The organism is Parasphingorhabdus sp. (assembly GCF_039982415.1).
GTDB lineage: Bacteria > Pseudomonadota > Alphaproteobacteria > Sphingomonadales > Sphingomonadaceae > Parasphingorhabdus.
Genome location: NZ_JBDWYL010000008.1, coordinates 227667 through 285059 on the forward strand (window position 1 = coordinate 227667; position 57393 = coordinate 285059).

Genomic DNA, 57393 nt, shown 5'->3' on the forward strand with positions numbered 1-57393 from the left:
CGTCAGACAGCCTGCCGGAATCAGAATCAGTGGCTTCCAGAATGATAAAGTGCACGGCGCCGTGATATGACGACTAATTCCAATCTTTACTTTGCGATTAAGTGTCAGCCGTGATGCCAGCCGATCGAGCATCGCCGTAACGTCGTCATTCACGGCTTCTCGTTCTGCATTTGCCAGCCGGTGCACCGCAAGGCTATCGATCGCTAGTCGTACCATCGAGACGGCAAAGCCAACCGACCATAATATCAATATCCCAATTAATACCGGCCCGGAATAATCCGCTTCTATCGCTGGTCTCGCCCTGCTTGCCATTTTTTCAAAGTGCAGCGCCGTCAGCCCAGACATTGCGGGGACAAGATATAGTCCACCAATTGCCATCGCATAGCGAAGTTTGGCGTTGCTGTTCGGAATGATTTTCAAACTTCCCCAAAGCAGCAAAGCTATGAGCGAAACTTGCCAGATACTGTGCAACAAGACTTGGCTGGCTATGGTCATCCAGGAAGCCACCTATCTCTTCTTTGCCTTGCTGGCTTCAACACGGTCGAGCAGATCACGAATTTCAACAATCTCTTTTGGAGAAAGATCCTGTTGGTCAATCGCGTGCTGGATCAGTGCATTAGCGGAGTTGTCGAAAGCACTTTCGATTAGTCTTTTAACCAACGTCTTACGTGTGTTCTTTGACTTGGACACAGCTTGATAGCGATGCGCTCGTCCATCGGTCGCGACGCGCTTCACAAGACCTTTTTCTTCCATCCGCTGCATGCGTTTCAGTACAGTCGTATAACCCACGTCCCCGGCTTTACAGATATGCTGATGCAATTCCGGAACCGATGCCGTCCGGTTTTCCCACAGATATTGCAACGCAACCATTTCAGACGGTGTTGGATTCTTGACAGCCATCCCGTCTTATAAATACGTCACTTGACGTAATGCAAGCTTAAATCTACATCTACGTCAAATGACGTATTTAAGGAGAAGATTATGCGTGCGGTAGCGATGATGATTTTATGTGGCTGTGCAATGTTCGGATCGGTCGGCATCCATGCGCAGGCGCCGACTAATCAAGTAGATCAGATTATTGATCGCGTCAGCGCCGCCTATAAAGTCGATCGGTTGAACCAGGCTAGTACCATTCGCTTTGAAGAAGAACGCCGATTTGAATTTCCGGATCACGAATATCGATCAAATTTCCATGAACTCTCCACCCAAAGACAACATCATATTCTTGATTTGAACAACCAATCAGCAAGCAGTGAATATTTGACACAGATCGCCAATTCTCATTGGCACGGGCGGTCCGTAGCAAAAGATGGAAAATCGTGGTTCATTCTTTACGCTCCGCAATATGTTCAAGAAGCAGAGGATCAGGATTTCTACGGCTATTATGGACGGGTCATCCGTTCCTCAGCGGCGCTGCTGGCTCGTGAACTGTTCAACGCCAAGGATACAGCAAAATATATCGGCGAAGAAATGTGGATGGGAAAACAGCATGATAAAGTGACATTCGAAATGCCCAATTCTCCGCCGCTTAATATTCTGGTTCGAAAAGATAGCGGGATGATTTCCTATATGGATCGCATCGTCGGTGAAACGTCCACCGTGTCTTATATTTATGAAAAATATGAGGTTCAAGACGGTATCCCAGTGGCTTATGAGCATAGTATCTACGGCAATGGAATCAGGCTCTTTCTCAGTCTGGATCGCAAACTGGTTATCGATGATCAAAGCGACAAAAACGCGTTCGAAATTGAGGCGGGAATAGTGCCAGAGCCACAGCGAGTCGATCAATCCGCTATGACCGTCGAAAAGACGGCCGATAATATTTTTCATGTCGGACAAAATGAACATTATTCGACCTTCATTTCAACAAATGATGGTGTGGTTGCTTTCGGAATGGGACCGGGTTTTGCAGATCGATTGCAAGCCTATCGCCAACAAACTGCGATAGACTTGCCGCTAACTCATGCCATCATATCCGATCATCATCGCGGAGAAATGGCCGGAGCCCTTGATGCCGCTAGCACCGGGGCAACCCTTTTGGTTACCCCCGATGCCCTTGACCGGGTTCAGCAATTGGTAGCGCAAGGCAGTCCTGCTGCACAGATTGAAACAATCGAAAATCAAACTGCCATTGGTGATTTGGTCGTCGCGAATGTTTCCACAGCCCATGCAGGGAGCAATTTGGTGGCTTTTCATGAGCCGAGCGGGACATTTGTGCAAACTGCGCATTTCTCCATTCTCTATAACAATGCAGCCTCCTTTGCAGAATTTCCGGCGGTGACGCTGAACGATGCCGTGACCAAATTCGACTGGACGCCAAAAATTATTTTGTCCGCGGAAAGCAGAAAGGCAGGCCCGTGGCAGGCGTTTCAAAAGGCCGTTTCGGAATTTGATCCAACGGCTTGCTTTCGGAATCGTAGAATTTGTCAAAACTGGCGGCAAGGATCGTGAACATATCCTCCGCTTGGTCCAGTCCCCATCCAACAAAGGAAGCTTGGTTATGCAAAAACTCATCCTGACGGCAATTGCGCTGGTTTTAAGCGGCTGCGCCACTTTGGGTACAGAGCCTGCTCCTCAAACTTATTCGCGCTGGCATTTGGTTTTGGCTCATGATGCTGAGGGTAATGCACTAGAAGGCTCAAAAAGTGATTTGATAGCAGCAGTGCAAAATGGCAAGCCGATAAGAATTTATACGGCAGGACGGCGCATTCAGCATTCTTATGATGCGCTTTTTCTGAGCGTTTTTGACGGAGAGATATTTGCACAATCCCACCCGATCGATGCGCAACAACCGGTCTCCGACCCGGCGCGCATCATCTTTCGTCAACCCGGTCAAAAATGGCGATCCATTATTGGTACCAATGGTGCCTTTATAGCCTTGATGGACGGCAATCCGCCCAATCAACGCCAAGGCGCAGCGCGCTGGTTTGTCCAAGATTGATCGGTGGCAAGCATGACTTCCAAACCCTTAGTCGGCATTAGCGCACAAAAAACCCCGCCAGATTGCTCTGGCAGGGCTTTTTTTCCATGTTTATCTCTTACGCATAGCTAACTTTTACGTTTGCTTTCCGCTGACGCCGCATGGCTCCGCCAATAGCGCCAAAACCAAAGATCATGAATGCCCAGGTTGCCGGCTCAGGCACGGCACTGCTAAAGTTGCTAAAACGAACATAAATCGTTTCTGGAACACCCATCAACTGGCCATTAACACCATCTGTCACTCTGCCGGCCGCGAAATCGTTCAAATCCACGTGCGTGAAATCGCTCCAATATTCTGAAGCGAACCGATAGACGGAATGATCTTGGAAAAAACTGTTTGCAGCCGGTGTTGCAAAACCTGGTCTGGTAAAGTCTTCCCAATCCGGCCGCGCGGCCCATTCTGCAACGGAGGCAACGCGCCATCCTTCAGTCGCACGAAAACTTGCCGGTTGAATATTACCGGGACCAAATTCGTTGGGTGCAATTGGTCCGGCATAAACCCAGTCAAGTCCGCTGCCATTAAAATCGAGAATAACCTCGGAATCCGGAATGACGATTGATTCGTCGAAAATAACGGCTTGAGCCGGTGCAGCCAATGACAGGCTAGCCAGACAAACCGCTCCAATAGTAAATTTGCGCATTCTTAGTCCCTCCAACACCACAAACAGCAGCGTTTTTTTCAAAAAATTGCGCGACCCCGAATGACGAGTTGCCTTACCATCCCAATTTTCCCGGGCGGAACAGCACTTGCATCAAGTGCCGGTTTATATACTTATCTTTACACTTTGTTAATGCTTTATTTGTCTTTTTTGACCATCTGGTGCTTTGTCTCAAAATGGGACGGATACAGCAGAGTTTCTAAAGAGTTTCGGTTTGGCCAAACGCTTTTGCACCTTCAGTCTTTGCTGAATAGTGGGAGCCCTATTCTTTCGGAAAACCAGTAGGGCGGATAGCCGGGTTGTGGCAAATCTCTTGACAGCATGGGCACATCAAAATATGTCACCAAATAGTGACATATCAATTTTCACAGGACGACCTGATCTGGAAAGCACTCGGCGACGGGCGGCGGCGGCTTATTGTTGAAGCACTCGCAACCGGTCCCAAGCAGACCGGAGAGCTGGTGAACCTGTTCCCTGATATCGGACGGACGGGTGTTCTCAAACATATTGATATCCTCCGGGAAGGAGAGATTATCCATGTCCGCCGGGAAGGCCGGATTCGCTGGAATCACCTGAATCCAAAGCCGATTAAATCAGTCTGTAACAGCTGGGTGGCCAAGCATATTGGCAATATGAAATCGTCGGCCGCAACATTGAAAGCAATCGCCGAACAGGAGATAGAAACATGATTGAAATAACCGATGCCAAGATCATCAAATATCAATTTGAAGTGCCGATTAATCGCAGCCCTGCTGATATCTGGGATGTGATGATCAATAAGATTGATGCTTGGTGGATGGATGATTTTCGGGCGCTCGGTAATGGGTCAATAGTGACGCTTAATGCCGAACGGGGAGGACAGCTGATCGAAAGCAACGCCGACGGTGCTGACCTGGAATGGTATCGCATCCAAATGGTTTCGCCGGGACAAGCGCTTTACCTGGTCGGCTATATGGCACCGGATTGGGGTGGACCAACAACTTCAATGCTGAAATTGGCGGTTGAAGAACGCAGCGATGGCGGTGCGCTTGTGGTTTCAGATGCGCTGCTCGGCAACGTCACCGAAGCGTCGGCCAACAGCGCGGAGAGCGGCTGGAAAATTTTGTTTGGGGATGGTCTTAAAAATTTCGCGGAAAGATAGCGACAAGCCTCTCGCGCTGCACTTTTGCTCACTGCTGGCATCGGACTTGCGCCTGATCAGCGCCCAAAGCGGCGATTAACTGGAATTTGGTGACATTGATCGAAAGCGATCTATTGCTGCCATCGCTTCGTCTAAATTTCTGTTTGTCCCGGTCAAAGACAATGCGATATCTCCACCGGTTAGTCTTTGATTGGCTTTGGCTAACCAGGCCAACAGGCCTTCACTTGGGAACATATCAGGGTTCCGGAGGTCCAATATGATAAACCGTTGCCTTTGATAGCTCCACTCAGTCACATTGCTAATTTCCGTCCATGGGATTAACTGGCCGGACCACTTTTTCCACCGGATACCTGTCGCGCCGATCCGCAATTGCTCGCTGTCATCGAACAGTTTCTTTGTCCAAGCGACAGCACAAAGACTGAAAAATATTATGCAGATCCAACCTATTGCGTATATCAAAACAGGTGAATAGCGGGTCGAACCTGGAATAGCGCCGAACGCGCCAACCATCCACGCCCCCAATATCACAAAAGCGATTGCGGCCATGCTCAGCAAAATCGTTTGCGAGCGCGAGGTATTTGCTACAAAATCATCCATTGGCCATCTCAATCTTCTTCTAAGCGGTGATTTCTCGAAAATCAGGAATTATCACGCCAATAGCCGTTTATTGACGATCTTTATGAATATGAATTGCGGGCAGAGATTCTGCCATCCCCTTTTCATGGGATTGTTGCACGATAGATTTGAGGGTGAAATTGACCATTGCAGGTTCAAAGGTCGAAGGCAGCTCAGCAGGTGCTGATCATCGCAGAAAACAACGGAACAAGTTCTAAATCTATTGTGCGGCCCACAATTTGATTTCTCCGAGTTTCAACTATCCGTTCCGCCCTTCGTTCATATTGGATGGTATTTATATGAACACATGCTAACAATCGGTTCAGATATAAGTAAATTCGTGTAAGCTAGGGCCGCCATTGAACAGGGGATTGTTCCAATTGCGGGACCAGGGGGGAATGACGATGCGTGAGAGAAACAGTTTCTATATTGGCAGCGCAATATTAGCTTTGGCGGCGATAGCTCCCGCTTATGCCCAATTTGCAGGCGGAAATGTTGATGTCGAAAACCGGCATAATTTCAAGATCAAGGTCTGCTATTATAATCCGAAGGACAAAATACCTGTCATCGGCAAAAATTGCCTGTCGGTTAATGCCAAGAGCACGGCAAGCTTCAGCAAGCTGCGCAGAGGCCAGACGTTCAAATTCAGGGTTTTCCGGGTGAACAGGGTTTTTGATAAGCCGCTGTGCAATATCGGTGCGACAACAGTTTCCGAAAGGCTGGACAAGTTTATCGCGGAGGGGAATTGCATGGCGGAATTGCTGCACCGCCCCAAACCGAAGCCGATTGCTCCGCCTCCGCCTCCGCCTCCTCCGCCCGCCCCAGTCGCGGAATATGCGGTTGGCGATGTCATCATGGTGGGCATTGTGGATAATCCCAGTAATAGGGCAAAACGCTATTTCCCGGCGAAAGTGACGCAGTTCTATGACATTGCGGGCAGCTACATCGAATATCGTTATCGGCTGCTCAACGGACGCAGTGGACGCGTACGCGACGCGGATGTTAAGATGGATATGGTCGGCGTGGGAACGCAGATCATTGCCAAACAAATCAATGGCAGCGGCGCCGGATTTGCCCGGGTCACCGAGCGTCACGGCAAATTGATCAGGGCTGAGTTTAACGACGGCACCGAAGGCTATCTCGATTTAAAAGACATCAAGGTGGATGAGGAAGATTACCCCGAAACCACGCAGCCGCAGGAAAAGCAACCGGCGTGGGTCGTGCGCATGTGCAATGAAAATTTGGGCACGCTGAAAGGCGCGATCGGTTTCGAATCGGCAAAGGCGGGTGAGGTCAGCTATGGCTGGTTCGATGCCCAAGCAAGTAAATGTGTCGACATGCCCATTGGCTATGCCTTTGAACCGCCGGAAAATTGGCACAAAGACGTGAAGTTCATTTACGCTTATGCCGAACGGATAGAGGCGGGCGGCGGGGTAAGGCGGCCCGTGATCGAAAAGCCGGGCAATGCCAAATCCTTTTGCGTTGGCCTGAAACAACAATGGTCGGTTGTGAAACAAGGCAGCTTCGACGTGGTTGGGGAACATTGCAACAAAAACGGGCAGCGGCTTGTGCCCATGCAGGGTCTGTCACTGCCCGAAGGCGGCGGCATCATCGATTTTAAACTGTAAGGGGAAAGCATATGATGGGATTTAAAACACGCTGGATCGGTAAATCTATGACCCGCATTGGCATTGCCAGCTTGGGTGCGCTTTCCTGCGCCCTTATGCTGCCAGCCCCTGCAGTCGCGCAGCAGGCGGATAAGGATTCGACGTTAGAGACTTGCAACAAAATTGATGAGACCGTCTATTTCACAATCGCCCATTTAGTGAAAACGGTTAAGCCAGAAGCAGGTCTAAATGGCATACAGTATAAGGCCGAAGGTTGGTGGAAACTCGAACCCGGTAAATGCCGCACAATCAATATGTCACAGCTTTGGGCAAAAAACGGCGTAGCACCTGAGTATTTTTATAAGCCGGCATATGCATCATATATATATGGTGAGACAGAGGGTTTTCTCGGCGTGGTCAAAAAGGCCTGGGAGGCTGAAGAAAGGACCAATAGCATCACCAGCAATGTGTTTTGTATTCGTATGCCCAAGAATCGTCCCTTTTTCACTTTGCGAGGATATAGCGACCGCGGAACGCGATTGAGCGATTCCTGCAGCGCGAGCACTTATGACAAGGTTGCTATGAATCTGCTGCAATTCAAGCTTCCTGACAAAACAGCGCGGTTCGACTTTACGGGTGAATAGCGAAGGCTGTCGCAAAAAAGAAGCTTCTGCCTTAGGCCCAGTTGCCGCCGTTAAAATCGATCTAAGCTGACGAACTCTTTTTTGGAGAGAAGGAGGAGGCAAATCGCGGCTTCTGGAACCCATAAATCGCCTATTTGGCACCTACTCGCGTCGCTTCCGCATTCAAGATCGCTTCGATACCACTGTCGATTCCACGGGCGTAATCGGAGAAAAGTAGCGGCGCTGATAAATCAACTTCGATAGGGCCAATCGCTATTCCAAAAAGAATATTGATCCAAAAGCAACGTGACCAATCACTGCACCCATTTTCCCAATCGTGATAGCCAGTTGAGGCAAAAAGTCGTATTTCAGAATTTGGCAAAACCATCGGGGCACCTCCCCCTTCTGCCCAAAACTGAAGCCCATCACCCATCGGTTGACCGACAAAAACTGCTCGGTCACCGGCTCCGTGCAGCGCGAAATAAGCGGTCACGATCCCGGCTGAGAATGTATCCCCGTCCGCAAGTATGTAGACACGTCCGTCGGGCGTCACCAATTCACCGATCTTTCGTGCGATCGACATTGCCTTTGTGTAGTCACCACCTTCGTTTGCTCTAAGATCTAGCACAAGATAGTCTGCCGGATTGTTTCGAAGGTGTTCTGCTTGCTCTTCAAGCCAAGTAGTCACGGGTGTGGCTTCATTGCCGATCACATTGCGCATGCGCCAATATACGCCGCCATAAGCAAGCTCATCACTCCACAGCACTTTTTCTGGATGGCGGCCATACCAGGTCGCTTCGGTCATGGTCCGATCGAGAAAACGCCAATCATGACCGCTATCAGTTTCGTTTTTGTCAACTTTCCCCAATACATAGCGCGAGGGAAAGGTGAACCGGGTTGGTTCCTCTTCCACCGTTATTGAACGCTTGACGGCTTTGCCATCTAATCCGACCAGTTCCATCACGATAATGCCGGGCTGATCGATAAGCCCTGCTGCATGTAGAGAAGCGGGCGCCGCGAAGAACAGGGCTGAGTTTTGGCGCAAGAAAGCGTGATTGCCACCAAAATAGCGGTCCATCTTCGGATACAGTACCTCAGGGGATTGCCCCTGATAAATAGCGACCCTGGAGCCGATTAAATCAGCGTGTTCTGCGCGCGCGCGGACGATGTGAAGGCCATCACCAAACCAGGCGAAACGAACAGGCAAGCTGTTCAAGCGGTTCATTGTGCCACTGACGCTGACCCCGGAATGTCCGTTTTCCGGTATCGCTCCTGCTGCCGATACACCCATGATAAATTCGGCGTCGGATAGCGTATCGACTTGCTCCTCTAAATCATCAATTAATGCGTTGAATGCGTTCAATTGTGCTGGGGAGAAACTCAGATCAGCTTCCGGGAAGCGCCGCAAATAATCGAGATCTTGCTGACGCGATTCTGATTGGTTGGTTGGCTCAGGATAACTGGCTTCGGGGATATCTGGAGTGAATCGCCAAATAAAGGCACCAAAACCTGCTCCAGCCGTCGTCAAAAGAGCGACTATGATGCAAAGACCAATACGTACCGATGCCTTCATTAGCCCGCTCCATTGAAACCAAAAAAACTCAATCCTATTGATATACTAACGAAACGGACGACACGAACAAGTTTGATCTCTATCTGCAATATTCCTTTGCAAATATCGACTAAGCAAGAGCGAGGATGCAGAAAACTGGTCCGCTAGTGGATCGAATATTGTTACAATTATCATGTCCGCTCTTGCATCCATAGCGGTCATAACTGCTTCATCCCGACAGCGGACGTTAGATTGCTCTTAAATACATTAGTGGTGAGACTCTTTTGCGTGGTTTATCTGCAATCCTTTCAATAAGGGAGGTCGATCATGTACGACACCATCATTAAAGGCGGCACGATTGTAGATGGATTGGGCGGTGAACCTTATGTCGGAGATATTGCGTTTCGTGATGGCATGATTGCCGAAGTTGGCGGCTCGATTGATGCGCCTACTAAAGAATTGCTCGACGCCGATGGCGCGATAGTCACACCCGGATGGGTAGATGTGCACACGCATTATGATGGCCAGGTAAGCTGGGATACCGAGCTCGCACCTTCCTCCCACAACGGTGCAACTACTGTTATAATGGGCAATTGCGGGGTCGGCTTTGCACCAGTCAAGCCGGGGGAAGAAAAAACGCTGATCGAGCTGATGGAGGGGGTCGAGGATATTCCCGGTACCGCGCTCTATGAAGGCATAGAATGGGGTCAATGGGAAAGCTTTCCAGAATATATGGATTATATCGCTGGCCGCGAATATGCGATTGATGTCGCGGCTCAAATTCCCCACGGTGCGGTGCGTTACTATGTGATGGGCGAGCGCGGAAAACAGAATAAGGACGCGACCGCTGAAGATATTGAGGCGATGGCGGCCATAGTCGGGGAAGCGGTTGACGCCGGTGCTGTCGGCTTCAGCACCTCCCGGACCATTGGCCACCGGTCACTCTGGGGCACCGCGGTTCCGGGAACCTTTGCACCGGAAGAAGAATTGATGGCAATTGCTGGCGCGATGGGTGATCTAGACAAGGGTGTTTTCGAAGTCATCCCCTCCGGAACCGTCGGAAAACTCGAACATCTCGGAGGCGAACAAGCCAGGCCTGATGAAGAACATGAGTTGATGACGAAGATTTCGAAGAACAGCGGCCGGCCAGTGACCTTCACGCTCATCCAAACGCCGGAATATGAGCCTGATCTTTGGCGCAAGATGCTCCGCCTGTCCAAACAAGCCAATGAAGAAGGCGCGCAAATGCATCCGCAAGTGCCCTCGCGGATCATTGGCTATCTGACCGGACTGAGCAGCTATCATCCGTTCATGCGCAAGCCGACATATCTCGATAAACTGGCTCCATTGCCGCTGAAAGAACGTGTCGCGGCAATGCGCGACCCCAAAGTCAAAGAGGCGCTGCTAACCGAAAAGGAAATCAAGCACGAGGCTCCCGGTTCTATGGAGAATATCTCCGCGTTGCTGGGCCGTAGCGCCGCCATACTCTACCCACTGGGTAATCCGGTCGACTATGAAGCTGGGCCGGAAAACAGTTTAGGCAAACGCGCAAAAGCAGAAGGCCGCGAGCCGCTGGAATATCTGTATGACTACATGCTGGAAGATGACGGTAAAAGCTTCTGTTCAATGAGTGCGCCCAACCTGCCCAAGGGTATGGAAGTTTTGCGTGAATTGCTGGAGCATAGCGAAACCGTTACCGGACTCAGCGATGCCGGCGCGCATGTCACCCTGATCTGCGATGCGACGATGCCAACCACTCAGCTATCCTATTGGGCGCGTGACCGAAAAAAGGGAGAGCGCTTACCGCTCGAATTTCTGGTCCATAAACAGACTGCTCGTAATGCAGCACTTTATGGATTTGACGATCGCGGCTCGCTGGAAGTTGGGAAGCGTGCAGATATTAATGTGATTGATTTCGATAATCTTAGCGTCGCTTCGCCGGTAGCATATAAAGATCTGCCAGCAGGTGGTACCCGCGTGATGCAGCCAGTTTCCGGTTATATAGCAACCTATTGTAACGGAACGAAGATACGAGAAAATGATGCGGACACTGGTGCACGGCCAGGCCGACTAGCGCGGAGCTAGGTCACTAGTATCGAACCTCGATAAATGTCCGCTTCTGCGCCTTAAGCGGACATTGTCGCTAACGTCTGCTTAAACCCGAAAGCGGACACTCCTCAGTTTGATCGCACCTTCCTCTTCTTATTGCATTTTTTGATCCTAAATCGGTACATGTCTTTCTTGAAAGCTTGTGTAATCATAGCGAAACGGGCTTTCCGTAAATTTGGAATGCTGGGTGGATTCCGATGGACATGAGCAACATCAAAATCTTGATCTTCCAAGAGAGAATAAAGAGTTCTGCTATCGTGCTCTCGGGCTTGCAGTGTCCGATTTTTCATTATTCTGAATAGTTCGCCCCGTTTAAGATATATCGTAAAATCACTTCCTGTTTTCGGAAAGTCGATAATGTTCATTCCGGGCTTTAGCGATTCCCATCCCCTACTTTGCAGTTTTACATGCTTTTCACCATAAGTGAGAATTCCATATGCGACCGGGATAGGTTTCTTGCATGTGTTTTCAATACTCACCTTGTAAGTAACAGGCCTGTTGTGTTTGCGAACAATGATCTTTTTATCGCTTTTTCGAAGAGCATCTAATGATCCGTCTGGGTAAGGTGAAGAATTGGGACTCCGTCTTACTGGCGATGGCGACGAAGCATGCCTTTGTGTTTCCAGTTGTGGGGCATTTGATCGATCTTTAGCGTATGCACCGCTTGAACAATATTGATATTGCTGGGTGCAATAACCCGGTGACTTGCAGCTTCCTTGGCGGGTTGGACAAGCCTTCTGCAGATCAAAACGACTCGGATTTCGGCCACATGCCTTTAGGACCGCCTCCCGTTTAGCGCGGTCTGCGTTCATTGTTCTTTGCTGTTGGTTGGCACCAGGATGGCTTCTGGTTGCAGGCAAAGTTTGGAGCCGGCGGCTTTCGCAGCGCTTGTATCGATTCCGGACGTTCGTGCTGCATTGTTGGGTTACTCTATCTTCATAATCATAGTTGGATTTGCACCGGTTAGTGTTGATGAGGCCGGAAACAAGCTCAAACCAAAGACGATGGCAGCAAGAAACCCACCGAGTTTTAGTCCAAAGTGCAATATAAATCCCCTCTCGCCATGGTTCTAGCACAATTGGTCCGTCGTGGCATGTATGAACAGTGAATGCGAAATGGTCGGATAGTTTTCCGTCCGCTTTTGCGACCAAAGCAGACCCTAGCGTTGTGGCTGCAATATCCCGAAAGCGGACATTAACTTTGGCGGTTTTTTATGGGGACAGCTGGTCGGTCGAAGGATGGACTGTATTGGACCTGAGAAGGTATGGTTGGATCAGTCTGCCAATTGAAAGGCTTTTCCGACAGCGTCCGATTTCCATAGTGGTCGAGGAGCAACGATTTCGAACCGATCGGCAGAAAATATTTCGTCGTCCCGCCAACTCCAAGACTAGTTGCATTCTGATGCAGTTCCTCAAGTTCCTCGTAGAGGCAGTTTTCGTCATAGAGGCCCAGCATCAATCTGCAGTAGAGGGATACATAGGATTCTTCAGCACCCAATATATCAGGCAACCTAGCCAAGCATTCTCTGTATCGGTCTTTGGCTTCTTCATGGCGGCTTTCCTGAACCATCAGGCTGGCATCAAAAGCCAAGAGATAGTGTGGTGGATCGTCTTCTAAAGTGAGTGCGGCATTCAAACGTGTTCTTGCCTTTGAGATCCGACCGCGACTTTTGTGAGTACGTGCAAGGACTGAATTTAATACGAACTTTAGTTCTTTAATAAGCGTCGGATCTTGCATTCGGTATTTATGGTGGGTTTCTTGACAGTTGGCAACATAGCAAGAACGTCCGCTTTTGCGCCCAAAACGGACATGGCGGCAATATCTCGGAAGTGGACGTTAGGATGCAGATCGTTGTGGTGCTAATCTCAACCGATCGAATAGCCAAGGAGCACCCAGAATTCCAGCCACGCCAACGGCCGCATATTTTGTAAACCTAAGCATCGCTTCCAAGAATGTCCCCTCCGAACCAACAAAGCTGAACAGAGTATCAAAAACTAGAAGAGATCCTACGAGAACCGTCATCATAACGACGAACCTGGCCAATTTGACAGCTATTGATGAACCGAGTGGCGAATAGTTAAAATTTGTCGCTTCAATAGGGGCTGCGAGTAACACGCCTGTCAAAAACCCTAAAATACCCACAAACTCGGTCGGTAGCTCTGCTATTGGTCGTTGAGTTAAGATCAGCGTGGCAAACCAAATCACAGCGCCAAGGATGAGAGTTAATCCGAGCTGGGCCCCCATGGGGACAGCAATCCAACGGCTCCAAAGCTTGTCGATATAAAAATTTGCCAAAATGGCCATCCCGCCACCAATTAACCAGCCCAGAAGAATGTCCTCGACATAATGGACACCCAAAATGGGGCGCGAAAGTCCGACCAATATTGCGGCCACAATTAGGCTCAACCTAATCATCACATTTTCGGTTTGAAGCACTAGGAAAAGGTAAAAGGCCGCCGCCGCCATGGCGTGGCCTGAGGGTGTTGAATATTCAGCGACAAGTTCCACTGCTCGCTCTGGGGAAACGGCCCACTGAGCCAGATACGTCCCATCAGATACGAAGGGACGCGGGTTTTGAATCAATATCTTCATTAAGTGGTTGGCTATCATGGCAACCAGCACAACAATCGAAGATTGGACGGCTTGGCGTTTGCTGATCGCGGCAAACAGGATGGCTATCAAGATGAGATACCCTTCAACACCACCCATAAATGTAATAAACTGAAAAAAAGTCGTGACAGGTTCACTTCTGTGGTCAGCGATAGAGCTCAGAAGTCCTTGATTGAATTGTAACTTATCCATAGCATGCTCTACGTCTTCACAAACTGCTCTGCAAGGCTAGCCCTGACCAGTTTGCAAATGATCCACGTTGGCCTGAATTCTCAATCAGCCTTTGATCGCGAAAACCAACTTTTGGTTACCTTCGGTTAATCTTCGCTGTGCATTCAGCTCGCGGATAATCCTATCTTCCAGGTCTCGTCCTTTGCGCGACGCCATAAGTTCAGCGAGAAAGGGGGATTGTTTGAGCCACCTTATATCTCTCCAGCCCAGATTGACTGCCTGTGCAAGTAACCCGATCGCTTCATTTTCTTTGCCTAGCGCAGCGGCTACTTCTGCGAGCTGTATCCGATATTCAGGGTCGGGATCACCGTTCAATTCGGCCAGCTTAGCAGGAGAGAAAAGCTTGTTTGCAGGCGCTTGATTCCCGTTCATCGCGTTGAGCGCGGCCAGATCGTAATGCCCTCGTCGACCAGCGGCTCGCAGGTCGCGCTTTGCTTCCTCAACGCGCCCAAGTGCGAGATTCGCCCGCCCACGCAATTGCAAAATGGTCGGCGCTGACTGGTCCTTTCCTTTGGCCTGTGAAAGCGTTTCGAGCGCGGCGTTATTGCGGTCATGGCGGAGATGCGATCTTGCCACTTCGCTGAGGATCACAACTTGACCAGGATTGAGAACCATTGCCTTATCATGCCATCGCTTGGCTGCAGGATGGCTGATCAATTCCAAGCTTTGTGCAATCTGAATTTCGGCATAGCGTGATTGTCCACCTGCCTGCAGCACCTTAAACTCTAGATCTAGCGCCTGATAAAGCTGTCCCTGCACAAGGTGGACGTAGGCCGCACTGGAAGCTGCCGGGGCATTGTTCGGATCAAGCTGATAGGCGTATTGCAGCGCCGATAGGCTTTCATTCATCCGCCCTTGTGACCCTAGCGTATAGCCTAAAGCCGACCAGGCATTGCTGCTGTCAGGCCGTTCCGCGATCAGTGCACGCGCAAGCCCTTCAGCTTCCTTTTTTTCACTAGACCCACCATCAAATTTGGTGGCTTTCGTGGACAGCGCAAAACTCAGAGTTAGGCGTGCGCGGAAACTGTTCGGCTCCTGCGCCAACGCGTCTCGCAACATCGAAATGGCTCTATCGGTCTCCATAGACTGGTGGAGGCCCAGTTGTTCCTGTGCACGCGTTACAAGCAGTGAAGCCTCTGATACGCCAACGGTATCTGCAAAGCTCTCGCCTGTTTGCGAGCCGGAATTGGGAGGAATCCAAAACAGCAAACCGGCAAATAATATGGCGACCATGGCCGATACTGCCGCAATCATGCGAATGTTGCCCTCATCCGAACGTCGCTCTGATGCCGATTCGCACTCGAACCGCTTGACATTACCTGCGATCGCATATCCCGATCCGCGCACCGTGCGAATGTAGACCGGGTCTTTCGGATCATCGCCGAGGGCTTTGCGCAAGAGCGCAATGCGCTGTGCCACTGTTTCATTGCTAACATGCTCGGCGCGCCAAACCGATTGAGACAGGGCTGCAATACTCAAAGGTTCGGGAGCCGCTTCAACCAGCGCGATGAGCGTGTCAAAGCTCAGGTCTGGCAACTTGATCGCGCTCGTTCCGCGATAAACGGCGCGCCTTGCGGTGTCGATCGACAGATCATTTAAAACATAGTGCACGATGAGCAGTCTTATTGCGGCTAAAAGGCGATGCTTCAAGTTTCTTCAAATATCTTTAAGTGACGCGGCAGCGCTCAACAGCGATGCTTCCTCCATTGAAACGACATGATCGAACAGATTGAGAAACGCATGATGAGAAGACGCTTTGTAACCGCCATAATTTTCGCTGGATTGCTCTTGGTGGGCAATGCCGAACAGGAACACACGCAGGATGCTGTTGAGCCAGATACTGCGCCATTGGGCTTATGGCTGTGGAGCGCAGAAGAACCCGACAGCGAACGACGCCTATCGCTCGAAATGGTCGACGGTGTCTGGCGTGCTGAAATCGATGGCTCTGCGATCGCGTCCACGCAAAACAAGGGCGAAATATCCTTAGCTTTGCCGGACGGCCAGAGATTCCGCGGTGAACTGACCGCTGATAAATCCGAAATTCACGGCTACTGGTTCCAGCCTCCGTCTCCACTCGATTATCAATATGTCGCGACACCGGTCGTGTTGCCGAGGGTGACGAAGGATCAATGGCAGAACAGCATTGAGATCCAATCACGGCCATTCCGGGTGTTTCTGGATGTTTTCGAGAGTGACGACGACACCATAGCAGCTGTCATCAGAAATCCGGAAGGAAACAACACGCTTGGCGCAAGCCAATTTCGAGTCGAGACCGAAGCAAATGGAGGCTGGAGCCTGGTCAGCGGCAACGGTGACCGCAAAAGGCGGCATCGCTTCTACCAGCAGGGAGAACGCGAAGTCCTGTTGCAATATGATCGCTTCGAAGAACCAATCTCACTCACCCCTGCCAGTGAAACGGCCAAATCAGCTTATTTCAGTCGACTCGCCGGTCAGGCCGTTAAACCGTTTGCTCCTCCGCCACAGCTCGACGACGACTGGCGCGTGGCTGCACCAGAGCAGGCAGGCTTCGACCGTGCAGCGCTTGAGGCGTTGACCGAGAGGATTGGACGCCTCGATCCGAGATCGGAACCGCATCTGATCCATTCGCTGCTCATCTCACGCGGCGGATCACTGGTGTATGAGGAGTATTTTTACGGCCATGACAGCAAGCAGCGCCATGATGTCCGATCGCTTGGCAAGGCCTTCGGTTCGGTCATGGTCGGTGCATTGCAGCAGCAAGGACATGCGATCTCGGCCGATCATCGTCCCGTTATTGGTCTACTGAAAAATGCAGGGATGCGCGTCGATGACACGAGAAAGGCCGACATTACTCTTGGCAATCTGATGACCTTCACCAGCGGTCTGGATTGCGATGTCAATTCGAATGATTCAGCCGGCAATGAATGGAATATGTGGGAGCAAGACGAAGAGCCGAACTACTGGCTCTACACTGCCAAACTAGCGCTGCTGCACGATCCGGGGACGCGCTATGCTTATTGCTCTGGCAGTGCCAATCTCGTGGGAGCCAGCCTGACTGAATTCGGCCAGGTTCCGGTTTACGAGCTCTTCGGCGAGCTGATCGCGAAACCTCTGGGCTTTGGCCCTTATCACTGGGCGCTCTCACCGAATGGTGAAGGATATCTGGGAGGCGGGGCCTATATGCGTCCACGCGATATCCTAAAGATCGGTACAATGTACGCAGCCGATGGCATGTGGAACGGGCGACAGATCGTCAGCAGCGAGTGGGTCAAGGAATCAACAAAGGCTCGTATCGCGATCTCTCCCGAAACGACAGGGATGACTTCGGAGACTTTTCAGAATAGCTATTTCGGCGGATCACAAGCCTACATATGGGTCGTGAACTCCATAGATGTCGGCGAGCGTAGCTACATTTCGTATCAAGCCAGTGGCAATGGCGGACAATTGCTGATCGTGGTCCCGGAACTCGATATGGCGGTCGGCATCACAGGCGGCAATTATCGCATGGGCGGCATCTGGGGACGGTGGCGCGACCAGATTGTCGGAACCTACATCATTCCAGCGATCACTGATCTGCCTTGAGCCGAGCGTCGGTTGTAGATGCCGTTCAGCCAAAACGGGACGTTCCGCCATCGGCCCAGTCGCTGCCCTATGCGATGACAGCGTTTAGCGTCGGCATTTGGGCTCGCACTTATTCGACGCAAATGACCGGGATGCGGACAAAACGCCATTTCGCTGCGCCTGCGCAAGTAGCTGCTTTCGGGAAACAGAAACTGGATATTCCGTTGCTCTGGCGATACGCGCCGACTATCTAAATCACCCTATCCTGCAAAAAAACCTGCTCCTGGACGCCACGGAATATCCGTAGCACCATAATCAATACCCATAGTGTGCAACGCACTGGTGACTTGACTGCGATGGTGGGTTTGGTGGTTGAAGAGCTGCACCACCATCACCCAGCGTGGGATCGCGGGCAAGTCATCACCATGTGGGTCGCGTTTAGTGGTTTTCTCGGCCAGCCAGTCCTCAGTCCATTCTTGACCGCCTTTCGACAGAAGATCGTCTTGTTCAAGACGAACGGATTTTAACTCTTCCCAGTCAGGCCATACCGCGTGACCAGGTGGGTTTCGTTCTGGAAGGGTGCCATTGAGAAACGTCAGGATAGAGCGATTGACCACACATATGTGATCCAGCGTATTGTGGATCGAACCAAAGAACATGCCGCGATCCCGCTTTCGTTCTTCCAGCCCAATCTCTTCGCAGCACCTATAGATGTTATCGTTCTGCCAGCGAGCGTAGGTTGCCATCTCGTTGATATATTCATTTGTGATCATTGTTAAATTCTCAAACCTGCCTGATGGTTACCGACGCTATACAACGCCGTCGGGCTTTGACTAAGAACAGTGTTATCGTCGCCCACTAAGAATTGATAGATGCAGACATTCGAGCAGACCGCAGCATCGGTCAAAGAGGGCTCCAACCAAACGTCCGCCGCACCAGAAACAAACGTCTGCTTTATCCCGAAAGCGGACGCTAGCGGATATCGTGCCTACTTGGGTTACTTACCGCGGTTTGGATTAGAAAGAAGTGAAGCGAAGTCACTACTACTTGGCCGTTGCTCTGAGCATCCAAGCTGTTTTCTCGTGAATCGTGATACGCGGCGTTACGACGTCTGATGTAGCATCATCTTCTACTTCTTCAGCAACACGTAGCGTCTTTCGTGCAGTCGCGGCGATATGGTGATGTCCTTCTGCAAGATTGACAACCATCTGTTTCCAATCCGGCCTGCCGATCTCCTCGGGGACCGAAGACAGTTTCGCCATTTCAGAGTAAGAAGAGGGAGCAGGAAAGCCCAAAGCTCTTATCCTTTCAGCTAGCTCATCGACGGCAGTCCACATTTCGGTATATTGCTCCATGAAGAGTGCATGGAGTTGCTGAAAATGTGGTCCTTCAACGTTCCAGTGATATCCGTGAGTCTTCAAGTACAGAGTATATGTTTCGGCGAGAAGCACGCTAAGCGCATCTGCAGATCTTTTGCGGTCTTGATTAGAAATTCCAATATTCACGTCCATGATATCAACCTCAATCTAGCTTAGATTTAATCCCAATTATTGTGCTTATGTCATTTGAGCGCAGTTTCCTGAGTTACTGTTCAGTTTCGTTTGATTGCGGCAAATGCCCTGTTTTTACAAGGATAAGCGCACCTTCTTTGGAAAAAGGTTTGTGTGTTGAAAGGTGCGGATTGCGGAGCCATGTTCCCTTGGGGTAATCACCATGCTCATCTGAGAACACCCCATCTAGTACAAAAATCTCCTCACCGCCCCAATGGCGGTGCTCACCATGCTGCGAACCAGGCTCCCATTTCACAAGCGCTGTGTGCTCCGTGCCAAAACTATGTAGAGACAAAACGCTCAATCCGGGAGATGGTCCAGGGACAAACCGCTGGGCTTTGGTATCGATGCTAAATTGCTCTTTATCATCCACATCAAACTGATGCAGTTTTACCAATATCGTTGCCCCGTCTTTCGTAAAAGGGGAATGACTTGATCCGATTGGATTTCGAACATAGGTTCCGGCAGTATAATCACCTGATTCATCTGAAAAAGTTCCATCGAGAACAATATATTCTTCGCCGCCATCATGTGAGTGACGGGGGAACGACGAATTTGGCGCATAACGAACAATAGTGGTTGCTCTTGCTACTTCATCGCCAATTCGGTCAAGCATCATGCGTTCAACTCCAGCTGCGGGAGAGGGAACCCAGTCAACATCGCCAGGTCTAATGACAGCACGTTTTGAAAAGTCAGAGTTGATACGCATGATGCTTTCTCCTTTATTTGTCAGCGATGAGATGAGTTCCGTGCGTAACAGCAGCTCCGGCTCTCAAAGCGGCGGCAACAAAAGTTGCTTCAGCTATTTGCTCTTCGGTCGCTCCGGCCTTCAGAGCAGCGGCTTTGTGTATCTCAAGGCAATAAGGGCATTGGGTCGTCAGTGCGACAGCAATCGCCATGAGTTCCTTATATTTCTTCGGGATTTCTCCGTCAGCAAGCGCAGCTTCGTCAAACGCCATGAACGTCTCCCACGCACTGGGTGCTTGCGCACCCAGTACCGGAAGTTTCGTAATGTGTTTCATATCATACATGTTTCTTCTCCAAACCTAACAGTTCAATTCCTACCAGCCATTACACCGCCATCAACATCCCAGATTGCACCTGTGATCCAGGAACATGTATCTGTTAGTAAAAAGTCGATCGTTCCAGCAACATCGTCAGGCTGCCCCACTCGGCCAATTGGATGAAAGGCATCAAATGCGTCGGTGATGGTTTGCTCGATTTCATTCTCGTTGATAAATGCGCCGTATATTGGTGTAACCACTACAGCTGGCGAGACTGCATTCACACGTACACCAAACTCTCCAAGCTCCATCGCAAGATGCTGGGTCAGAGCGTGAAGGCCTGCCTTGGCCATTGAATATGCAGAAGAAGGTGTCGCCTTGATCGCTTGTTTTGCCCACATCGACCCGACATTGACAATCGAACCTTTGCCTTGAGACTTCATTTTTTCAGCGACGGCCTGCGTGATGAAGAACGTTGACCGGTTCAAATCAAAATATTTGTCATATTCTGCTTTATCGTGTTCAAGAAATGGCGTTGGCTTGAAAGCGCCGGCAGAATTGACGAGATAATCAATCAGTCGTGAATCCGACTTAATTTTGGCGACGAAAGCATCGACGTCACTTTCATTGTACAAATCGACTACTTCAATCTGAATATCACCGGAACCATTTTGCGCTATCTCGACTTTGGCCCGCTCCAGTTTTTCGAAATTGCTGGAGACCAGCAAAAGATTGATCCCGCGTTCGCTAAGGCGCTTGGCCGTTGCCAGACCCATGCCGCTTGATCCGCCGATGATTAATGCGAATTGATTTGCTTGTTCAGTATTTTGATCAGTCATTTGATGTTCCTATCTATCGTTAGGTAGTTAAAAGATGAACCCTAAATACACTTGATTCGAATTGAGTCAACCTCTATCTATCGTGTGGTAGATAGAGGTCTAAGGAATTTGACATGAAACGATCAGAAAAAGCAGACGAAATTCTTGATATTGCTGAGGAAATGGCAAGACAAGGTGGCTATAACAATTTTAGCTTTCGCGAGATTGCCAAAGCAGTCGGCGTAAAATCATCCAGCGTTCACTATCATTTTCCTACGAAGGATGAACTCGGTGCAGCAGTAGTTCAACGCTATACAGATAGGTTTTTGGACGCGCTTGGTGACCCAAATGACTTAGACAATCCTAAAGTGGCGATTGAGCGATATATTGATCTTTATCGCAAAGCCTTAATTGAGGACGAGTTGATGTGCCTTTGCGGCATTATGGGTGCTGAAATAGAAGCATTGCCGCCTTCCGTGGGTGAAGAAGCCAAGAAATTTTTTGAAAGAAACGTGACGTGGCTGATCGCCGCTTTATCGTACAATGAAGCGTCCACTCCTGCTGAAGATCTCAAATCCAGGAGTCTTCATATTATTGCCACATTGGAAGGTGCTATGATTGTTGCGCGTAGTCTGGAGGATCATAAAATATTTGAAAGTGTTGTTTCACAGATTCAGTACCCATGAGTTGGTCTCTAAATTGATTTCTTGTTTAACGCTGATGTCCGCTTTTGCGCCCAAAGCGGACATAAAAATATATGTTGGTGACCGCATCCTTGCCAGGTTCGGCGCTGGCCAAAGCTATCTTTTTGCGGGAGGCGGGATTCAGCAGAATTGGCTGTTCTAAAATAACCAAATATTTCCAATGCTCTAAAGCAATATTTGGAGGCCCGAGCCGGAATCGAACCGGCGTACACGGATTTGCAATCCGCTGCGTCACCACTCCGCCATCGGGCCGGAGAAGGGCGCAACTGCGAGTCTTTGACGCCAATGTCAACCCTAACTTGCCGCCTTTCACCAACATAATGTCGCAGAAAAGTCGCTACCTTGGGAAAATCGCTGAAATCCGTCTTGGCGACATCAACAAGTGCGGCTAGAAGCGGATGGAAAACAAACTTAGTGTATTGCTTAAATAATACAGGAATGGCATAGCACTGGAACAACAGTCTAAGGGTGAAACAGTGGGTCACGAAAATTTCGATGAAATGCGCAAAGCCATGGTGGTCAGTCAATTGCGGACAACGGATGTCAGCGATCCCCATGTAATAGCCGCAATGAACACTGTTCCGCGGGAAGATTTTGTTCCCGCTGCTTCGCGTGAAATTGCTTATTCCGATCGCGGGGTTGCGATAGGTGAAGGCCGGGCCCTCAACGCGCCATTGGCCACCGGATTGCTGCTCAATACCGCGGAATTAACGAATGAAGACAATGTCTTACTTGTAGGAGCGGCGACAGGCTACACCGCTGCAGTGCTCGCTCATCTGGTGAATCAGGTCGTGGCAGTAGAACAATCGGCTAAGCTGGCGACGAAAGCGAAGGCCAATCTCACCGGACTCGATAATGTCACGGTAGAAAAGGCTAGTCACAAAGATGGCTTTGCCAAAAACGCCCCCTATTCCGTTATTATTATCGACGGCATTGCTGACTCCATCCCCTCCAGTTTGACCGATCAGCTGGCCGATCAGGGGCGTCTTGTCGGTTCCACACTCGACAATGGCGTTGCGCGATTGGTAATTGGCCACAAAGCGGGCGGCACGGTTGGTTATCAATATTTTGCCGATTGTGGCGGCGTGTCCCTACCTGGCTTTGAAAAAGACAAGAGTTTCACTTTCTAATATGCCGGCTAGCCAGAACATCTATCCTAGGAGACGTCCTTCAATGAGTAAGCGCCGAATTTTGTTAAGCGCCGCCGCGATTGTCGCACTGTCGAGCCCAGCTCAGGCGGATACACTGCGCGAGGCCTTTGTTGCGGCCTATCAAACCAATCCAACTTTATCCGCAGCGCAGGCTGCGCAACGGGCGCAAGACGAGAACGTCCCCATTGCAAAAGCAGATGGCCGCCCCAGTTCTGGATCACAATTTAACTTTCAAGAAAATTTCCTGCGCAATTCCAACAGTTTCACTGCGCCGCTTCGACAAGTCAGTGCCGGCGGCGAAATTAATGTGCCGGTCTATTCTGGTGGCCGCGTCAAAAATGCCGTGCGCGCCGCCAAAACGCGCGTCACAGCTGGACAATTTGGTCTGCGTGGAACCGAAGCCAGTTTGTTTAGCAATGTTGTTGCCGCCTATATGGATGTGATGCGCGACGAAGCCGTGGTCAAATTGAACCGCGCAAATGTTGGTGTTTTGGCAGTCAATCTTGAAGCGACAAGCGATCGCTTCGAAATTGGTGATTTAACCCGGACCGATGTTGCACAGTCTGAATCTCGGTTGGAAGTGGCCAAGGGTGAGCTGGAATCGGCACGCGCGAATCTGATCAGAAGCAAAGAAAATTATATTGCCTTGGTCGGGCAGGTACCCGGTACATTGGAATCACCGCCCCCCCTCCCCAATCTGCCAGAAACGCCGGATAAAGCGGTGGATATCGCTTTGCAATTTAACCCCGATTTATTGGCCGCCAAAGAACGCAGCAAAGCCGCGGAAATTGATATCAAAACCGCGCGCGGTGCAAATAAACCGACAATTACCGCTTATGCCCAAGGGAGCTACGTCAATTTCCTCGATACTTTGGGTGGCAATATTCCGGGCGCAGATTTCGTCCAAGAGCAATCCAATGCCGAAGCTGGCGTGCGGCTGAGCGTCCCGATTTATCAAGGCGGTCGCCCGGCGGCACAGATTCGCCAAGCCCAGGCGCGGTCAGGTCAAGCCTATGAGCAACTAATCGAGACTGAGCGCAATATTATCTCGCAAACACGCGCCGCTTATTCCAGCTGGCGGGCGTCGGAGCGAGTAATCCAATCTTCTGAAAGGGCCGTGGCCGCTAGCGCCTTGTCGCTGGAAGGTGTGCGTGCTGAAAATAGCGTGGGCAACCGGACCATCTTGGATATTCTCAACGCCGAACAGGAATTGCTCAACGCACAAGTGCAATTGGTGACCGCACGCCGCAACAGCTATGTCGCCGGCTTTACCTTGTTGGCGGCTATGGGCAGAGCTGAAGCGCGGGATCTTGGACTTGAAGGCGGTCCGCTTTATGATCCGCAAGTCAATTATGATCGCGTCAAAGATCAATTTTATGACTTTCAGTCAGATCCCAATCCGGAACCAAAAGCAACGCGCACCGTCGACACGCCGGCTCAAACGGCTGATGTTGAGCCACTTCCCGAAACTCCGAATAAATAATCAACACCATCGGGCCGGCAAAGAGTTGCTGAGAATAGCGATAATGCGCTAAGGAGGAATTCTGACGCGTAATTGTTAGGTGTTTAGGGAGCAGAAATGGCAGAGCAAAACAAAGAATCTTCCATGGAAGAGATATTGTCTTCGATTAAGCGAATCATCGCTGAAGACAAAGCGATTGAACCTGGTCCCGGATCAACTGCACGCGACATGTCCGATGATGCGGAACAAACGGATGAAGAGGATATTCGTATCCCCAGCAATGTTACGCCCATTGCCCCGATGCCCAAGAATATTACTGCCAAAAAAGAGCGAACAAATAAATCCAGCGTCACGATAATCGATGATGATGACGGGGTCTTGGAATTGACCAATGAAGTCACCGACACCGCGCCCTCTTCTGCTCGCGGCGTTTTCGGAGACCGAAGAAAAGAAGAGCGATTGATCAACGATCAAAAGCTTGATTCTATGCGCCAATCCCTTTCCGCGCTCGTATCGATGGAAAGCGGCAACGCCACCATTGCTGCAAAACCAAGCCAGGGAACGTCACTAGAAGACTTAACGCGCGAGTTAATGCGGCCAATGCTTAAGCAATGGCTGGATGAAAACCTGCCGCAATTGGTGGAAGAGATGGTTGCTCGTGAAATTCAACGGCTAAACGACACATAATCTGGTGCATATGCCCGATTGATAAGATTGTGGGTCGTGCTAAACCCGGCTCATGAAAAATCTATCCAAAACCTCCACCGTCGCACTCGTTCTAACGGGTGCACTATTTTCCACTTCCATCGCATCAGCTCGGCCGATGACGGCACAAGATCTCGCCACGCTCAAACGCTTAGGCAGCGTTGCTGTTTCTTCTGATGAAAAATGGGCTGCTTTTGACGTAACCCAAACAGATCCGGATAGCTACAAACGCTCTACTGGGCTTTATTTGCTGAACCTGTCCAAGCCGAATGCCCCACCCCTGCGCATTGCCGATAAGCCCGATTCTAGCGAGCACAGTCCCTCCTTTTCCATAGATGGTACCAAGCTTTATTATTTATCTGACAGCAGCGGATCCGAGCAGCTTTGGCAAACCAAAATTGCAAAGGAAGGATCCGTAGGGGAAGCTTCGCAAGTGAGCGATCTCAAAGCGGATATTGCTGGCTTCAAACTTTCACCCAATGGCGACAGAGTGGCAATTTGGGGGGATATTTCGAAAGACTGTCCGACATTTGGCTGTGACAAAGAAGAAGAAGGTAATAGCAATCAGTCTCTCCCAGGACCAGGCACTGGTCGCGAATATGATGCGCTATTCGTTCGCCATTGGTCCAGCTGGGAAACGTCCGGCATTTATAGCCGAATTTTTTCATTTGATCTGAACGGCGATAAGTTAAGCGATAACGGCAAACCATTGGATGGCGATTTAATTGGCGATAGCCCGTCCAAACCCTTTGGCGGTGGCGAAGAGATTTCTTGGTCACCCAGTGGGACCGGACTGGCCTTTGTTCTGCGCAAGGCCGATCGCAATGAACCCAAATCAACAGATACGGATATTTATGGCGTTTCCGTTGCGACCGGTGCTCCGAGCCCAATGCCGGGCAATGGCAAGGCCACCGATACACTCCCCGCTTTTTCTCCTGACGATCGCTGGTTAGCATGGGCCGCGATGGAACGTCCCGGCTATGAAAGCGATCGTAAAGTCGTCAAACTATTGCGCAGAGGCGACGAGGAGCCGAAAGTAATTACTGGTGATTGGGATCGATCGGTCAGCTCGATTACATGGACACCAGACAGCAAAGCGCTTATTGTAACCGCATCCGAGATTTTGGATTATGCCGCCTTTCGTGTTGATATCGCTGATGGCAATGTAACCCGGCTGACGAAAAACGGCAGTGTCGGCAATATCACGCCGCTTCAAGATGGATCGATGATCTTCACCAAAAAGAGCCTTCACGCTCCCAATGATATTTACCGCCGCGCGGTAAATGGAACGGTGACACAGCTGACCAATGTCAATGGTGATGCGCTGGCGGAAATTGACGAAGTGACCGTAGAACGGTTTAATTTCAAAGGTGCCAAAGGCGATCAAGTCTGGGGTCAGATTATCAAACCGGCTGGCGCGCAGGGTAAACTGCCTATGGCGTTTCTCGTGCATGGAGGTCCTCAGGGCAGCTTTGGAGATAGCTGGTCAACCCGTTGGAATCCCAAGGTAATGGCAGCGCAAGGCTATGCCGTCGTGACGATCGATTTCCATGGATCTGCTGGCTATGGCCAGGAATTTATGGACAGCATCAATCAAGATTGGGGTGGCAAGCCGCTTGAAGATCTAAAACTGGGCCATGCGGCAGCGCTGAAACTCGATCGGCAAATTGACGGAACACGATCCTGCGCGCTGGGTGCCAGCTATGGCGGCTATATGATGAACTGGATCGCAGGCCAATGGCCGGATCAATTTGATTGCATCATCAACCATGCCGGTATTTTCGATTTGCGCAGCTTTGCCTTTTCGACCGAGGAGTTGTGGTTTGATCAATGGGATCATGGCGGCCCTTGGTGGGAACGCGTGGATCCGGAAAAATGGAATCCGATCCAGCATATCGACAAATGGAAAACACCCACATTATTCATCCATGGTGAAAAGGATTTTCGCATCCCCTACACCCAATCTCTTATGCCGTTTACCTATGCACAAGAACGTAATATCCCTTCTAAGCTGTTGATTTTCCCTGATGAAAACCACTGGATCTTGAAAGGGAAAAATAGCGTCCAATGGCATGATACGGTTTTCGACTGGATGGGCCGCTGGACAGAAAAAGGCAAAACGGAATGAGCTTTTTCCCGACCGAAACCGATGGCGACACCATTATTGTCACGCTCACCAATGCGCCGCGTAATACCTTGTCGACTGAATTGCTTCACGAAGGAACAGAAGTTTTCCAAAAATTGGCACAGGACAATCCCAGTGGCGGCGTGGTGCTCACCGGAGCGGGAGAACATTTCACCTGCGGTATGGATACCAAGATCGCAGCCGCGCTCGACGAAGCGGGACAAGAACAGGCAATTGCAGCCATCAACGCCTATGCGGCCTCGCTCCACCGCCTGCCCTGCGCATTGATATGTGCGGTGAACGGCAATTCTATTGGCGCTGGCGGGATCATGATGCTGTGCGCCGACTGGATTTACGCCGCTTCCGGAGACTATCGAATCGGCCTGCCAGAAGCCAAAGCCGGATTGCCCTTCCCACCGGTTGCACAGGCCATATTGGATCATTGGATGGAACCATCATGGCGCCGGCGATTGGCATTATCGAGCATGTTGTTGAAACCCAATGAAGCAATCGGCGCAGGCTTGGTCGAAGCCACATTAATGCCGGCGGATTTGATTGAAAAATCTGTCGCAAAGGCACAGGAGATAAACGCACAACCCGGTTTTGCGGCCTGCAAGCGCCAATTGCGTGCCAAGGCCAATGCAGAAATTGATGCGATTTTGGGATAGGCTGTTCGTCGCAATCTTCGGCATGGCAAATGAATTTCTGCGCAAGACTAGCGAAGATGGCCATCCTTCTCGATGCCGAGTCCTGCTCAGGGTGATGATATTACACGCATAACGGTGGTTGAATAACAACGCGGGCGCTGGCAAAGGCAGCGCATGACATTAGATAAAAATTTCGACCCAGCGGCGATCGAAGCGCGCTGGTATGCCCATTGGGAAAAATCCGGCCAATTTCGCCCTGAACGGAGCGATGCGGAACCGTTTACGATTGTCAATCCGCCACCCAATGTGACGGGAAGTTTGCACATTGGCCACGCGCTCGACAATACGCTGCAAGACATTATCATTCGCCATGAACGGCTGAAGGGTAAAGATGCCCTTTGGGTTGTCGGCATGGATCATGCCGGCATTGCCACACAGATGGTCGTCGAACGCCAAATGAACGACCGACAAGAAAAGCGCACCGACTATTCGCGCGAAGATTTTGTCGAAAAAGTCTGGGAATGGAAAGAAGAATCCGGCGGTGCCATTACCGGACAATTGCGCCGTCTCGGCTGTTCCATGGACTGGTCGAACGAGCGGTTCACCATGGACGAAGGCATGAACGCGGCGGTGCTCAAAGTCTTTGTTGATTTGTATAATGATGGACTGATCTATCGCGACAAAAGGCTCGTCAATTGGGATCCAGCTCTGAAAACCGCTATTTCAGATCTGGAAGTTGAAACCACTGATATCAAAGGCAGTTTCTGGCATTTCAAATATCCACTTGCTGACGGCGGAAAGCTCGACAACGGACAGGATTATATTGAGGTCGCGACCACAAGGCCTGAAACGATGCTGGCCGATATGGCCGTAGCCGTGCACCCCAGTGACGAACGCTATCAAAGTGTGATCGGCAAAGAGATTGAGCAACCAATCACTGGACGCCGGTTTAAGATCGTGGCCGACGAACATGCTGATCCGGAACTCGGCAGCGGTGCGGTGAAGATCACACCGGGCCATGACTTTAACGATTTCGAGGTCGGCAAGCGCGCCGGTTTTGCCGCGGGCGAGATGCTCAATATGCTCGATGGCGAAGCCAATGTTTGCCAGAGTGCCGATGGCTTGGTGCCAGATGAGTTTATCGGCCTGCATCGTTTCAAGAAAGACGGCGTGGATGGCGCGCGCGAACTGGTAGTGCAGCGGATGAAAGAACTAGGCTGCCTGATCCCGCATGTCTTCAAAAACAAGGACGGCGAAGAGGTTGAGCATGATGCCGAACCCCGTACCATCGCTACACCTTTCGGGGACCGCGGCGGTGTGGTGATTGAACCATGGCTAACCGACCAATGGTATGTCGATGCTGAGACACTTGCTCAACCAGCCATCAAGGCGGTGCGCGACGGCAGTATCGAGATTGTCCCAAAGACCTGGGAAAAAACCTGGTTCAACTGGATGGAAAATATCCAGCCTTGGTGCGTGTCTCGCCAGCTTTGGTGGGGGCATCGGATACCGGCTTGGTTCGATGATGCTGGGAATATATTCGTGGCAGAAGACGAAGCCGCCGCGCAAACGCAAGCTGGCGAAGGTATCCCGCTGACTCGCGATCCCGACGTCCTCGACACATGGTTCTCTTCAGCTCTCTGGCCTTTCGGTACTCTCGGCTGGCCGGAAGAAACCGAAGACCTCAAGCGCCACTACCCGAATGACTTGCTCATCTCCGGCTTTGACATCCTGTTCTTCTGGGATGCGCGGATGGCGATGCAAGGCATTCAGTTTATGAAAGACGTGCCGTGGAAGCGGCTCTATCTGCACGGTCTGGTGCGTGCCGAAGATGGTTCGAAAATGTCCAAATCCAAAGGCAATGTCGTCGATCCGCTCGGCCTGATTGATCAATATGGCGCCGATGCGCTGCGCTTCTTCATGGCGGCCATGGAAAGTCAAGGCCGAGACATCAAAATGGATGACAAGCGGGTTGAAGGCTATCGCAATTTTGCCACCAAGCTCTGGAACGCATCGCGCTTCTGTGAAGTAAACGGCATTGGGGCGAGCCAAACACTGCGCGCACCAGAGGCCGCGCTGCCGGTCAACCGCTGGATCATTTCCGAGGTGACCGAAACGCTGGCCACGCTCGACAAAGCGCTTGGTGATTTGCGCTTTGATGCGGCGGCCAACACCATTTATCACTTTACTTGGGATCGTTTTTGCGACTGGTATCTGGAGTTGATCAAGCCGCTGCTGCAAGGCGATGATGCGGCTGCAGCGGATGAAACGCGCGCAGTTGCTGGCTGGGTGCTCGATCAGATTATTGTCATGCTACACCCATTCATGCCGTTTATCACCGAAGAATTGTGGCACAGCATGGCGTCGGAAACCGGCGGCCGTAACTATGACCTGATCGTCGCGAAATGGCCGGAACCGAAGGCGGAAATCGATGTTGATGCGAAAGCGGAAGTCGATTGGCTCATTCGTCTAATCTCGGCCACCCGAACCGCAAAGGTCGAACTCAATATCGCGCCGGGCACGAAGATGACCGCTCATGTTCGTGACGGCGATGATGCTCTACAGCAACGTATTGCAAGACAATCGTCCGCACTGGATCGGGTTGGCCGTTTGGAAAGCTTCTCCTTCGACCCTGCACCGGATGGGGCAACCGCACAGATTGTAATCGATGGCGCAACCTATATCCTACCGCTGGCTGGTGCGATCGATATTGACGCCGAAAAAGCCCGATTGAACAAGGCTTTGGAAGGCGTCACCAAAGAAGCCAAATCTCTCGAAGGCCGTCTTGGCAATGCGAATTTTGTTGAGAAAGCCAAACCGGAAGCGGTGGAAAAGGCCCGCGCAGATCTAGCGGACAAAAGCGCGGAAGCGGAACGATTGCAAGCCGCCCTTGCGCGTTTGGGGTAAGCGGTTTCGATAAAATCGGCTAAACCATCTGCGTGGACATGAAGGCCGATCTTGAGGATTTAGTCAGCCGTGTAATTGATACGGCGATGAATGTGCATATTGATCTTGGGCCGGGGCTTTTGGAATCGGTCTATGAACAGGTGCTCGCCAACCGTTTGCGCAAGCAAGATATCAAAACGGATCGGCAAATGCCGGTCGGTGCCCGCATAGATGGGCTGGATTTTCCTGGTGCGTTTCGCGTCGATATTTTGGTCGAGAATCAATTGCTTCTGGAAATCAAAGCGGTCCGCCAATTGGTTCCGGTCCATACCCGCCAAACATTGACCTATTTGCGCCTAATGAAATTGCCCTTAGGGCTTTTGATCAATTTTGGCGGCATTACATTGAAAGAAGGCTTGAGGCGGGTTGCTAACAATTATCGCCTGTCTTGACGGGGCGCTGTTTTTGGGGCGCTAAGGGCGCTAAGATTTTTAAGAGGGTAGCGATTGGTGGACGGTTGGGGTTAGTATTTGAGGCAGTGATAAAATCTATTCTGGCCCGTCAAACTTATACCGCGAAGCGCTCATCACACCACATCAGGCTTAAAGAACCACCACCAAAACACGGAGCCAACCTCTTCAAAATCTTAGCGCTCTTTGCGTATTTTGAACGCGGAGAACGCTAAGATTATTAAGAGGGCGGCGATTGGTGGTCGGTTAGGGCTAGTATTTGAGGCAGTGATGAATTTCTTTTCCAGCCCGTCAAACTAACACCGCGAAGCGCTCATCACACCACATCAGGCTTAAAGAACCACCACCAAAACACGGAGCCAACCTCTTCAAAACCTTTGCGCCCTTCGCGCTCCCAAACAGCCTCCAAATTCAACCCTTCAAAAAACCCTAATTCGCATCACCATTGCGCATTTGTTCCGCCGCTTTTTTCATTTCCGCAGCCCCTTCTCGTAATTCCCTAGCACCCCTGCGAAATTCTGGGACTTTTTCCAATAGATCATCAGCGGTCAAAACGCCTTCATTCCATTTTTTCCGTTTGGCCGCTTCCGCTTCTCGAAAAGCCGCATCCGTTTCCAATCGACTTGCATAAGCGTCCATCTTATCCGCGCCGCGCAACATTTTTTCTGATGCTTTTTCCATGCCGATAGCCCCTTTGGTCATACCAGCTTGGACTTTTGCCTGAATTTTCTCGGCGAGATTTTCGCTCCATTTTTTGCTAAATTTATGCTCACTATTATGCGCATGACTAGCCGCCAACGGGATAGCCGTAACCATCACGGCCAGCGCCATTCCGGCCGTTTTACGAAACTTGCTCTGATTGATCATCGTTAATCTCCATCCTGTTGAGCCGGATATTCTTTCCGACCCTTCGACTACAGATGTAATCGGTTGGGATGGTGATGCTATGGCTGTTCGACCAACGATCGATGAAAAAAGACAAAAAGCCGCTGCAATAATTAGCGGCCCTGGCTTCTCCAGCGTTTGATAACGCGTTGGATAATTTCCTCTTCGCCGCCATTTTCGCGCCAAAGTTCACTAAACATCGGATCTTCCGATGCGGGACGGCGTTCTTCTACCAATGTATCCAAAGAGACACGAATAGGAATGGCCACACCTTCGCCGCAACAGATAATTTCGCGGTTTCTCAGTGCCGGGATGGAATCCAAAAATCCGCGCGCGCCTTCCGGCATTGCCGCTTTCACAAAGGCTTGGTCGCGGTCATTGTTCAAGCGCATCGATAAGATGGTACCGCATTGTGACAAAACACCTTCCGCCAAATCCGAAGGCCGCTGGGTAATCAAGCCAAGCGACACGCCATATTTACGACCCTCTTTAGCAATCCGGCTCAATATATCGCGGACGCTGCTTTCGCCGCCGACATCATCATTGGGAATGTAACGGTGTGCCTCTTCACAGACCAATAAAATCGGCCGCTGCGGCTCATTTTTGGCCCAGATGGAAAAGTCAAAAACCAGTCGGCTGAGCACCGCAACAACAGTTGGGGTAATTTCCGAGGGAACAGCGGACACATCAATGATCGAAATCGGTTTGCCATCTGATGGCAAACGAAAAATCTTGGACAAAAAGTCCGCCATAGTGTCGCCAACCAACATGCCAGAGAACATGAAACTATAGCGGGGATCCGCTTTGATCTCGTCAATCTTGGTTTTCAACCGCATGAACGGTGCGGTGTTGGTTGATTTGTCGAGCTTACCCATTTCATTTTGGATGATGGTGGTGAGGTCGGACAATAAATAGGGCACAGGACTGTCCACGGTGAGTTTTGCAACCCCTTGGGCAGCCTGGCTTTTGGCTTTTGCGGCTAGCAGACATTTTGCCAGGATATCGCAATCCATTTGTTTGGCATCGCCAGTCGATTGCACAAAGACTTCACAATGCTCGCGAAAGTTCATCAGCCAATAAGGCAAATTGAGATTGTTGACATCGAACAGCCGGCCATTTTGCTTAAATGCCGCGGAATATTCTCCATGAGGGTCGATCATCAAAATATGACCTTCTGGCGCAATGTCGCAGATCTTGTGGAGGATCAAAGCAGCTGATGTTGATTTACCGGTACCGGTGGATCCCAATAAAGCAAAATGTTTGCCGAGCATCGCGTCAACATAGAGCGCACCGCGAATATCGTCGGTTGGGTAAACGGTTCCAATTTCAACATTAGCGCGGCCGTCGGATGCATAGACTTGCTTAAGATCTGGCGTCGTCACTGCGTAGATGACCGAACCAGGCACCGGATAGCGTGTGACACCCCGGCGGAAATTATAAATATGGCCGGTCAACCGTTCTTCATCGCCTTCACCGAGAAAATCAATTTCAGCGGTAATCAAGCCTGATTGTCCCTCATATAGTTTTTGCGTGCGGATATTGGCGAGCAGCCATGTCTGACCGACACGAATTTTGACTTGGCTGCCCACTTGTCCAGCCATGGTCACGGTCGCATCAGGATGATCTTTCAATCCGGCGAGAACCGCCGCGTCCATTACAATGCGCGAACCGGATCCGGCAATTTCGATCACTTCCCCAATTTTATGACCTTCAGAGCGCTTCGGCGCATGTTGCGCCGCCGGTGCAGGTGCGGGTGCAGGCGCGGACGCTGCTGCTGGGGCCACCGGTGCAGCCGCCGTGGGGGCCGCGCTCGGATCCGCAGGTGCTGCGGGTTTGGCCGCCGTATCATCTGCCGAAGGAAGCGGACGAGCCGCGGGAAAATTGTGAGAACCCATATCTGACATGAAGGCGCAATCCTGTTTTATTTGATCGATTGCGAGGATTAAGCCATCATGGTTAAGGAATATTTACCGGCGGCGCAAAAAGGCGCTAGCCGATCGCAGGACGAAAACGCTTATATTTTGCGGAACAAATAGCCTGCCGCCCAACCCAGAATGACGGAAAGCAAGACCGCCAGCAAACCGTAGATAAAGCCATTTTGTTGCGACAAATTGGTGATGAACCGCCCCAATCCGATCTTCTCGATGGTGATGTCTTTTATTTCTGCGGCTTCTACCCGGCCATCAATGATCAAGAATGTTTCCGCCGAATATTCTCCCACCGGCACGCTGGCCGGCAAATTAATCCGCGCCTGATACAATACGGAATCGGTAATTTCGACGCTATTGGGCAGGTTTTTATAGAGCCGCCCGCGGCTGTTCAGATCCACCAGCCCATTAGTAAACCGGTCCAGTTCCTTGCTGTCGATCGCACCGGCCGGTGACAATTGTAAATGATCGAGACCCAATTCGTAGATATCTGCCGTCTTATCGTCGACAATCTCTTCAATCGGCCGCGAGGATGCAACCGCATAATAGCCCGGCGCCGAACGAAATTCGCTGCTCGCAGCATTGACCCAAATTCCCGCCACTTGCTGCTTCTCGCGCAGGACTATAGATTCGGTCGGCCCCTTTAATACCACGACAATATCCGCTTGATCGCGATTGGGTGTCCCCGGCGGATAGGTTATCGCTCCAAATAATAAAAGCTGCGCCCCGTTAAAATCACCCTGTATGCTGATCTTGTCTTGCGACACGTCGGGCACCAGCACCGGCGCGTTGCCAGTGGTAAGGAACAGCAAACTCAAACTGGCTAAGAGCACCGCCCATGTGTTGCGCAAGACCATCATAGCGGCTGTATCGTGAAAATTTCGTCGGGTTGAAAACCCAAACCCAAGGCCATGCGGATAGCGACCAACAGCACCATGATCGCAAGCGTAAGCCGAAGATATTCCGGTCGCATCCGCTGCGCAAATTTCGCACCCAATTGCGCCCCGGTGACACTGCCGATCAACAACAAGCCTGCCAGAACAATATCCACTGCCCGCGTGGTCATGCTGTGCATCATTGTCGATGCAATGGTGACGAACAAAATTTGGAACAGCGATGTACCAACCACAACCTGCGCGCCCATTCCTAGCAGATATAACATGGCAGGAACCATGATGAAGCCGCCGCCGACCCCCAGCAACATTGTCAAAATACCAGTGATCAAGCCAAGCAGAAAGGGCGCGATCGGAGAAATATAAAGGCCCGATCGATAGAAACGCCAACGCATGGGCAGATTGGCCACCAAAGGGTGATGCCGTCTTTTGCGCGCGGGCAACGGCTTGCCCGATCGCACTGCCTTCACACTGGTCCAGGATTCACGGGCCATCATCGTGCCAATGCCGCCAAGCATCAGTACATAGAGCACCGAGATCACTGTATCAATTTGTCCCAGACTTTGCAGGAGTTGGAACAGGACAGTCCCAAATAAAGTTCCAAATATACCGCCCACAACCAGCACGGCACCCATTCGGAAATCGACGCCTTTGCGCCGCATATGCGCCGCTACGCCGGAAATACTAGCACCCGTTACTTGGGTCGAAGCGGATGCCGCCGCAACCGTTGGCGGGATACCATAAAAGATGAGCAAGGGTGTGGTGAGAAAGCCACCGCCCACGCCAAACATGCCTGACAAGATGCCTACCAACCCGCCAAGCAGCACGATGACAAACGCATCGACCGATAAATTGGCTATTGGGAGGTAAATATCCATATTTCCAAGGACTAATCCCTTTTCGTGACAGGATAAAGGGACTTGAGACCAAGTCGGACAAGAAAGTTCAAATTTTCTTGTTCAATCGTTGCGATATACCCTTAGAAACTGGAGCTAATAGTCAACGCAGGCCCAGAGTCGGGAAGAGCCTTGCCGTCTATACGGTGCCGCCAATCAACGGAAATGTTGAGTTTTGTTTGGCCTATCGGGAATTTGATAGCGGCGCGCGGACCGATATCAATTCGGTGCAAGCCTTTTTGTCCGCCAGTCCAGATCCCTGCGCCTGCAGAAAATTTTATTTTATCGCGTGACGCTATTTCTCGCTCGGTTGTCACCGCAGCATCGAAAAAATAACCATTCTCCTTCGCCAAAACAAATCCGACCTGACCATAAGAATCCAATCTGATCTGAACCGGAAGCTGATCGACCTCCAATCCGCCAGCGACAAAAACGGCGGTGCCGCGATTAGAAAAATTTTGAGCACCCAACCGTTGTTCAGCAAATATCGACAAGGGCACATTGGCCAGTGGTTTGGCGGACAGGCCGAAAGCGACTTCCTCTTCGCCGGCGGCGGCCAATGCGGTGGATGTCCCTATATAAGCAGATAATGATTGTGAGCGATGGCCAGCCAACCGATAGCTTAATTTTGCTCCGGCTTGGCTCCCCCCATAAGGACCGGCCGCAGATGGCAATATCAAAGGCGCTGTTGCGCCTAACGGGATGGATAGATCATCGCGCGCAAACAACCAGAAATAGCCTGACAACGCCGATGGTTTATCGATCCCACGGGATGCGGGATCAGCCGACAATGATGATGGCGATAAATAGGCCGCGACATCCATTGGACTGTGGACTGAGCTATCAGCCATTCCAATTGTGCGGACCGAAGATGGCGATTTGAGGCTCATATCAAAGCGCGCGAATGGATCCTTTTCATCCAAACCAACACCTGTGCAATTTGCACAATTCTGCCGGACAGCAACTGACCGATGCAGCAAACCAGTATGATCAGCATTATGCGACTGAAAAGCCCATGGACGCTCTGGTTGCACCGTCAATTTGGGTGCCCGCTCAGCCGCCGCAGCTGGCATGACGCCGCTGAAACCGGCCCAATATTGCCACAAAACCCGCACCGCAATCCAAGCCATGGCGATGCCGAATAAGATTTTCAAGGGCGCGCCTTGGCTTGCTGATATAATCATCATCCCAAGCCAGAATCACTATCGCGCGATTTTAAACTTTTAGCGGCAGACAAATTGGGATGGAAATGCTGTGTTTTATGCCAATGCAAACGCCCACCGCGCAAGCTTATCCAATATTGTATCAATGCATGTTTGGCCGCCAGAATATTGATGACATTGGCAACAATGGTTCGGGGCACTGACAAAATCGCTTCACGCCAACCATATATTCCACCGACAAAATAAGCTTTCACGGCCAAGCGCCATGCCAAAAAAATGCCATTTAAGGCCAATAACGCCAGCAATTCTTCGGATATGGGTTGGGCAGCATAAAAACCGGCTTTGTCCAAAGCACATAAGAAAGCGGTCAACAATATCGTCAAATAGGTCAGCGCCAGAACCAGTGCGGCCAAACTGGACTTGCGATCCCGGAGACGCATCCAATTTTCCCGCCAGCAGGCGTTCCAGCCCAATCGATCCCATCCAGCCAAAGCAATGCCAGTCATCCATCGGCTCTTCTGCTTTACCGCGGCCTCGAGCGTGTCGGGGAAAAATTCCTGCGTGGCAATCCATTGGCCATGTTCATCTTGTACACGCGCGAACAGACCGCGCTCTTCGCCTTCCGTTAGCTGGATTCCCAATTCATAATCTTCCGTCAAACTCTGAGCATCAAAAGGCTGGCCATGGGAATCGGCCGATAATTGCCCCAACGCATCCCGGCGCAAGGCGCAGCCCACCCCCGCTGATGGTATGGAGACGCCCATTGCCTCGCGCAGAACCATTTGTTTGCCGTGCATTTCAGCAAACTCATCGCCATAATGGCCGGCAATCCAAATTGATTGCGATGCCCGCCGCGGAATAACAGGAATTTGCACCAAAGCAGCACGTTCGATCAAAATATCAAAAAGCGTGAGCGCTTGAGGATGCACAAGATCCTCGGCATCTTGCAATATGATGGCCTTGAACCGGAGGGATTGCGCCAATTCGTCTTGGCACAATGCGCGCCATAGTCGGTTGAGACAATCTGCTTTGGAAGTTGGTCCAGCCCTATCGCAAATGACAATGCGAATATTGTCCGCAGCGCTAGCAACATCAACCACTGCCGCAATGGTTGCATCATCATTCGGGTAGCATCCGACATAGATGCGATAATGGGGATGGTTCCATTGCGCCAGACAGCGACGCAGCATGGTTCCGATAACGGCCGCTTCCCGCCAAGCCGGGACAAATATCGCAAGCGGCTGCGCATTCGAACCAGCAGCCCAATTTTCAGGTATCGGGCTATTGGCTTCCGCGTTATCGCCTTTCGGCAGGTGCCATGGCCGGCCACCGGACCATTTCTTTTTGATGATATGGGTTACCCACATGGAATCAAAAACTAAATCGTCAATCGATCCTACCAATATGGCGAGGCTGGTGAACAGCAGCAGCTCCTGTTGCAGGAGTTGAATGACCATTAAAATATCTTGTTGCAAGAGCGCCGGCACTGTCATTATCTGCGCCATAAAGACCGACGCACCGCATCGAAACAGCACTGCTGCAATCAAGACTTGCAAAAATCCGCATACTGCGCCCGATCAGCACCGTAACGCCCGAAAAAGCCAGCGCATTCAATTTATTGCATGCGCCGGCAATGGGTGCTGGACTTGCAGAGCAGATGCCGCCATCATCAAAAAAAACAGATCTAGGAGACGAAATGAGCGCAACCCAGGCCCAGGGCTCGCCCGCAACCAATACCGGACAGGCATTTGGTACCAGCGGATATCGCAATTATGTGATCATATCGCTCATGTTGCTCTACACGTTGAACTTTATCGACCGCATATTGATCGGCGTGGTGGCTCAACCGATTATTGAAGAATTTAAGTTGCAAGACTGGCAATTTGGATTGCTCTCCGGGTTCGGCTTTGCCTTGATGTACACGGTAATGGGTATTCCCATCGCCCGATTGGCAGAGAAATGGAACCGCGTTAGGATCATTGCCGCCAGTGTGGTTCTATGGTCGCTCATGACGGCTTTGTGCGGTATTGCAGGAAGTTTTATCGCCTTGCTGGTATTTCGCATTGGCGTGGGCATCGGTGAAGCTGGGCTCACTCCAGCCGCCAATTCCATCATTTCCGACTATTTCCCGCCGCGCAGTCGAGCACGCGCCATCGCCATTTATACCATGGGTATCACGCTCGGCGGTGTGCTGGCGAATGCTTTTGGCGGCCCGATCACCGAAATGTTTTCTTGGCGCGAAGCGTTTCTTGCGCTGGGCATTCCTGGCGTGTTTTTCGGCCTGATCTTTTTGTGGACGGTAAAAGAGCCGCCTCGCGGCTATGCCGATCCGCCAACTACGGAAAAGCCTGTCAAAATGGGCATGGCCGACACGATCAAAGAATTGTCTGCCAAACCGACATTCTGGATCAATATGTTCGCGGCGGCTTTTGTTGCCTTTGTTGGCTACGGCGTGAGCAATTTCCAAGTGGCATTTTTTCAACGGGCCCATGAAATGTCAATTTCGGAAGTGGCATTGCAAATCGCAGTTCCATTGGGGCTTGCCGCGTCCTTTGGCGCCTTTATAACCGGTTACCTTACCGAGAAAATGAGCGGCCGTTATCCCAATGTTGTAGCCTGGCTTCCCGGCGTAATGTTAATTGTGTGTGTTCCGCTCTATTGGATCGGATTCACCACCGAGAGCGTACCGTTTGCCGTAGGCGTTTTGATCGTTGGAGCCATTTTGCATTATGGCTATCTCGGGGCGCAGTATACGATATGCCAAGGCGTCGCGAGCCCACAATCGCGTGCGACGGCCGTTGCCTTGTTCTTGTTTGTTGTCAATCTCATCGGCTATGGTTGCGGACCTTTAGCCATCGGTATTTTAAGCGACATTTTGATGAATGCTGATCTGGCTGCATCTCAATTTGCCGGCGAACTGACACCGCAATTGTGTAAAGGCAAACCGGATGATTTGATTGCAGCGCTAGGCGCGGACAAGGCGCAAGCCTGCATGACCGCAAGTGCTGAAGGGTTGCGTTGGTCGATGATCTATATCGTCACGATTTTTGCCCTTTCTGGGGCCATGTATGTCTATGCCTGCAAAACCCTGCAAAAAGATCTTGTCGCTAAAATGAACTAAGCGCATAGGCTCCGCTCATGTCCAAACCAGAAGCTTGGCAGCTGCTGCCAGCAAACTATCCGTTCGCTCTGATCACGCAAACCCGTTTCGGTGACATGGATTTGCTTGGGCATATAAACAATGTTGCCATGGCGGATTTGTTCGAAAATGGCCGTGTGCGCTTTAACCGATCTATCGGGATGGAAAATCGCGCAGAGGGCGACCGATGGCTCATCGCCGCGGTCCAGATTAATTATCTACGCGAAGCCCATTTCCCGGATGATGCCAAAATTTGCAGCGGTATCGGCCGCATCGGGTCATCCTCTTGGGACATACTTTCCGCCGCATTTCAGAATGATCAATGCGTAGCGACATGCACCACAACACTGGTGTTGACCAACCAACAAAGCGCGAAAAAAATGGACGACGCTTTTCGCGCAGTGCTGGAAAGCCAATTGGTTGACCGCGGCGCAGCCTAGTCGTTAAAATTAGCGGCGCGTTTTTGCATGAACGCCATGACCGCTTCTTTCTGGTTGGGGTTTTTCCCAACCTGGGTCTGTTCAACGCTTTCCATCATTAGAATTTCGTCTTCATTCATATCAGGCAATTGGTTCATGAGCCGTTTGGCCGCTTTAATGGCATCGGGATTTTTGCTCGCAATTTCATGCGCCAATTCCATCGCTTTGGCGAGTGGATCCTCTGCAAGATGAGAGACAAAGCCGAGCTTTTCGCCTTCTTCACCGGAGAAAATACGATTGGTATAAGTGAGCTCGCGCAATATATCATCCCGGACAAAGCTCCGCCAAGTGGAGTAGCTTCCCATATCGGGGATCAGGCCCCACCGCATTTCCATAATCGACAATTTCGCATCGGCGGTTGAAACACGCACATCACCGGCTGATGCGAATTGCAGGCCGCCTCCCACACAGGCGCCATGAATGGCTACAATAACCGGCGCGGGCAGACGCCGCCATTGCAGGACGACATGCTGATATTTATTCGCATTGCCATAGGTCCGGTCAACCAGACTGCCGGTTGTACTCGACTGTGTGAAACTTGCCATATCAAGCCCGGCGCAGAAACTCTTGCCATTGCCGGACAGTATGATTGCGCGCACATCCTTCATGGCAGCAAGCTGATCAGTGGCATCAATTATCGCGTCAATTTGTTCAGGATCGAGCGCGTTCATTTTCTCCGGCCGGTTAAACCGAACGTCGGCTACATGGTTTTCAACCGAAATGGTAACGCGTTCTGACATGGATAAATTCCTTTTCATCAATCCTGATTCTGATGCAGTTTAATCGCTCGCTTAACAAGCGGCAACTGATCATTGCCAAAATACATACGTTCACTGTTTTCATAAGGCACAAAAATACTAGGTGACCCGTAGGACCCACGCGCGATCGCCGTTTCGGTATTGGCCCGCAAGCGATCTTTCACCTGTTGCTCTTGCGTCCGGGCAACCAGAGCATTGCCATCAAAACCAATCTCATCCGCTATCGCGACCAGAACCGCCGGGTCATCGAGATTGCGTTGGTCGGTATAATAAGCATTAAAGGCGGCGGTCGCAAAAAGATGGAGACGGGTTTGATCGTCTTCCAGCGCACAGCAAGCGCGCATCGCATGGACGGACTTGACCGGGTGATGCGGGCTGGGAAAGTTCATCGCAATACCGGCCAGCGCCGCCCAGTCCTTCATCACCCGAAAGCTGTGCACAAATTTCGGATTGTCAGGATTTTCGCGGGCTGCGTAGACCGTCGGATTAACCGCATTGAAAACGCCGCCAACCAGAAACGGTTTCCAGATGATCTGCGCGCCGGTTTCGGCGATAATCGGTTGGATATTGTGAAACGCCAAGCAGGTCCAAGGGCTTGAAAGATCAAAGTAAAAGTCAACCGTCGTCATTGTCATTCCTTTATTCCGAATAGAGTTTTGCGCACCGCTGCATCGTCTTGCGGATTGCGATTAATCTTGTCCCGGCCCACAGCCATCCCGCGGCGCAGGCCTTCCCGCTGTTTCAAATTTTCATACCAGCGCTGCACATGCGGAAAGTCGGTCAAATTTATTTCCTGACGCTTATACGTCTGGATCCATGGGAAACAGGCCATATCGGCAATCGTATATTCTGTGCCGGCCAAATAGGATTCCTGCGCCAAGCGCCTGTCCATCACGCCAAACAGGCGGAGCACTTCATTGCGATAGCGATCGGTCGCATAAGCAATTCGATCGGGAGCATAGAGTTTGAAATGACCGTGCTGCCCCATCATCGGCCCGAGGCCGCCCATTTGCCACATCAACCATTCGGTCGTCGCAATTTGACCGCGCATATCGGCGGGCAAAAATTGCTCCGCTTTGTTCGCGAGATAAAGCAAAATTGCGCCGGTTTCGAAAATGCTGACAGGCGCATCGCCTTCCTCTGGATCATGATCGACTATAGCGGGAATGCGATTATTCGGACTAATTGCCAGAAAGTCCGGTTCAAACTGCTCTCCCGCTCCAATATTCACCCATTTGATACGATAATCCAAACCGCTTTCTTCCAGCATCACGCTGATTTTCCAACCATTGGGTGTGGGTGCAAAATATAGATCAATCATGGCCGGCATCTTCCGCTTAAGTTGAGGATAAGACGTGTATAATTCCCGCCATCGAATCTCTCGACAGACGGTTTTGTAAATGTATTCATACACAGAATAACCCAAATCACCGCCACCTTTTCGCGCCTTTCCATTTCCGTGAAAACCGCTTTTTCCAGGTTGAAGTGAAATATTGTCTGATTATTTTGCTTCTCCTAGCGGAATTGCGCTAGTTCGGACAAAAGCTATCCAACTGCACATCCACTAGCGGAGACCTTATGGGCGCCTTTTATATCGCAAATGAATATTGGTTTGCCGTTTTCCAGCTGGTCCTCGCCATGCTCGGCATGGGGGCAACGCTGACACCAAAAGATTTTCGGGAAATTCTTGTCGAGCCCAAAGCCGTTACGAGCGGTTCTGCAATTCAACTATTGCTCGTACCGCTCATCGCCTTTCTGTTTATCCAAGGCTTTTCTATTGCTGGTGGCGTGGCTGTGGGCATTGCCCTTATCGCGGCCATACCCGGCGGCACGACTTCCAATATATTCACGCATTTTGCCCGCGGAAATGTTGCCTTGTCCGTGACCATCACGGCCTTGACCACCATCGCCTGCTTGGTGACCACCCCGCTGATATTGGAACTGCTCATCGCGCAATATATGCCAGATGATTTCGTTATGCCGCGGCAAGCGATCATGACTGAAATTGCATTGACCTTATTGCTTCCGCTTACCATTGGCATGGCTTATCTGCGCTTCTTTCCCAAAAGCGCCGCAACCTTTTCCAAATGGTGTGTTCGCGGAACCCTATTGGGCATATTGATGATTGTGATCGGATCGTCTTTGTCGGGACGTCTCGACATCAACCAATTTGGCCCTTCCAATCTGCTGTTGATCCTGTTGCTGATCCTTGTTTTGGCTGTCGCTAGCTGGCTGGTGGGTCGGGGCCTGGGACTGTCTACAGCTGACGCTACGGCGATTGACATGGAGGTGGTGGTTCGCAATGTGAATTTAGGCTTGATGCTCAAAGCGTCCCTTTTCCCAGCCATTGTCGGCAAACCCGATGCGCTTGGTGATATGGTTCTATTTTCACTTTTGGCTTATGGTGTGATGCAAATGCTTATTGCTGCGGTCATCATCATTTGGAACCGCAAAAAAATCAGAAAGCTCGCCGTTTTATAGAAATGGAGAATCTCGTGCGTCGAACATTCCTATCGCTTTTCTCGCTAACCGCCTTCCTCGGCGCGACACCCATTGCGGCACAATCTGAATTAAGATCCAATGGTGACGACACCACCGCCATCGCGCAATTTGATCAATTTTTGAGCGATTATCGCGACAAACATCGCATGCCCTCGCTGTCGGCTGTCATATTGAAAGAGGGAAAATTATATTGGGAAAAAGCTTATGGCTGGTCGGATGATGAAGCCGAAACCCCCGCAACGACACAGACCACCTATTCTATCGCATCGGTTACCAAGCCCATTGTCGCGACAGCTCTTCTCGCCGAAGCAGATAAAGGCAATTTGAATCTGAACCTATCGATGCGGTCGGATCCAGGCTGGGCCGGTATGTGCGCCTGGCTATCGACGAGCGGCATTTTATTTGGCCGGGGCGGTGTAGAAGAAGATGGGACCAAAATTCCGGCCATGGATTGCAAACGCGATTTAAGCCTCGGTGACATGCTCAATATGCGTGCCAATGGAGACGGCAGCCGGTTTGTTTACAATCCGATCAGCTTCGCGCGTATCGATCGTGCCATTTCCGGTTCCGGCGGCCGTGCATTGCGTGACATTGTCCGTCAACGAGTCATGGACCGAGCCGGCATTAGGGATATTGCCCTTGGTTGGCGGGATCCCAAAGGCGGCTCGGCATTGCGTTTGCTTGCCCTGCCCTTTGATGTGAAAAACGGTAAAAGAACCCGGTCGAGCATATCAGATGATGATTTCCGAGCATCAGCCGGCATCAAAGCCAGCGTACGCCATGTTGCGCAATTTGATCAGGCGCTTGAAAAAGGACAATTGCTATCTTCAAACTGGTATCGGCGCATTTTCGAGGATCCCATCGTAGATGAAAATGGCGATTATCGCTGGGGATGGTTTGTCCAAAATTGGCAAGGCCATCAGCTCGCATGGCATTCTGGATGGGATCCCGGTCGCTATTCCGCACTATATCTTAAAATACCCGAGAAGAACCTCACCTTGATTTTATTGGCCAATACCGAAGCCCTTTGGTGGGGTAATAGCCTAGCGCGAGCCGAGATTGAAACCAGTCCAATTGCCGCCAAATTTCTATCTGAATTTGTCAAATAAGCGCGCTACCGGTCTCGGGAATAGGAAACCGAGTATATCTATAATCGCTATGCTTTGGCCAACTGTTTGCTTTCCAAACCGCTGGCCAAAAACAATGCGATGCCATATTAAAAGCCCCGATGGCCGAAATGGCCCCGTCCAAATCCGCGATGTTTATAGCGGCTATGGCGGAAACTTTTATGCTTGAAACTTTTATAACGTTTCAGTCCACGACGATGACCAAAATGGTGGCGCTTAAATCCACGGCTTCGAAAACCACGGTGACGCAAGCCCCGTCCGCTCCGGAAAGACCGACTACTCCGTCTGAGTTCGGCAGCCGCTTCTAAGCTTTCAACATCGGTTATGTTGATGCGCGATGCGTTATTGTCATAAGCCACTGACTGCGCAGATGATACATCAATTTTTGCAGCTTGTGCGGGAGCTGCAGCGAATGCAACAGCAAGACCCAATAGCGTAAATAATCCTGTATTCTTCATTTTGTGTCTCCTTGACTGGACAATAGGAGCTTCGCCAAATCACCAGATTCGGTTACAAAATAAATCGAATAAATAGCTTATAGATTGATTTTTAATCAAAATAATCGATACAAAAATGACCAAAACATGGTGCAAATCGCCGCGTCTAGCCGCCGATAAACTTTTGATTAAATGGCATCGACCAAGTTTAAAATCTGCTGGTTGCGCGGCCGAACCGTATGATTTCCCGAAATCGTTTTGTTCAATATCCGGCCAGTCTGACCGATGACCATGACAGCCGCATAGGGCACACCTTCGGCTCGTCCTTGTGTAAATTGTGGATCCCGCAATTCAAATCCATCGATAAGTGAGGAGGATTCATCCGACAATAAGGTGATATTCAATTTCTGATCTACGAGAAATTTCGATTGAACATCGGTCGGATCATAGCTCACCGCTATTGGTCGATAGCCGCGGCTTTCCAGGTCAGGAATAATTTGTTCCACCGCTTTGAGTTGCGCCTGGCAAAAACCGCACCATTCAACCGAACGCACAAAAAACAGAACGATCGGCCCGTCTTCCAGTAGCTTGGCCAGATTGGTCGCCTTGCCGTCGACTTTTACTGCGATGTCCAATGGCACCCGGTCGCCTACCGAAAGGCCAGAATCATATTGGAAGATGGCGGCATTTTGCTCCAAGCTTTCCGAACTTGGCTGGCGAGCATTAGTGTCTTGCTCTGCGTTGGAACAACCCGCGATCATGGTCAGACCGCTCAAAATGCCCAAATAGCCGATTTTTGTCATTGCTCTATCCCCATGAGCTTTCTGAATTAGCTGGTCTGTTCTAATGATGTAAACCTGTTTTCGCATTGTCAAATTTAACGATACACGCAGCGTTTATGTGGCCTTTCAAAATCAACTTATCCTCTCGACTCTTTGCGTCCCGCCTCCATGAATTTGCATTTCTTTCTGTGACCATATATTATGTTAAATCATAACGACTTTATGGAGTGACTATAGCAGGAGAGACAATATGCCCACTTATCGGCCAACGTTCCGGCAGCACGGGATCCGCACATCCCATACGCAACCAATGTCGCAACTCAACATCACGCCCTTGATTGATGTTCTTCTGGTTCTTTTAGTGATGCTGATGCTCTCGATACCAATAGCCACGCACAAAGTGGCGGTGGACTTGCCTCCACCCGGCCTCGCTTCCGGTGAACCCGCAAAGATAAATATGCTCCGCATCAATCAAGCCGGCCTGGTCTTGTGGAACGACGAAGCCGTCACCCAAGCCAGGCTTGAATCATTATTAGCTGAAATGTCCAAAGATCCGGACCGGCCGCAGCTACATATGCAAACCGACGGTTATGCGCGATATGAGGTTTTTGACAATATAATCGCCACCGTCAAACGGTCCGGAGTCGAAGCAATTGGATTTGTCGGCAATCGCCAATTTGCAAATTGGGACAGCGCGGCGGATTGACCCGAGGCAAACGCTCTGGGCATTTTTTCACCTCAATTTGCGAAGACGTCCGATATGAGCAAAAGCGATAAACAAAGTACCGATGACCGTGGTCACCGTTTCTGAGATCGCAAGATGTTCTGCAAACAGACCGAGAATGACAAAGCCTATTCCCAGTCCGACCGGAACAAGAAATCTGGGATTCCGCGCCGATTGTGAAGCGATTATAACGCTGGTTGACGCCAGAATTGCCAAGACTGCAGAGACCGCATGGATCCATTCATTCTGTGCCACAACCGATAAAAAGGGAGCCATGATGGCAAGTGCCGACAAGAGCATACAATGGGCTAGGCAAGTCAGGCTGAACGCGACGGCAGCGCGATCGCTATAAAGAACAGGATTCAAGGAGAAGTTCCACTTGTGATACGATGTGATGTTATATCATAGGATAGTTGAGATAGCATCCGCGTGTCAACCAACCTCCGCGGAAAAAGATCATATGCCATTGTGCCAAGCCGCTTCAATTGCGGACTGCGCGGCATCTGCCTCCACATGCGCAAGCTTCATAATTGTCCAACCCCGTTCGCCCCATTTATTGGGAACGGGTTCAAATGCGTCCGGGTGAATTTCACAACGCAATTCTTGTTCTTCTGGCAAAAGCAAGAGATTTACCGTCAATTGATCAGCCGCCAAAGTCGCAAAATTGCGCTTGACCTTGAAGCCCGCGCGATCAAAATGCGGTTTTTCTATCACGCCTTCCAAAGCCAGAACAAATGTCCGTAACTGGGCTGCTGATATTGCCATAATGCCGACGCTCTCCTTTTGCCGTCTCCCGCGACGAAGCCTGTTGTCAGGCCGCGCTGATCCGGACCGGTATAGCGCTTTGTATGGCTTGACCGGTGATCGGGTCAATCCGATCATTGTCGACAATCAACCGATTGGTCGATCCGCCCTTGGTCATGACATCATCTTTTCCGGCTTCACTATCGCCAAAAGCATGGCTCATTGAAATCACACCGGGGCGCACTTTTTCGTCGGCTTTGGCTAATCCAAATATCGATGCAGTCGGAGACTGAATTTCAATAATCGCGCCATCATCTATACCGGCTTTGACCAGATCATCAGGATGGATAAATGCCGGATTGGTCGGCATTTTTTCAACCAATTTGGGAAATGGGTGGCCATTGCTGTTATAGCGATGTTTGGATCTCCGTGAAATCAGCCGGAAATCAAAACCATCTTTCGCCGGATCCTTGTCGACATAGTCGAGCACCGCATCAGGCATGGCGCCGGCGGTGAGGTTGAAACGGTTTTGAGCATCCGGATCGGCAGGACCAATAACAGGATGCAGATCGTCATAAGTAATTGCAGCACCTTTGCGATCCAACGCCGCCGCATCAGCTTTGGCCTTACTGGGTTTGAGCAGCGATCCCTCGCATATCAAATCCAGGACAGTTGCCTTGTCCGGACAGCTGTCCATCGAAACTGGCCCGCCAGGATAGTTCATTTCAATACCTATATGTTTGGCAAGCCACCAAAGCATCTCATATTCGTCCATCGTGTCACCGGGCGGCGGAACCATTGCTTCAGTATAATGTGCATAAGCCTCTTCGGTAAACGCGTCGGAGACATTGTTGATATCTTCGCGTTCCAGACACATGCTCGGCGCCAATATCAAATCGGCCCGTTTGGCACTGGCCGACATCCAAGGATCAATCTGGATGAACAATTCACATTCCTCGAGCGCGCGGCGGACCTTATGTTGATCAGGAAAGGCAATTTCCGGATTGCCGCCAATTGAGATAAGCGCCTTAATCTGCCCTTCGCCTGGCGTCAAAATTTCATCCGCCAGGACATTGCAAGGCATTTCCTTACCCAGCATGCCCAGTCCGCGGATGCGGGACTTCGTAAATCCTTCGCCAAACATCGGCATTGAGGGTGCGACGCCCGCCTTTTTGGGCGCGCCGCTGAGGGGATTGAAAACCATCGGCGCGGAGACTTTCTCGCCCTCCTGATTAAACCGCGCGCATAAAATATTTAGCGAAGCGACAAGATATTCAGTCAGCGTGCCATTGCCCGCCATTTCCGGTCCGGTCCCGGTAACCACGCGGCCTTTATTGGCTCCAGCAAACATCCGCGCCGCTTTAATCAGTTCATCCTTATCCACCCCTGCCCGCGCAGCCGCGACCTCGGGGGTCATTGGCTGCACGGCGGCTTCCAGTTCAGCAACCCCATCGACATGCGCTGCGACAAAATTCTGATCAAACAGCTTTTCTGCAAATATCACATGGAGCATCCCCGCCAGCAAAGCGGGATCTTCCCCCGGCTTGACCGGTAAGTGGACATCTGCGCGCCGCGCCATATCGCTGACCCGCGGATCAGCAACAATCAGCTTCAAACCGCGTTTTTGCGCATCTTGCAAGCCGCGTGATGGCGACGAAGTGGGCATTCCGCCGGAATAGTGGGACACAATCGGATTATTGCCGACAAACATCGCCACATCGGATTCGGTAAAGGCATTGCCGCCGCCCATCCACATGCCATAACGTGCAGTGGTGAATACTTTTGCCGGCTGGTCTACGGTCACGCTGGTATACCAGTTGCGCGACCCGATACCTTGGGCAAAGGCGTAAGAAGTCCCGAGCACCGCACTATTTTGGAAAGCATTGGTCCCGCAATAGACTGCAACACTATGCGGCCCGTGCTCTTCGACCATTTTTTTCATCTGCGCGCCTGCCAGAGCCAAGGCATCGGCGGTCGCGATATCCTTGAACGTCCCATCGGCCTGACGGATTTTACTGGTGAGCATCCGATCTGGTAAATTGTGCATATCGGTGAGCTGGCGCCCTTTGATACAAGTATAGCCTTTGAACAAATGATCGTCCTTGTCGCCACGAACGGCGGTGATTTTATCATCTTCCACATCCACCAGCATCGCGCAGCTGGCATGACAAAAACGGCAAAAACTGCGTTTGGTTTCGACGGCCATTATCTTCTCCTCAAGCCGCAACTGTACCAGAGGACTGAACGGGAGCGACTGACAAAACTGTTCAGAGAAACCGATCTGGATCAGCAATTGTTCGCGCAATCAAACGCTGCCCACCATATTGACCTATATACAGTAGATGGGATGAAGCTGATGCGAAGACCATATGTGCTTCATACCGTTGAAAGCCCGGCATCTTTGACGCTTAGTGCGCGTTGAAATATTCGGTCCGATTGTTAAAAATTTGGGGTGGTTCCTAACGTCCGCTGTCGCGCCCATTGCGGACGTTAACTATCCGACAAGTAGAGGCCGGTTTCTGCCGATACGCCTCCATTCCCGGTTATAATCTGTTTGTTAGCCGCCGACATTATTTGCGACTTCAAAACACTAGAAACATCAAAGTCTATTGTCGCGGATGTTCTGATTTGATGATAGACTTCCAGCATTGGCCCAATCTGAGATATTCCCTTTTTCTTTAGCATTTGCGATTCAACAGCTTTGAAACTCTGTTCGAATGATGCGTGTAGAGATTGGACTTTTGCAGCATCTATTTTCGCAACTAGGTCTTGTTCCAAAGTTAAAAGCAACTCGCCCAAAGACCGAACCATTATCAATCGATATACTAGTCGTTCGTTATGGGCGTCGATCCAATGCCCTGCACTGGAGCCGACATCTATCATTCCGGAGAGAACGCCGAATTGCATTTTTTCAACTGCGTGATCTAAATGGATCCGCTCTCCCGTCGCCAAATATAGTTGCGCCAGAAAAGCGACCGAGAATGCGTTATAGTTGAAATTTGCGGATAGCGGTTGGCCCGATACCCACGTTGCGGCATCATCAAGCCATGCTCTATATCGAGCGTCACCAGTAACTTGATAAAGCTCTGAGAGCGCTTCACCAACTCTTCCCGTATCAAACAAATATTCTTCTGGGACCGCTTCAACAACAAACCAATCTTTGCGAATAGCATTATCTAGTGCGCCACATTGTTGTAGCATTTGCGCGGCTTTTTCCGACAGTTCGCCAAGACGCCCTGATTTGCCGCGCCAATAGGGAAACGGAGCATAGGGTACACCGGCTTGATCGCTCGCCTCGACTAGATAATCGCCAGTCCGTTTTGCCATATCCATTGCTCGTGCGCGATGCATTGGATGATGCCTTGCGATTGCTAGCAACCCTCTTATCATATCGGCAGGAACCCTCAGTGCAGCGGGGCTTTTCGATGGCGACAGGTCAGGATTTCGAATCCACCAATTCTGCTGTTCAATTTCGTCGAGATATTGAGTGACAGCTTCATCGATCTGACCTTTTTGCAAAACAGTCAGTACTGAAGAGAAAGCTCGATATCGCTCCTGTACTTCGGGCTCAGGTGGTTTTCCGTCTAAAGAAATTCTTGCACGCATATTCTGAATAGCTTGCCCGTTCCGTGACGCGATAACGGCGGCAACCATTTGCTTTTGTTCATTTGGCGCAGGTTTACATAAGGTATCGCCAGCTAATTTTTCGTTTTGAGCACAAGCGCTGCACAGAAACATGCTTGAGAACGATAAAAAAATAATGTGGCGCATTTTTTAATGATAGCAGATGTGTCTTGTGCCGAAAAGCAAGCGTCCGCTTTTGCGCCCAATGCGGACATTAGCTTATGTCCGCTTCATCCCGAGAGCGGAAACTAGGATAATAGCTAAGCAGGCTGTTTTTCTTTAAGGAGACCATACAAGCCAAAAGCGTAGGCTAATCCCAACGCCAATACAAAAAACGACAATGATCCATGGAAGATGTACAACGGTGAATCCCACTTCCAGTTTGGAAGGCGTGGCAGAAAAATCAAACCTCGAAAGAGTAATATGAAAGCTGTTACGCCCAAAAAGGATTTCAGAAATGGTAGCCTTCGAAACTTATTCGCTCCGGAGAAAGCATATAGGGCCCAAACAATTAGTAGCGCTGTAATGAGCAACGTCACGGCAGGGCCAATCCAGGTTCCTTGACGAACGGATTCTACCGCCCACTCGGGAGCCCCGGCAAATGCCACCCATTCGGGGCCGCCGATTAAACAGACTACATGAAATATTGCTCCTGCAATCATTCCAAAACCTGCAAAAATGAGTGCAGATTGAGAAGGTTTGTTTAATGCCATTTGATCAATTCCTACATTTAAGTTCACAAAACATATGTCAGTGACCGATACTTGTCACTGTTGAATAATATCAAGGATGTCCGCTTGTGCGCCCAAAGCGGACATTGGCTCACGTTTATGAGCGCGACCGGCTCAGGAGCAAGCGAGCAGGCGATGCAGAAGTGCCTATTTCACGCGCACAGTTTTGACTAAATATCTGCTGACAGCGCGCGAATTGCTCCGCGTATCTCGGCAAGGCCTTTCATCCTCCCAATCGCGGAATAGCCAGGATTGGAGTTTTTGGTAACATCTCCCATCATCAGATGGCCATGGTCGGGCCGGATGAAAATGTCGCGACCCGTTGCTTGCTCGTTCTCAAGCAAATTGTGGATCACGCGCAGCATATCGATATCGCTGTCGAGGTGGTTTGCTTCCGTGAACGTGCGCGGTTCTTCAGGATCACGCGAGACACCGCGCAAGTGAGCGAAGTGAATCCGCTCGCGAAAATCGTGCGCCATTTGCGGAAGGTCATTATCTGGTCGGCTGCCGTAAGTGCCGACGCACAGCGTCATGCCATTGGACGGGCTGGGGCTGGCCTTGAACAATTTTTCCAAATCAGCGGGTGTGCAGATTACGCGCGGCAATCCAAACATATCCCATGGCGGATCATCAGGGTGGATGGCGAGCTTCACATCGAGTTTTTCGGCTGACAAAAGCACCTGTTCCAAGAAACGTACAAGATTGGCTCGCAGCTTATTGTGGTCGATCCCTTCATAACGCCCCAAAGCTGCGCGGAATCCATCGAGCGAATGGGCAGCATCGGTCATCTTGCCTGGAAGCCCGGCGATGATCGTCTGTGTGAGATGCGAGATTTCTTCTGCCGACAGCGCCTCAAATGTAACTTTTGCGCGAGCAATCTCATCCTCGTCATAGTCGAACTGGCCGTTTTCACGCTTTAGAATGAACAGATCGAAGGCGGCGAAACGGTCCTGATCGAATTTCAGAGCATAGGCGCCATTGGGCAGCCGGTGCCGCAGGTCCGTCCTCGTCCAATCGATGACTGGCATGAAATTATAGCAGATGGTTTTAATGCCTTCTGCAGCGAGATTCTCCATGCTCTGGATCCAGGCTTTGATATATTGCTCGTGCCCGGGTGCGGCGAGCTTAATGTCCTCGTGGACCGGGATACTTTCGACGACTGTCCAATGCAGCATTGAACCGGGCACATTATGTTTTTCGATCAACGCACGATGGCGCGCAATCCGCTCTTGCGGCCATGTCTCACCAATAGCGATATCGTGAAGAGCGCTTACAATATCGGTTGCGCCGGTTTGGCGTATCTCCTCGAGGCTCACAGGGTCGGTTGGTCCAAACCAACGCCAAGATTCGCGCATTGTCCTCTCCCCTTTCCTACCTTTAAACCATGGCTAACAGGCCCTGAAAGCCCATATAGCCCGTCACCAGCGAGAACAGGAACACGCCTACAAGCCCGGCATTGGTTAACCAAGAATGGCGATACGCGCCCATCAAATCCGCTCGATTTCCTAGATATAGGATACAAGCAACCGTTGCTGGCAACAATACGACATTAAATGCCTGACTCAGTATCAGGACAAGCACTGGCCGGGCGTCAAATAATGGCACAATCAAACCAAGCAACGATATCAGACCGACAAACAATCGGTACTTCCACAATGTCATATCGCGCGGCGTACTGCGATAGTCACACAGGAGCCACGGGATCAAAATCAGGTTGGGGAATTGCGAGGAAACTCCTGCGGCGATAATGCCAATGGCAAAAATCGAAACCGCCAAAGGCCCTGCGAGCGGTTCGAGCAATCCGATCATCTGGGATGCCCGATCAAGCCCGATGCCTTCGGCAAACAGACTGCCCGCTGCTGCGGCCATAATCGAAGCGCTGATAACAAACATCATGATGGCCGCGAACGCGGCATCGCGCCGCTGCTGTTTATCCTCGGCAATCGTCCAGCCTGCCTCTTTGACCAAGCTCGTACGCATGATGAACAGACCTGAAAATATCGTCGTGCCGACCATCGATGCAATCAGCAATAAGGGACTGGTTTCCTGTCCCGAAATATCTGGTACCGAAGGAACAAACCCTGCAGCTATGGTCGATAGGGGCGGCATCAGAATGAAAAAATTGAGAACGAAACAACCGCCCATTATGGCCACGACCACGGCCAGAATACGCTCGAATACTTGCGTGCGACCGCTCCAGAAGATAAAATAGGCCACAGCACAGAAAAACGCTGCCCAATAAAGCGGATCGATCCCGCCAGCGATAAAAATCTTCGACCATTCGTAGCTGATTTCAGCCACAATGCCCATCACGCCCATAAGGCTTGCACATACCCCCACGCCCAGGGCTATGACAAAGAACAAACCGATGGCCGGGTGAATATGCTTGCGGAATGCCTCGAGCGCGGTCTCCCCCGTTACCAATGTAAAACGGCCATATGTCGCAATCATCAGATAGGTCGCACAGCATGATATAAGCACGGTCCACAACAGGGCCATTCCATGGTTAGCTCCAGCGGTAGCCATGGTCGTAACGCTGCCGGTGCCGATGTTGAAGCCGATGAGGAATATTCCGGGCAGGAATAGTGCGAGACTTGATCTCCAACTGAACGCATTCCCAGCGGCTGTCACCTGATTGCCTTGCAGATTATCATTGACGCCCCCGAATATCCGAACCAGCCCAAGAGCGTACCGCTATTTGGTTAGACTGTCTACCAGCTCTGGTCTGGTCCATTGGTCTGATCTCCGTGAAAAACTTACCGCCTATCTTTCCTCGGATCGGCAGCGGCCATTTCGATCGGTCCACGAGGATATCCGCTTTTGCGCCCATAGCGGACATTAGCAAAACGGCTACAGTGGATCGGAAAATTGATAATGACATTCGAAATCGCTGCATAATATGGTCATGTGAACCAGTCGATTTATTCAATACCATCGCAGAGCATCCGCATATCAAACATCCCGCAACTTTAAAAATCTTGGATCATCATGGAAATTGAAACACAACGGTTACTGCTACGTTATCTTCGTCAGGACGACTTCGAGATATACGCAGAATATTATGCAAACCCCGAAACAGCTCGATTTGTTGGCGGTCAGAAAGACCGTGCATCCGCCTGGAGACATATGGCAGCTGTAGCAGGGCATTGGTTGTTAAAGGGATTTGGACAGTGGGCTGTGGAAGAGAAGTCTTCCGGTAAAATGATGGGCTTGATCGGGCTATGGGAACTGGAAGGCTGGCCGGAACTGGAAGTCGGCTATTAGCTTGTCAATGCCGCGCATGGCAAAGGCTATGCCACCGAGGCGACGGAGCGTGCTCGGAAATATGCCTATCAAGAACTGAGAGCGACAACGCTTGTCAGCTACATTCATCCAGCAAATGAACCATCCAAACGCGTCGCTGAAAGAGTGGGGGCAAGACTTGATGAGACAATTGAGCTTTTGGATCTCGGGCCACATTGTGTTTATCGCCATCCAAGCCCCGGGCCTTCGTAGACAGATAAAACATGTTTTTCGTTACGAGCGGATTTTGCGCAAATCAGTGGCTGTCCGTTTTGTTCAAGACGCAAAGCCGAGATTGCGGTAGTATCCAACAATGGGATGGCCTGGAGAAATAGTTTTTGGCGACACATATGTCGCGTATTTTGGTGCTCCGGATCAGAATGATATCCATGCGCACGCTGTCTATCAAATCGTCCTTAGTGCGAACAAACCGGCCACGGTGGTTGATAAAAATGGAGTCCATCACAATGGATCGGCATTGCTCATCCATCCGCTTGTACCCCATGCAATTTTGGGGAGCGACCCGGTCACGTTGATCTTTCTGGACCCTCAATCTGCGTTCGCCTTGGATCTCAAATTATCTGACGACGGACACAATGAACTTGCTCCCACGGCACTACCAGGTGTTCGCTAAGATCGTAACAACCCAATTCTTGCCAAATTTCCTGCTTAATGGCTCGACCTATGGAATCATAAAAAACAGAGACTTGTGACATAATTTCCGAGGATAGTATTTCCTCTATCGACACAAGCGCTCGATCTCTTCTCCGAAAAAACCCGATCCGCTTATCTGACATAACTTGACCGTAATAATACCAACCCGCGTCGACGGAGATCGCGTATAATGTACCAGTGATCAGATTCTTGGGTGTGTTGTTTCTACCATCAACCATTTTCTTTCTGCCCTAATTCATCACGACATGCAGATACCGACGAAGATCATGCAGATGCCTCCCCCAATGGGATTCATAACCGAAGCGAAACATCCAAACTGCTTCGTTTTCACTAACATTCTGCTTCAACCAAAGCACTTCGGACAAATCACGGGCGATGTCGGCAATATCGTCAATTGCATCACCCACTCCAATTTTCTGTTCGATGCTCTCGTCAGGATCAACATCGCAATAGTAGCCAAGTTCAGGGAAAACCTCAGAGGCTCGTTTTGCCAAGAGATCATAGTCGGACTGTGGATTGTCCACATCATCCGTATCCGGCTCGACATCTGATGAATGATTATAAGCCCATACAAGGCTGTCGAGAGCCATTGCGAGCTTCGCAAGCCTGCCATCAGAATCTTTTGAAGTGCCGCTTAGAAGGCTCAGGAAGCCATTTATAGAGGCTTCTATATCATGCCACTGCGGATGCACTTCACTCACGGCAGATGTGGTCCCATAGTGTCGGCATATTCTAACAACTCAGCATCAACAACATCTCCACCCATATGCTCTATGAAGGCAGCTTTAATCGCATCCTTATGGCGCTTCCAACGATCTGGGTCGGAGTTTGGGTTCATATTATCTGCAAGAAAAACCCATTCCACAAACTGATCAGCGGTAACCTTGCCGGTATCAGGAATCAGGTCACTGACATGCAAAGGTTTGTCGTTCTTAATACACCCGCAAAAACCCCATCCTACACAGACTTCGTGCATAAGCGCATCGTATCCGGTCTCGGGACCATCGCCATCATCGGAACCGAGAGGCATATAGCTCTTTTTGTTTTCACTCATATCGCTGTTCTTATGCACAAGAAAATAGAACAACAATATAAGAAGTTTTCGACAACTACTTTCAGTTCGGATAGCTTCATCCAAATGATGAAATACCTCTTGGCTGTTATTCTACTGATCTTTGCGCTTGGCGCTTGTACCGACCGTATTGAAGTTGACACTCTCGATGGAGAGTATTTCGAAGCTACCCCAGAAAAGCTCTCGGGCAAGAACTTCATTCGGTCTGGCAGTGCAAAGTCCGGACATCATCAAATCGCCGTTACTGCGCTTGTTGACGAAAATGGTAGGGTTATTGATACATCTACAAGACCAGACAAGTTTGGAACCAAGGAAATACGAAGAGAAGACCCCTATCGCGCCCGCGCTGAGATTGAAGCAAAAA

At 50.6% G+C, this 57393-nt stretch carries 57 protein-coding genes, 1 tRNA gene and 1 pseudogene (2 of these 59 running past the window's edge); 25 read left to right on the plus strand and 34 right to left on the minus strand.

The features are described from left to right. Both ABJU74_RS13685 and ABJU74_RS13690 read right to left on the minus strand, forming a co-directional pair. Positions 1–495, minus strand: partial view of a M56 family metallopeptidase gene (locus ABJU74_RS13685; RefSeq protein ID WP_348384838.1) — the 5' portion only. It extends 840 nt beyond the left edge of the window; only the first 495 of its 1335 coding nucleotides appear in the window; it begins with the start codon at positions 493–495; its stop codon lies beyond the left edge, outside the window. Positions 496–507: 12 nt separating this feature from the next. Beyond that, complete coding sequence (locus ABJU74_RS13690) at positions 508–900, minus strand: BlaI/MecI/CopY family transcriptional regulator (protein ID WP_348384839.1); 393 nt, start codon at positions 898–900, stop codon at positions 508–510. A gap of 81 nt (positions 901–981) precedes the next feature. On the opposite strand from ABJU74_RS13690, the gene ABJU74_RS13695 reads away from it, so the two are divergent. Both ABJU74_RS13695 and ABJU74_RS13700 read left to right on the plus strand, forming a co-directional pair. Then, positions 982–2451: a hypothetical protein gene (locus ABJU74_RS13695; RefSeq protein WP_348384840.1), complete on the plus strand. Its 1470-nt coding sequence runs from the start codon at positions 982–984 to the stop codon at positions 2449–2451. Between the two features lie 49 nt (positions 2452–2500). Continuing rightward, entirely contained in the window at positions 2501–2941 is a 441-nt protein-coding gene (locus ABJU74_RS13700) for a hypothetical protein (RefSeq protein ID WP_348384841.1), read from the plus strand. A 97-nt stretch (positions 2942–3038) separates the two neighbouring features. On the opposite strand, the gene ABJU74_RS13705 is transcribed toward ABJU74_RS13700, so the two are convergent. After that, positions 3039–3620: a PEPxxWA-CTERM sorting domain-containing protein gene (locus tag ABJU74_RS13705; RefSeq protein ID WP_348384843.1), complete on the minus strand. Its 582-nt coding sequence runs from the start codon at positions 3618–3620 to the stop codon at positions 3039–3041. A 368-nt stretch (positions 3621–3988) separates the two neighbouring features. Here ABJU74_RS13705 and ABJU74_RS13710 point away from each other — a divergent pair, with 368 nt between their 5' ends. Then, entirely contained in the window at positions 3989–4327 is a 339-nt protein-coding gene (locus ABJU74_RS13710) for a hypothetical protein (protein WP_348384845.1), read from the plus strand. After that, on the plus strand, positions 4324–4779 hold the full coding sequence (locus tag ABJU74_RS13715; RefSeq protein WP_348384847.1) for a hypothetical protein: 456 nt from the start codon (positions 4324–4326) through the stop codon (positions 4777–4779). Before ABJU74_RS13710 ends, ABJU74_RS13715 begins: the two co-directional genes overlap by 4 nt. 75 nt (positions 4780–4854) lie before the next feature. Here the strand turns inward: ABJU74_RS13715 and ABJU74_RS13720 are convergent, their stop codons facing one another. Continuing rightward, on the minus strand, positions 4855–5376 hold the full coding sequence (locus tag ABJU74_RS13720) for an STM3941 family protein (protein WP_348384848.1): 522 nt from the start codon (positions 5374–5376) through the stop codon (positions 4855–4857). Between the two features lie 422 nt (positions 5377–5798). Here ABJU74_RS13720 and ABJU74_RS13725 point away from each other — a divergent pair, with 422 nt between their 5' ends. Next, positions 5799–7022 (plus strand): hypothetical protein, encoded by a 1224-nt coding sequence (locus tag ABJU74_RS13725; protein WP_348384849.1) that lies wholly within the window; start codon positions 5799–5801, stop codon positions 7020–7022. 11 nt (positions 7023–7033) lie between these two features. Further along, positions 7034–7645: a DUF1036 domain-containing protein gene (locus tag ABJU74_RS13730; RefSeq protein WP_348384850.1), complete on the plus strand. Its 612-nt coding sequence runs from the start codon at positions 7034–7036 to the stop codon at positions 7643–7645. Between the two features lie 130 nt (positions 7646–7775). Here ABJU74_RS13730 and ABJU74_RS13735 read toward each other — a convergent pair whose 3' ends face one another. After that, complete coding sequence (locus ABJU74_RS13735) at positions 7776–9197, minus strand: hypothetical protein (RefSeq protein WP_348384851.1); 1422 nt, start codon at positions 9195–9197, stop codon at positions 7776–7778. Between the two features lie 306 nt (positions 9198–9503). Between ABJU74_RS13735 and ABJU74_RS13740 the strand changes: the two genes are divergently transcribed. Further along, a complete protein-coding gene (locus ABJU74_RS13740; RefSeq protein WP_348384852.1) occupies positions 9504–11261 on the plus strand; it encodes an amidohydrolase family protein in 1758 nt (585 codons plus the stop codon). A gap of 1218 nt (positions 11262–12479) precedes the next feature. Here ABJU74_RS13740 and ABJU74_RS13745 read toward each other — a convergent pair. The 3 genes from ABJU74_RS13745 to ABJU74_RS13755 all read right to left on the minus strand — a co-directional run bounded on the left by ABJU74_RS13745 (position 12480) and on the right by ABJU74_RS13755 (position 15776). Continuing rightward, positions 12480–12920, minus strand: a complete 441-nt coding sequence (locus tag ABJU74_RS13745) for a hypothetical protein (RefSeq protein ID WP_348384855.1) — start codon at positions 12918–12920, stop codon at positions 12480–12482. 201 nt (positions 12921–13121) lie between these two features. After that, entirely contained in the window at positions 13122–14087 is a 966-nt protein-coding gene (locus ABJU74_RS13750) for a phosphatase PAP2 family protein (RefSeq protein ID WP_348384856.1), read from the minus strand. 84 nt (positions 14088–14171) lie between these two features. Further along, positions 14172–15776 carry a winged helix-turn-helix domain-containing protein gene (locus ABJU74_RS13755; protein WP_348384858.1) on the minus strand — a complete coding sequence of 535 codons (1605 nt, stop codon included), beginning with the start codon at positions 15774–15776 and terminating at the stop codon, positions 14172–14174. A gap of 66 nt (positions 15777–15842) precedes the next feature. Here ABJU74_RS13755 and ABJU74_RS13760 point away from each other — a divergent pair, with 66 nt between their 5' ends. Both ABJU74_RS13760 and ABJU74_RS13765 read left to right on the plus strand, forming a co-directional pair. Next, entirely contained in the window at positions 15843–17687 is a 1845-nt protein-coding gene (locus ABJU74_RS13760; RefSeq protein ID WP_348384859.1) for a serine hydrolase, read from the plus strand. Further along, positions 17684–17920 carry a hypothetical protein gene (locus ABJU74_RS13765; RefSeq protein ID WP_348384860.1) on the plus strand — a complete coding sequence of 79 codons (237 nt, stop codon included), beginning with the start codon at positions 17684–17686 and terminating at the stop codon, positions 17918–17920. Before ABJU74_RS13760 ends, ABJU74_RS13765 begins: the two co-directional genes overlap by 4 nt. A gap of 6 nt (positions 17921–17926) precedes the next feature. Here the strand turns inward: ABJU74_RS13765 and ABJU74_RS13770 are convergent, their stop codons facing one another. The 5 genes from ABJU74_RS13770 to ABJU74_RS13790 all read right to left on the minus strand — a co-directional run bounded on the left by ABJU74_RS13770 (position 17927) and on the right by ABJU74_RS13790 (position 21059). After that, positions 17927–18439 (minus strand): DinB family protein, encoded by a 513-nt coding sequence (locus tag ABJU74_RS13770; protein ID WP_348384862.1) that lies wholly within the window; start codon positions 18437–18439, stop codon positions 17927–17929. 270 nt (positions 18440–18709) lie between these two features. Beyond that, complete coding sequence (locus tag ABJU74_RS13775; RefSeq protein ID WP_348384863.1) at positions 18710–19177, minus strand: Dps family protein; 468 nt, start codon at positions 19175–19177, stop codon at positions 18710–18712. A 73-nt stretch (positions 19178–19250) separates the two neighbouring features. Then, positions 19251–19925, minus strand: coding sequence for a cupin domain-containing protein (locus ABJU74_RS13780; RefSeq protein WP_348384865.1), 675 nt, complete (start codon positions 19923–19925; stop codon positions 19251–19253). Between the two features lie 13 nt (positions 19926–19938). After that, positions 19939–20247, minus strand: coding sequence for a carboxymuconolactone decarboxylase family protein (locus ABJU74_RS13785; RefSeq protein WP_348384866.1), 309 nt, complete (start codon positions 20245–20247; stop codon positions 19939–19941). Positions 20248–20270: 23 nt separating this feature from the next. Then, positions 20271–21059 carry an SDR family oxidoreductase gene (locus ABJU74_RS13790; protein ID WP_348384867.1) on the minus strand — a complete coding sequence of 263 codons (789 nt, stop codon included), beginning with the start codon at positions 21057–21059 and terminating at the stop codon, positions 20271–20273. A 113-nt stretch (positions 21060–21172) separates the two neighbouring features. Here ABJU74_RS13790 and ABJU74_RS13795 point away from each other — a divergent pair, with 113 nt between their 5' ends. Next, entirely contained in the window at positions 21173–21724 is a 552-nt protein-coding gene (locus tag ABJU74_RS13795) for a TetR/AcrR family transcriptional regulator (RefSeq protein ID WP_348384869.1), read from the plus strand. A gap of 196 nt (positions 21725–21920) precedes the next feature. On the opposite strand, the gene ABJU74_RS13800 is transcribed toward ABJU74_RS13795, so the two are convergent. Further along, positions 21921–21994: transfer RNA gene (locus ABJU74_RS13800), tRNA-Cys, on the minus strand. Positions 21995–22218: 224 nt separating this feature from the next. Between ABJU74_RS13800 and ABJU74_RS13805 the strand changes: the two genes are divergently transcribed. The 7 genes from ABJU74_RS13805 (at position 22219) to ABJU74_RS13835 (ending at position 31170) form a co-directional block, all read left to right on the plus strand. Beyond that, positions 22219–22872, plus strand: a complete 654-nt coding sequence (locus ABJU74_RS13805) for a protein-L-isoaspartate O-methyltransferase (RefSeq protein WP_348384870.1) — start codon at positions 22219–22221, stop codon at positions 22870–22872. A 43-nt stretch (positions 22873–22915) separates the two neighbouring features. Further along, positions 22916–24376 (plus strand): TolC family outer membrane protein, encoded by a 1461-nt coding sequence (locus ABJU74_RS13810; RefSeq protein ID WP_348384871.1) that lies wholly within the window; start codon positions 22916–22918, stop codon positions 24374–24376. A 96-nt stretch (positions 24377–24472) separates the two neighbouring features. Further along, a complete protein-coding gene (locus ABJU74_RS13815; RefSeq protein WP_348384872.1) occupies positions 24473–25042 on the plus strand; it encodes a DUF2497 domain-containing protein in 570 nt (189 codons plus the stop codon). Between the two features lie 52 nt (positions 25043–25094). Next, positions 25095–27188, plus strand: coding sequence for a S9 family peptidase (locus ABJU74_RS13820; RefSeq protein WP_348384873.1), 2094 nt, complete (start codon positions 25095–25097; stop codon positions 27186–27188). Then, positions 27185–27853, plus strand: a complete 669-nt coding sequence (locus tag ABJU74_RS13825; protein ID WP_348384874.1) for an enoyl-CoA hydratase/isomerase family protein — start codon at positions 27185–27187, stop codon at positions 27851–27853. Before ABJU74_RS13820 ends, ABJU74_RS13825 begins: the two co-directional genes overlap by 4 nt. Before the next feature lie 153 nt (positions 27854–28006). After that, positions 28007–30739, plus strand: coding sequence for a valine--tRNA ligase (locus ABJU74_RS13830; protein WP_348384875.1), 2733 nt, complete (start codon positions 28007–28009; stop codon positions 30737–30739). Positions 30740–30777: 38 nt separating this feature from the next. Further along, positions 30778–31170 (plus strand): GxxExxY protein, encoded by a 393-nt coding sequence (locus ABJU74_RS13835; RefSeq protein ID WP_348384876.1) that lies wholly within the window; start codon positions 30778–30780, stop codon positions 31168–31170. A gap of 447 nt (positions 31171–31617) precedes the next feature. On the opposite strand, the gene ABJU74_RS13840 is transcribed toward ABJU74_RS13835, so the two are convergent. From ABJU74_RS13840 to ABJU74_RS13865, 6 genes are all read right to left on the minus strand, one after another. Next, positions 31618–32055, minus strand: coding sequence for a hypothetical protein (locus tag ABJU74_RS13840; RefSeq protein WP_348384878.1), 438 nt, complete (start codon positions 32053–32055; stop codon positions 31618–31620). A gap of 131 nt (positions 32056–32186) precedes the next feature. Beyond that, a complete protein-coding gene (locus ABJU74_RS13845; protein WP_348384938.1) occupies positions 32187–33728 on the minus strand; it encodes a DUF87 domain-containing protein in 1542 nt (513 codons plus the stop codon). 359 nt (positions 33729–34087) lie between these two features. Beyond that, positions 34088–34861 carry a TIGR02186 family protein gene (locus ABJU74_RS13850; protein WP_348384879.1) on the minus strand — a complete coding sequence of 258 codons (774 nt, stop codon included), beginning with the start codon at positions 34859–34861 and terminating at the stop codon, positions 34088–34090. Then, positions 34858–35772 (minus strand): sulfite exporter TauE/SafE family protein, encoded by a 915-nt coding sequence (locus tag ABJU74_RS13855; protein WP_348384880.1) that lies wholly within the window; start codon positions 35770–35772, stop codon positions 34858–34860. The genes ABJU74_RS13850 and ABJU74_RS13855 overlap by 4 nt, the downstream gene beginning before the upstream one ends. Positions 35773–35873: 101 nt before the next feature. After that, positions 35874–36944: a hypothetical protein gene (locus ABJU74_RS13860; protein WP_348384881.1), complete on the minus strand. Its 1071-nt coding sequence runs from the start codon at positions 36942–36944 to the stop codon at positions 35874–35876. Positions 36945–36973: 29 nt separating this feature from the next. After that, complete coding sequence (locus ABJU74_RS13865) at positions 36974–38446, minus strand: glycosyl transferase family protein (RefSeq protein ID WP_348384882.1); 1473 nt, start codon at positions 38444–38446, stop codon at positions 36974–36976. Between the two features lie 203 nt (positions 38447–38649). On the opposite strand from ABJU74_RS13865, the gene ABJU74_RS13870 reads away from it, so the two are divergent. Together ABJU74_RS13870 and ABJU74_RS13875 are read left to right on the plus strand one after the other, a co-directional pair. After that, positions 38650–40074, plus strand: a complete 1425-nt coding sequence (locus tag ABJU74_RS13870) for an MFS transporter (protein ID WP_348384883.1) — start codon at positions 38650–38652, stop codon at positions 40072–40074. Between the two features lie 17 nt (positions 40075–40091). Beyond that, positions 40092–40532: an acyl-CoA thioesterase gene (locus tag ABJU74_RS13875; RefSeq protein ID WP_348384884.1), complete on the plus strand. Its 441-nt coding sequence runs from the start codon at positions 40092–40094 to the stop codon at positions 40530–40532. Here ABJU74_RS13875 and ABJU74_RS13880 read toward each other — a convergent pair. From ABJU74_RS13880 to ABJU74_RS13890, 3 genes are read right to left on the minus strand one after another with little or no spacing between them, the layout of a single operon-like run. Next, positions 40529–41311 carry a crotonase/enoyl-CoA hydratase family protein gene (locus tag ABJU74_RS13880; RefSeq protein ID WP_348384885.1) on the minus strand — a complete coding sequence of 261 codons (783 nt, stop codon included), beginning with the start codon at positions 41309–41311 and terminating at the stop codon, positions 40529–40531. The two genes, ABJU74_RS13875 and ABJU74_RS13880, sit on opposite strands and share 4 nt — an antisense overlap. A gap of 17 nt (positions 41312–41328) precedes the next feature. Then, a complete protein-coding gene (locus tag ABJU74_RS13885) occupies positions 41329–41958 on the minus strand; it encodes a 2-hydroxychromene-2-carboxylate isomerase (protein ID WP_348384887.1) in 630 nt (209 codons plus the stop codon). A gap of 2 nt (positions 41959–41960) precedes the next feature. Next, on the minus strand, positions 41961–42650 hold the full coding sequence (locus ABJU74_RS13890; protein ID WP_348384888.1) for a glutathione binding-like protein: 690 nt from the start codon (positions 42648–42650) through the stop codon (positions 41961–41963). Between the two features lie 257 nt (positions 42651–42907). On the opposite strand from ABJU74_RS13890, the gene ABJU74_RS13895 reads away from it, so the two are divergent. Next, positions 42908–43810, plus strand: coding sequence for a bile acid:sodium symporter (locus ABJU74_RS13895; protein ID WP_348384889.1), 903 nt, complete (start codon positions 42908–42910; stop codon positions 43808–43810). Between the two features lie 14 nt (positions 43811–43824). Beyond that, positions 43825–44940: a serine hydrolase domain-containing protein gene (locus ABJU74_RS13900; protein WP_348384890.1), complete on the plus strand. Its 1116-nt coding sequence runs from the start codon at positions 43825–43827 to the stop codon at positions 44938–44940. A 107-nt stretch (positions 44941–45047) separates the two neighbouring features. On the opposite strand, the gene ABJU74_RS13905 is transcribed toward ABJU74_RS13900, so the two are convergent. Both ABJU74_RS13905 and ABJU74_RS13910 read right to left on the minus strand, forming a co-directional pair. Next, positions 45048–45416 (minus strand): hypothetical protein, encoded by a 369-nt coding sequence (locus ABJU74_RS13905; protein ID WP_348384892.1) that lies wholly within the window; start codon positions 45414–45416, stop codon positions 45048–45050. A 167-nt stretch (positions 45417–45583) separates the two neighbouring features. After that, a complete protein-coding gene (locus tag ABJU74_RS13910; protein ID WP_348384893.1) occupies positions 45584–46198 on the minus strand; it encodes a redoxin domain-containing protein in 615 nt (204 codons plus the stop codon). A gap of 229 nt (positions 46199–46427) precedes the next feature. Here ABJU74_RS13910 and ABJU74_RS13915 point away from each other — a divergent pair, with 229 nt between their 5' ends. Continuing rightward, a complete protein-coding gene (locus ABJU74_RS13915) occupies positions 46428–46883 on the plus strand; it encodes a biopolymer transporter ExbD (protein ID WP_348384895.1) in 456 nt (151 codons plus the stop codon). A gap of 27 nt (positions 46884–46910) precedes the next feature. Here ABJU74_RS13915 and ABJU74_RS13920 read toward each other — a convergent pair whose 3' ends face one another. From ABJU74_RS13920 to ABJU74_RS13950, 7 genes are all read right to left on the minus strand, one after another. Next, a complete protein-coding gene (locus ABJU74_RS13920; RefSeq protein WP_348384896.1) occupies positions 46911–47267 on the minus strand; it encodes a MerC domain-containing protein in 357 nt (118 codons plus the stop codon). A 90-nt stretch (positions 47268–47357) separates the two neighbouring features. After that, positions 47358–47666 carry an MmcQ/YjbR family DNA-binding protein gene (locus ABJU74_RS13925; RefSeq protein ID WP_348384898.1) on the minus strand — a complete coding sequence of 103 codons (309 nt, stop codon included), beginning with the start codon at positions 47664–47666 and terminating at the stop codon, positions 47358–47360. 46 nt (positions 47667–47712) lie between these two features. Further along, positions 47713–49851, minus strand: a complete 2139-nt coding sequence (locus ABJU74_RS13930) for a molybdopterin-dependent oxidoreductase (RefSeq protein WP_348384899.1) — start codon at positions 49849–49851, stop codon at positions 47713–47715. A gap of 284 nt (positions 49852–50135) precedes the next feature. Further along, positions 50136–51299, minus strand: coding sequence for a hypothetical protein (locus ABJU74_RS13935; RefSeq protein WP_348422600.1), 1164 nt, complete (start codon positions 51297–51299; stop codon positions 50136–50138). A 230-nt stretch (positions 51300–51529) separates the two neighbouring features. Then, positions 51530–51982 carry a hypothetical protein gene (locus tag ABJU74_RS13940; protein ID WP_348384901.1) on the minus strand — a complete coding sequence of 151 codons (453 nt, stop codon included), beginning with the start codon at positions 51980–51982 and terminating at the stop codon, positions 51530–51532. 188 nt (positions 51983–52170) lie between these two features. Beyond that, on the minus strand, positions 52171–53355 hold the full coding sequence (gene uxuA / locus ABJU74_RS13945) for a mannonate dehydratase (RefSeq protein WP_348384903.1): 1185 nt from the start codon (positions 53353–53355) through the stop codon (positions 52171–52173). A gap of 22 nt (positions 53356–53377) precedes the next feature. After that, positions 53378–54631, minus strand: coding sequence for an Nramp family divalent metal transporter (locus tag ABJU74_RS13950; RefSeq protein WP_348384904.1), 1254 nt, complete (start codon positions 54629–54631; stop codon positions 53378–53380). Between the two features lie 357 nt (positions 54632–54988). Between ABJU74_RS13950 and ABJU74_RS13955 the strand changes: the two are divergent. Next, positions 54989–55495: pseudogene (locus tag ABJU74_RS13955) on the plus strand (GNAT family N-acetyltransferase). Between the two features lie 100 nt (positions 55496–55595). After that, on the plus strand, positions 55596–55916 hold the full coding sequence (locus ABJU74_RS13960; protein ID WP_348384905.1) for a hypothetical protein: 321 nt from the start codon (positions 55596–55598) through the stop codon (positions 55914–55916). Between the two features lie 271 nt (positions 55917–56187). Here the strand turns inward: ABJU74_RS13960 and ABJU74_RS13965 are convergent, their stop codons facing one another. Both ABJU74_RS13965 and ABJU74_RS13970 read right to left on the minus strand, forming a co-directional pair. Further along, positions 56188–56658 carry a DUF5063 domain-containing protein gene (locus ABJU74_RS13965; RefSeq protein WP_348384906.1) on the minus strand — a complete coding sequence of 157 codons (471 nt, stop codon included), beginning with the start codon at positions 56656–56658 and terminating at the stop codon, positions 56188–56190. After that, positions 56655–57011 carry a hypothetical protein gene (locus ABJU74_RS13970; protein WP_348384907.1) on the minus strand — a complete coding sequence of 119 codons (357 nt, stop codon included), beginning with the start codon at positions 57009–57011 and terminating at the stop codon, positions 56655–56657. The genes ABJU74_RS13965 and ABJU74_RS13970 overlap by 4 nt, the downstream gene beginning before the upstream one ends. Before the next feature lie 84 nt (positions 57012–57095). Here ABJU74_RS13970 and ABJU74_RS13975 point away from each other — a divergent pair, with 84 nt between their 5' ends. Then, positions 57096–57393, plus strand: the start of a protein-coding gene (locus tag ABJU74_RS13975) for a DUF6438 domain-containing protein (protein WP_348384908.1). It continues 1304 nt past the right edge of the window; only the first 298 of its 1602 coding nucleotides appear in the window; its start codon is at positions 57096–57098; its stop codon lies beyond the right edge, outside the window.

What these genes read in the sequence shown, in the direction of transcription:
- ABJU74_RS13690 (WP_348384839.1), bottom strand. Translation starts at nt 900, where the DNA reads ATGGCTGTCAAGAATCCAACACCGTCTGAAATGGTTGCGTTGCAATAT.
- ABJU74_RS13695 (WP_348384840.1), top strand. Translation starts at nt 982, where the DNA reads ATGCGTGCGGTAGCGATGATGATTTTATGTGGCTGTGCAATGTTCGGA.
- ABJU74_RS13700 (WP_348384841.1), top strand. Translation starts at nt 2,501, where the DNA reads ATGCAAAAACTCATCCTGACGGCAATTGCGCTGGTTTTAAGCGGCTGC.
- ABJU74_RS13705 (WP_348384843.1), bottom strand. Translation starts at nt 3,620, where the DNA reads ATGCGCAAATTTACTATTGGAGCGGTTTGTCTGGCTAGCCTGTCATTG.
- ABJU74_RS13715 (WP_348384847.1), top strand. Translation starts at nt 4,324, where the DNA reads ATGATTGAAATAACCGATGCCAAGATCATCAAATATCAATTTGAAGTG.
- ABJU74_RS13720 (WP_348384848.1), bottom strand. Translation starts at nt 5,376, where the DNA reads ATGGATGATTTTGTAGCAAATACCTCGCGCTCGCAAACGATTTTGCTG.
- ABJU74_RS13725 (WP_348384849.1), top strand. Translation starts at nt 5,799, where the DNA reads ATGCGTGAGAGAAACAGTTTCTATATTGGCAGCGCAATATTAGCTTTG.
- ABJU74_RS13730 (WP_348384850.1), top strand. Translation starts at nt 7,034, where the DNA reads ATGATGGGATTTAAAACACGCTGGATCGGTAAATCTATGACCCGCATT.
- ABJU74_RS13735 (WP_348384851.1), bottom strand. Translation starts at nt 9,197, where the DNA reads ATGAAGGCATCGGTACGTATTGGTCTTTGCATCATAGTCGCTCTTTTG.
- ABJU74_RS13740 (WP_348384852.1), top strand. Translation starts at nt 9,504, where the DNA reads ATGTACGACACCATCATTAAAGGCGGCACGATTGTAGATGGATTGGGC.
- ABJU74_RS13750 (WP_348384856.1), bottom strand. Translation starts at nt 14,087, where the DNA reads ATGGATAAGTTACAATTCAATCAAGGACTTCTGAGCTCTATCGCTGAC.
- ABJU74_RS13760 (WP_348384859.1), top strand. Translation starts at nt 15,843, where the DNA reads ATGATCGAACAGATTGAGAAACGCATGATGAGAAGACGCTTTGTAACC.
- ABJU74_RS13770 (WP_348384862.1), bottom strand. Translation starts at nt 18,439, where the DNA reads ATGATCACAAATGAATATATCAACGAGATGGCAACCTACGCTCGCTGG.
- ABJU74_RS13775 (WP_348384863.1), bottom strand. Translation starts at nt 19,177, where the DNA reads ATGGACGTGAATATTGGAATTTCTAATCAAGACCGCAAAAGATCTGCA.
- ABJU74_RS13780 (WP_348384865.1), bottom strand. Translation starts at nt 19,925, where the DNA reads ATGCGTATCAACTCTGACTTTTCAAAACGTGCTGTCATTAGACCTGGC.
- ABJU74_RS13785 (WP_348384866.1), bottom strand. Translation starts at nt 20,247, where the DNA reads ATGTATGATATGAAACACATTACGAAACTTCCGGTACTGGGTGCGCAA.
- ABJU74_RS13790 (WP_348384867.1), bottom strand. Translation starts at nt 21,059, where the DNA reads ATGACTGATCAAAATACTGAACAAGCAAATCAATTCGCATTAATCATC.
- ABJU74_RS13795 (WP_348384869.1), top strand. Translation starts at nt 21,173, where the DNA reads ATGAAACGATCAGAAAAAGCAGACGAAATTCTTGATATTGCTGAGGAA.
- ABJU74_RS13810 (WP_348384871.1), top strand. Translation starts at nt 22,916, where the DNA reads ATGAGTAAGCGCCGAATTTTGTTAAGCGCCGCCGCGATTGTCGCACTG.
- ABJU74_RS13815 (WP_348384872.1), top strand. Translation starts at nt 24,473, where the DNA reads ATGGCAGAGCAAAACAAAGAATCTTCCATGGAAGAGATATTGTCTTCG.
- ABJU74_RS13820 (WP_348384873.1), top strand. Translation starts at nt 25,095, where the DNA reads ATGAAAAATCTATCCAAAACCTCCACCGTCGCACTCGTTCTAACGGGT.
- ABJU74_RS13825 (WP_348384874.1), top strand. Translation starts at nt 27,185, where the DNA reads ATGAGCTTTTTCCCGACCGAAACCGATGGCGACACCATTATTGTCACG.
- ABJU74_RS13830 (WP_348384875.1), top strand. Translation starts at nt 28,007, where the DNA reads ATGACATTAGATAAAAATTTCGACCCAGCGGCGATCGAAGCGCGCTGG.
- ABJU74_RS13835 (WP_348384876.1), top strand. Translation starts at nt 30,778, where the DNA reads ATGAAGGCCGATCTTGAGGATTTAGTCAGCCGTGTAATTGATACGGCG.
- ABJU74_RS13840 (WP_348384878.1), bottom strand. Translation starts at nt 32,055, where the DNA reads ATGATCAATCAGAGCAAGTTTCGTAAAACGGCCGGAATGGCGCTGGCC.
- ABJU74_RS13845 (WP_348384938.1), bottom strand. Translation starts at nt 33,728, where the DNA reads ATGGACGCGGCGGTTCTCGCCGGATTGAAAGATCATCCTGATGCGACC.
- ABJU74_RS13850 (WP_348384879.1), bottom strand. Translation starts at nt 34,861, where the DNA reads ATGATGGTCTTGCGCAACACATGGGCGGTGCTCTTAGCCAGTTTGAGT.
- ABJU74_RS13855 (WP_348384880.1), bottom strand. Translation starts at nt 35,772, where the DNA reads ATGGATATTTACCTCCCAATAGCCAATTTATCGGTCGATGCGTTTGTC.
- ABJU74_RS13865 (WP_348384882.1), bottom strand. Translation starts at nt 38,446, where the DNA reads ATGACAGTGCCGGCGCTCTTGCAACAAGATATTTTAATGGTCATTCAA.
- ABJU74_RS13870 (WP_348384883.1), top strand. Translation starts at nt 38,650, where the DNA reads ATGAGCGCAACCCAGGCCCAGGGCTCGCCCGCAACCAATACCGGACAG.
- ABJU74_RS13875 (WP_348384884.1), top strand. Translation starts at nt 40,092, where the DNA reads ATGTCCAAACCAGAAGCTTGGCAGCTGCTGCCAGCAAACTATCCGTTC.
- ABJU74_RS13880 (WP_348384885.1), bottom strand. Translation starts at nt 41,311, where the DNA reads ATGTCAGAACGCGTTACCATTTCGGTTGAAAACCATGTAGCCGACGTT.
- ABJU74_RS13885 (WP_348384887.1), bottom strand. Translation starts at nt 41,958, where the DNA reads ATGACGACGGTTGACTTTTACTTTGATCTTTCAAGCCCTTGGACCTGC.
- ABJU74_RS13890 (WP_348384888.1), bottom strand. Translation starts at nt 42,650, where the DNA reads ATGATTGATCTATATTTTGCACCCACACCCAATGGTTGGAAAATCAGC.
- ABJU74_RS13895 (WP_348384889.1), top strand. Translation starts at nt 42,908, where the DNA reads ATGGGCGCCTTTTATATCGCAAATGAATATTGGTTTGCCGTTTTCCAG.
- ABJU74_RS13905 (WP_348384892.1), bottom strand. Translation starts at nt 45,416, where the DNA reads ATGAAGAATACAGGATTATTTACGCTATTGGGTCTTGCTGTTGCATTC.
- ABJU74_RS13910 (WP_348384893.1), bottom strand. Translation starts at nt 46,198, where the DNA reads ATGACAAAAATCGGCTATTTGGGCATTTTGAGCGGTCTGACCATGATC.
- ABJU74_RS13915 (WP_348384895.1), top strand. Translation starts at nt 46,428, where the DNA reads ATGCCCACTTATCGGCCAACGTTCCGGCAGCACGGGATCCGCACATCC.
- ABJU74_RS13925 (WP_348384898.1), bottom strand. Translation starts at nt 47,666, where the DNA reads ATGGCAATATCAGCAGCCCAGTTACGGACATTTGTTCTGGCTTTGGAA.
- ABJU74_RS13930 (WP_348384899.1), bottom strand. Translation starts at nt 49,851, where the DNA reads ATGGCCGTCGAAACCAAACGCAGTTTTTGCCGTTTTTGTCATGCCAGC.
- ABJU74_RS13935 (WP_348422600.1), bottom strand. Translation starts at nt 51,299, where the DNA reads ATGGTTGCCGCCGTTATCGCGTCACGGAACGGGCAAGCTATTCAGAAT.
- ABJU74_RS13940 (WP_348384901.1), bottom strand. Translation starts at nt 51,982, where the DNA reads ATGGCATTAAACAAACCTTCTCAATCTGCACTCATTTTTGCAGGTTTT.
- uxuA (WP_348384903.1), bottom strand. Translation starts at nt 53,355, where the DNA reads ATGCGCGAATCTTGGCGTTGGTTTGGACCAACCGACCCTGTGAGCCTC.
- ABJU74_RS13960 (WP_348384905.1), top strand. Translation starts at nt 55,596, where the DNA reads ATGGGATGGCCTGGAGAAATAGTTTTTGGCGACACATATGTCGCGTAT.
- ABJU74_RS13970 (WP_348384907.1), bottom strand. Translation starts at nt 57,011, where the DNA reads ATGAGTGAAAACAAAAAGAGCTATATGCCTCTCGGTTCCGATGATGGC.